Source organism: Collinsella sp. HCP28S3_E12 (genome assembly GCF_052065595.1).
Lineage (GTDB): Bacteria > Actinomycetota > Coriobacteriia > Coriobacteriales > Coriobacteriaceae > Collinsella.
On sequence record NZ_JBQHTS010000002.1, the window covers coordinates 115,344 to 173,014 of the forward strand.

Annotated in this window: 39 protein-coding genes and 2 tRNA genes (2 of these 41 cut by a window edge); 25 read left to right on the plus strand and 16 right to left on the minus strand. The window is 52.9% G+C overall.

Going from position 1 to position 57,671, the window contains the following annotated elements:
• Nucleotides 1-101, plus strand: partial view of an AAA family ATPase gene (locus tag ACTNBY_RS01360; protein ID WP_441063080.1) — the 3' end only. Its footprint begins 1,696 nt before the window's first position; only the last 101 of its 1,797 coding nucleotides appear in the window; its start codon lies beyond the left edge, outside the window; the stop codon is at nt 99-101.
• 11 nt (nt 102-112) lie between these two features.
• Here the strand turns inward: ACTNBY_RS01360 and ACTNBY_RS01365 are convergent, their stop codons facing one another.
• Nucleotides 113-1,132 carry a glycosyltransferase gene (locus tag ACTNBY_RS01365; RefSeq protein ID WP_441063081.1) on the minus strand — a complete coding sequence of 340 codons (1,020 nt, stop codon included), beginning with the start codon at nt 1,130-1,132 and terminating at the stop codon, nt 113-115.
• Between the two features lie 201 nt (nt 1,133-1,333).
• On the opposite strand from ACTNBY_RS01365, the gene ACTNBY_RS01370 reads away from it, so the two are divergent.
• Nucleotides 1,334-2,704 (plus strand): hypothetical protein, encoded by a 1,371-nt coding sequence (locus ACTNBY_RS01370; RefSeq protein ID WP_441063082.1) that lies wholly within the window; start codon nt 1,334-1,336, stop codon nt 2,702-2,704.
• Here the strand turns inward: ACTNBY_RS01370 and ACTNBY_RS01375 are convergent.
• Both ACTNBY_RS01375 and ACTNBY_RS01380 read right to left on the minus strand, forming a co-directional pair.
• On the minus strand, nt 2,701-3,846 hold the full coding sequence (locus ACTNBY_RS01375; protein WP_441063083.1) for an acyltransferase family protein: 1,146 nt from the start codon (nt 3,844-3,846) through the stop codon (nt 2,701-2,703). The genes ACTNBY_RS01370 and ACTNBY_RS01375 overlap by 4 nt on opposite strands.
• A 4-nt stretch (nt 3,847-3,850) precedes the next feature.
• A complete protein-coding gene (locus ACTNBY_RS01380; protein ID WP_441063084.1) occupies nt 3,851-4,951 on the minus strand; it encodes a glycosyltransferase family 2 protein in 1,101 nt (366 codons plus the stop codon).
• Between the two features lie 154 nt (nt 4,952-5,105).
• Between ACTNBY_RS01380 and rfbB the strand changes: the two genes are divergently transcribed.
• The 6 genes from rfbB to ACTNBY_RS01410 all read left to right on the plus strand — a co-directional run bounded on the left by rfbB (nt 5,106) and on the right by ACTNBY_RS01410 (nt 23,530).
• Nucleotides 5,106-6,068, plus strand: a complete 963-nt coding sequence (rfbB, locus tag ACTNBY_RS01385) for a dTDP-glucose 4,6-dehydratase (protein ID WP_441063117.1) — start codon at nt 5,106-5,108, stop codon at nt 6,066-6,068.
• A gap of 97 nt (nt 6,069-6,165) precedes the next feature.
• Nucleotides 6,166-9,564, plus strand: coding sequence for an RICIN domain-containing protein (locus ACTNBY_RS01390; RefSeq protein ID WP_441063085.1), 3,399 nt, complete (start codon nt 6,166-6,168; stop codon nt 9,562-9,564).
• Nucleotides 9,565-9,773: 209 nt separating this feature from the next.
• Nucleotides 9,774-13,337: an RICIN domain-containing protein gene (locus tag ACTNBY_RS01395; RefSeq protein WP_441063086.1), complete on the plus strand. Its 3,564-nt coding sequence runs from the start codon at nt 9,774-9,776 to the stop codon at nt 13,335-13,337.
• 71 nt (nt 13,338-13,408) lie between these two features.
• Nucleotides 13,409-16,933, plus strand: coding sequence for an RICIN domain-containing protein (locus ACTNBY_RS01400; RefSeq protein WP_441063087.1), 3,525 nt, complete (start codon nt 13,409-13,411; stop codon nt 16,931-16,933).
• Between the two features lie 30 nt (nt 16,934-16,963).
• The gene (locus ACTNBY_RS01405) at nt 16,964-19,414 is read left to right on the plus strand and encodes an RICIN domain-containing protein (RefSeq protein WP_441063088.1); all 2,451 of its coding nucleotides are present in this window, start codon (nt 16,964-16,966) and stop codon (nt 19,412-19,414) included.
• A gap of 21 nt (nt 19,415-19,435) precedes the next feature.
• Nucleotides 19,436-23,530 carry an RICIN domain-containing protein gene (locus tag ACTNBY_RS01410; RefSeq protein WP_441063089.1) on the plus strand — a complete coding sequence of 1,365 codons (4,095 nt, stop codon included), beginning with the start codon at nt 19,436-19,438 and terminating at the stop codon, nt 23,528-23,530.
• A 124-nt stretch (nt 23,531-23,654) separates the two neighbouring features.
• Here the strand turns inward: ACTNBY_RS01410 and ACTNBY_RS01415 are convergent, their stop codons facing one another.
• On the minus strand, nt 23,655-24,818 hold the full coding sequence (locus ACTNBY_RS01415; protein WP_441063090.1) for a glycosyltransferase family 4 protein: 1,164 nt from the start codon (nt 24,816-24,818) through the stop codon (nt 23,655-23,657).
• A gap of 91 nt (nt 24,819-24,909) precedes the next feature.
• Here ACTNBY_RS01415 and ACTNBY_RS01420 point away from each other — a divergent pair, with 91 nt between their 5' ends.
• The 7 genes from ACTNBY_RS01420 (at nt 24,910) to ACTNBY_RS01450 (ending at nt 31,820) form a co-directional block, all read left to right on the plus strand.
• Nucleotides 24,910-26,064, plus strand: a complete 1,155-nt coding sequence (locus ACTNBY_RS01420) for a glycosyltransferase (protein WP_441063091.1) — start codon at nt 24,910-24,912, stop codon at nt 26,062-26,064.
• A gap of 13 nt (nt 26,065-26,077) precedes the next feature.
• Nucleotides 26,078-27,226, plus strand: a complete 1,149-nt coding sequence (locus tag ACTNBY_RS01425; RefSeq protein WP_441063092.1) for a glycosyltransferase — start codon at nt 26,078-26,080, stop codon at nt 27,224-27,226.
• The gene (locus ACTNBY_RS01430) at nt 27,219-28,460 is read left to right on the plus strand and encodes a lipopolysaccharide biosynthesis protein (RefSeq protein ID WP_441063093.1); all 1,242 of its coding nucleotides are present in this window, start codon (nt 27,219-27,221) and stop codon (nt 28,458-28,460) included. Before ACTNBY_RS01425 ends, ACTNBY_RS01430 begins: the two co-directional genes overlap by 8 nt.
• Entirely contained in the window at nt 28,453-29,352 is a 900-nt protein-coding gene (locus ACTNBY_RS01435; protein WP_441063094.1) for a glycosyltransferase family 2 protein, read from the plus strand. The genes ACTNBY_RS01430 and ACTNBY_RS01435 overlap by 8 nt, the downstream gene beginning before the upstream one ends.
• 215 nt (nt 29,353-29,567) lie before the next feature.
• A complete protein-coding gene (locus tag ACTNBY_RS01440; protein ID WP_441063095.1) occupies nt 29,568-30,260 on the plus strand; it encodes a glycosyltransferase family 2 protein in 693 nt (230 codons plus the stop codon).
• A 23-nt stretch (nt 30,261-30,283) separates the two neighbouring features.
• Nucleotides 30,284-30,589, plus strand: coding sequence for a DUF2304 domain-containing protein (locus ACTNBY_RS01445; protein WP_441063118.1), 306 nt, complete (start codon nt 30,284-30,286; stop codon nt 30,587-30,589).
• A gap of 145 nt (nt 30,590-30,734) precedes the next feature.
• Nucleotides 30,735-31,820 (plus strand): acyltransferase family protein, encoded by a 1,086-nt coding sequence (locus tag ACTNBY_RS01450; protein WP_441063096.1) that lies wholly within the window; start codon nt 30,735-30,737, stop codon nt 31,818-31,820.
• 291 nt (nt 31,821-32,111) lie between these two features.
• Here ACTNBY_RS01450 and ACTNBY_RS01455 read toward each other — a convergent pair whose 3' ends face one another.
• Nucleotides 32,112-34,121 carry a DUF6541 family protein gene (locus tag ACTNBY_RS01455; protein WP_441063097.1) on the minus strand — a complete coding sequence of 670 codons (2,010 nt, stop codon included), beginning with the start codon at nt 34,119-34,121 and terminating at the stop codon, nt 32,112-32,114.
• A gap of 40 nt (nt 34,122-34,161) precedes the next feature.
• Complete coding sequence (locus ACTNBY_RS01460) at nt 34,162-36,033, minus strand: glycosyltransferase (RefSeq protein ID WP_441063098.1); 1,872 nt, start codon at nt 36,031-36,033, stop codon at nt 34,162-34,164.
• 169 nt (nt 36,034-36,202) lie between these two features.
• Here ACTNBY_RS01460 and ACTNBY_RS01465 point away from each other — a divergent pair, with 169 nt between their 5' ends.
• Nucleotides 36,203-38,047 (plus strand): glycosyltransferase, encoded by a 1,845-nt coding sequence (locus tag ACTNBY_RS01465; RefSeq protein WP_441063099.1) that lies wholly within the window; start codon nt 36,203-36,205, stop codon nt 38,045-38,047.
• 31 nt (nt 38,048-38,078) lie between these two features.
• Here the strand turns inward: ACTNBY_RS01465 and ACTNBY_RS01470 are convergent, their stop codons facing one another.
• Nucleotides 38,079-39,008 carry a glycosyltransferase family 2 protein gene (locus ACTNBY_RS01470; RefSeq protein ID WP_441063100.1) on the minus strand — a complete coding sequence of 310 codons (930 nt, stop codon included), beginning with the start codon at nt 39,006-39,008 and terminating at the stop codon, nt 38,079-38,081.
• A 161-nt stretch (nt 39,009-39,169) separates the two neighbouring features.
• Here ACTNBY_RS01470 and ACTNBY_RS01475 point away from each other — a divergent pair, with 161 nt between their 5' ends.
• From ACTNBY_RS01475 to ACTNBY_RS01485, 3 genes are all read left to right on the plus strand, one after another.
• Nucleotides 39,170-40,015, plus strand: a complete 846-nt coding sequence (locus tag ACTNBY_RS01475) for an ABC transporter permease (RefSeq protein ID WP_441063101.1) — start codon at nt 39,170-39,172, stop codon at nt 40,013-40,015.
• Between the two features lie 12 nt (nt 40,016-40,027).
• The gene (locus ACTNBY_RS01480; protein ID WP_117776189.1) at nt 40,028-40,795 is read left to right on the plus strand and encodes an ABC transporter ATP-binding protein; all 768 of its coding nucleotides are present in this window, start codon (nt 40,028-40,030) and stop codon (nt 40,793-40,795) included.
• 54 nt (nt 40,796-40,849) lie between these two features.
• Nucleotides 40,850-40,926 (plus strand) — tRNA-Arg (locus tag ACTNBY_RS01485).
• A 151-nt stretch (nt 40,927-41,077) separates the two neighbouring features.
• On the opposite strand, the gene glf is transcribed toward ACTNBY_RS01485, so the two are convergent.
• The 9 genes from glf to aroF form a co-directional block, all read right to left on the minus strand.
• A complete protein-coding gene (gene glf, locus ACTNBY_RS01490; protein WP_441063102.1) occupies nt 41,078-42,202 on the minus strand; it encodes a UDP-galactopyranose mutase in 1,125 nt (374 codons plus the stop codon).
• Between the two features lie 78 nt (nt 42,203-42,280).
• Nucleotides 42,281-42,718, minus strand: a complete 438-nt coding sequence (gene aroQ / locus ACTNBY_RS01495) for a type II 3-dehydroquinate dehydratase (RefSeq protein ID WP_441063103.1) — start codon at nt 42,716-42,718, stop codon at nt 42,281-42,283.
• Nucleotides 42,719-42,818: 100 nt separating this feature from the next.
• Nucleotides 42,819-44,057, minus strand: a complete 1,239-nt coding sequence (locus tag ACTNBY_RS01500; protein WP_441063104.1) for a shikimate kinase — start codon at nt 44,055-44,057, stop codon at nt 42,819-42,821.
• Nucleotides 44,058-45,203, minus strand: a complete 1,146-nt coding sequence (gene pheA, locus ACTNBY_RS01505; protein ID WP_441063105.1) for a prephenate dehydratase — start codon at nt 45,201-45,203, stop codon at nt 44,058-44,060.
• A 169-nt stretch (nt 45,204-45,372) separates the two neighbouring features.
• A complete protein-coding gene (gene aroC / locus ACTNBY_RS01510) occupies nt 45,373-46,470 on the minus strand; it encodes a chorismate synthase (RefSeq protein WP_441063106.1) in 1,098 nt (365 codons plus the stop codon).
• A gap of 1 nt (nt 46,471) precedes the next feature.
• Complete coding sequence (aroA, locus tag ACTNBY_RS01515) at nt 46,472-47,791, minus strand: 3-phosphoshikimate 1-carboxyvinyltransferase (RefSeq protein ID WP_441063107.1); 1,320 nt, start codon at nt 47,789-47,791, stop codon at nt 46,472-46,474.
• Entirely contained in the window at nt 47,785-48,891 is a 1,107-nt protein-coding gene (aroB, locus tag ACTNBY_RS01520; RefSeq protein ID WP_441063108.1) for a 3-dehydroquinate synthase, read from the minus strand. Before aroB ends, aroA begins: the two co-directional genes overlap by 7 nt.
• A 36-nt stretch (nt 48,892-48,927) precedes the next feature.
• Nucleotides 48,928-49,842 carry a prephenate dehydrogenase gene (locus tag ACTNBY_RS01525; protein WP_441063109.1) on the minus strand — a complete coding sequence of 305 codons (915 nt, stop codon included), beginning with the start codon at nt 49,840-49,842 and terminating at the stop codon, nt 48,928-48,930.
• Nucleotides 49,843-49,845: 3 nt separating this feature from the next.
• A complete protein-coding gene (gene aroF, locus ACTNBY_RS01530) occupies nt 49,846-50,868 on the minus strand; it encodes a 3-deoxy-7-phosphoheptulonate synthase (protein ID WP_427726922.1) in 1,023 nt (340 codons plus the stop codon).
• Between the two features lie 203 nt (nt 50,869-51,071).
• On the opposite strand from aroF, the gene ACTNBY_RS01535 reads away from it, so the two are divergent.
• The 6 genes from ACTNBY_RS01535 to ACTNBY_RS01560 form a co-directional block, all read left to right on the plus strand.
• Nucleotides 51,072-51,148: transfer RNA gene (locus tag ACTNBY_RS01535), tRNA-Arg, on the plus strand.
• Nucleotides 51,149-51,223: 75 nt separating this feature from the next.
• Nucleotides 51,224-53,941 carry an HAD-IC family P-type ATPase gene (locus ACTNBY_RS01540; protein WP_441063110.1) on the plus strand — a complete coding sequence of 906 codons (2,718 nt, stop codon included), beginning with the start codon at nt 51,224-51,226 and terminating at the stop codon, nt 53,939-53,941.
• Between the two features lie 215 nt (nt 53,942-54,156).
• On the plus strand, nt 54,157-55,311 hold the full coding sequence (locus ACTNBY_RS01545) for a double zinc ribbon domain-containing protein (protein WP_441063111.1): 1,155 nt from the start codon (nt 54,157-54,159) through the stop codon (nt 55,309-55,311).
• A 105-nt stretch (nt 55,312-55,416) separates the two neighbouring features.
• Nucleotides 55,417-55,959, plus strand: a complete 543-nt coding sequence (locus ACTNBY_RS01550) for a peptidylprolyl isomerase (protein WP_154516178.1) — start codon at nt 55,417-55,419, stop codon at nt 55,957-55,959.
• Between the two features lie 12 nt (nt 55,960-55,971).
• Complete coding sequence (locus ACTNBY_RS01555) at nt 55,972-57,276, plus strand: tetratricopeptide repeat protein (protein ID WP_427726917.1); 1,305 nt, start codon at nt 55,972-55,974, stop codon at nt 57,274-57,276.
• Between the two features lie 127 nt (nt 57,277-57,403).
• A protein-coding gene (locus tag ACTNBY_RS01560; RefSeq protein ID WP_006236061.1) for a rod shape-determining protein crosses the window boundary here: on the plus strand, nt 57,404-57,671 show its 5' portion. It continues 764 nt past the right edge of the window; 268 of the gene's 1,032 nt are visible here — the first part of the coding sequence; it begins with the start codon at nt 57,404-57,406; its stop codon lies off the right edge, out of view.

Below are 57,671 nucleotides of genomic sequence, written 5' to 3' on the forward strand. Positions count from 1 at the left end.
GTCTCGACGACATTCGCGTGCCACGTCCTGCCGTGGGCCGCATGCGCTGGGGGTTTGGCTTTGATGGACAGCGAGTTGCCGTCGCATGTCAGAAGTTATAGGAGGGCCGGCTTTACTCGGTTTCCTTCATGGGCGGCATGGGCTTCCAGTTGGGGTCGCGTACGATCTTGCGGGCATCCTTCATGCCACGGCGCAGCGCCGGAATGCCGGTCTTAAAGCACTTGTCGACGGCGGCAAGGCGGATAAACTCCTTGCAGAAGGTCGCCACATTGCCCAAACGGAACAAAATGGGGTGGTAATCACCGTAGATTTGCATGTAGCGGGCCAAGTAGCCGCGGTTACGCATGATGTAGTAGCGATTGGTGTCACTGGTGGAATTGAGCTGACGCTTACCGGCGATATCCCAGTTGGAGACGGCGCGGGCGCGCTTGAGCACCACGTCGGCAACCACGGCGGCAGGGAAGTGTTGGCTGGCGACATAGCCATAGCAGGCATCGTCGCCGTAGATAAAGAAACGAGCGTCAGGCAGGCCGATCTTGTCGACAACGCGGCGTGAGAACAGGCCGCCCTCAAAGCACAGCTGGTTCATGGCGCGATAGCCCTCGGGTCCCAGGTCCCACTTAGCGATGGGGTTGGGGATGCCAAGCGAAAGGATAAGCTGGTACTGCCAAAAGAAGGCGCCGCCGTCAAAGTCCAGGCGCGAACCCTGGATGACGTCGTAGCGGTCGGTCCACTTGGCCAGGCGCTCGATGCCCTCCGGGATGACGAGCACGTCGTCGTCCATCACCCAAAACCACTGGGCGCCCAGATCGTAGGCGCACTTGGTGCCGGCGGAAAAGCCGCCCGCGCCGCCACCGTTTTTGAGCTGCGGGGCGTAGATGACGCGGTCGGTGCCGCCCTGCGCGTCGGGCTGATCGGCGTCGATGCCCCACAGGTTGGCGAGGCGCTCGTTAAACGCCGCGCACATGGCCTTGGTCTCGCGCGAATTCTCGTTGTCGACGATCACGATACGCCAGGGCGTTGCCGTGAGCTCGGTCATGGAGTCGAACAGGTTGGCCAGGAGTTCCTGGCGCTTATAGGTGACGACGACGATGGCGAGCTTGTCGATGGGAGCGGGGAGGGTAGAAGTCATGAACGAGAATATCCTTTCGCGTGGGCAGCATATCGGCCCTGCGGAATAAACAACGTGTCCCATGGGACACGACTATTGTAAGCGTAGGCGGGCGCCCGCGGGTAATGTTCCGCTAATCAGCAAGAACGTTTGCTACAAGCCTGGTTGACGTGTGGCGAGATTTCAAGCGCGCATTGTGGTATTACGTAGGTGCCGATTCCTGTGGACGCGATCTTTCTGTTTGGATGCCCTGTGAATAAAACTCGTTTAGCTTCCTTTGCCGATAGCCTTCCCGTCAAGGTCATGTTGCTGTTTTTGGTTTTTCAGGTCGCATTCGTCCTGAGCAATACCGCGGCGAATTGCCTGCCGAGGCCCGTTGTCGAGTCACATGCGCAGGGTTCGGAGTCCTCTGCCCTGTTGTCTGACATGTATGTCTACGACCACCGTGTTGCAGCTGGTCCTGTTTGCTTTGATAACAATCGCTTTATCATTGAAGTCGCACAGCAAATGGACCAAGGTTCTCCGTTTAAGACGATGACTGTTGCCGAGATTGATGACGTTACGAAAGCCGGCGGGATTACGCATCAGCAGTACTATCGGTATTGGCATGGATGGCAGCTACTTACGAATGTCTGCCTGTTTATTGGTGGTATCGACGTTGTCGTGGTGCCTGCGGCCGCTCTGGCGATTGCCGGCTCCGCTTGCGCTTACGTTGCCTTGCGGAAGCGATTTTCAAAGCCATTGACGTTGGGGTTCCTTACAATCCTGTTGTTCTCGACCAACCTGTTTTTCAATTTTATCGGTGATCTGCTGCTGTGCATCTCGTTCTTTGTGGCGCTCATCATGATGTCTTGCATGAGCCTTCGTTTGGGCTCGGCCCCGAACGCACGGGTTTTCACAAGCCGCCTTGTCCTTTGGTCGATAGCGACGGGCGCCGTGTTTTCGTTTCTTGACTTTTTAACGATTCCTGCCGCAGTTGTCGCCCTGCATTGCTTTTTCGCCTTCATTGCGCTCCCCAAGGATGAGCGCCCCAAGCGTTGCGTCGTCACGATGCTGCAGGCGCTCTTTGGGTTTGGGCTTTCGTTTGTGTTTACCTGGGCGATGAAATGGGTTGTCGCGGCATTTGTGCTGGGCTGGGACGAGGTCTTTTCGAACGTTCTGGGCGAGATGGGCCTTTGGTCTGCGCATGGGACTTCGTCACTGTTGCCCCAGGCTGACTGGCCTCAGATTTTGAAGGCGTTTTATTACATGAGCCCGCAGCTGTTTGCCATTTGCTCAACAGCTGGTTATGCGATGATCTCGAACGTCGTTTGTCTTGTTTCGTTTGCTGCCGTATTAGCGATTTGGGTTGCCGTGCTCGTTTGCTCGATACGGGGCGGCGCGCAAGGCGGTCGTCGTCGAAAGGTGTTGATCCAGTCGCTGCTCATGGCACTGCCTCTGGTTGTTGTTCTGGGTTATTTCGTTGTTATGCATGACCATGCGATCGTTCATATTCCGGTATTTGGCTGCAAGAATTGGGCGATTGTCTTTGCGATTTTATTTGTTTCAGGTGTAAGCGCGCTTCGTGGTCTGAGGAGTCAGAAGGACGTCTAGCTGTTCATGTGGGCCTTGATGGACTTGACTACGGCCCTGCGCGCGATATCCATGAGGAGCAGGGCAAGCGCGAGGCAAAGGCTCATAAGGATTCCGAGCAAAATGGCGGCGGCTGGACGGGGCTCTCCCGTTTGGATGCCTGTCGCCATGGTGTAGATTGCCTTGTCGAAGATGGGGCGCCAGACATTGCAGGTAAACGATTGTACGGCGTAGAAAGCGAGTGTTCCTGCGGCGAGAGACACGATTGTCTTGTCTGCGGCTGAGGTTTCGTGGCGCGGCTGATGGAGCGCTGCGGCGGCAACGGATGCGGCGGCCAAGATAAAGGATATGACGGAAGTGGACTTGAAGGAGAGCTTCCAGAGCGCGTCGTACTGGCTATTTGCCGATAGCAGAAGCTCGAGCGCGATGGTGGTGGCAACGAGTCCGATGAGTACGATCTTGGATTTTTGAGCGCCGGATGCGTTTCCGTGGTATTCGAGGGCAAACCACATTTCTCCAGCTGCAATAAACGCGACCAGGTAGGTAACTGCGCTCATGAGTTTGCGCCACAGAATGATACCGGCCGCTTCGTTTGCCGTCGCCGCGATGTAGCAGTTGATTCCAAATGTTGCGAGCACAAGAAGGGCTACGACAAACGGGGCTCTTTTGCTGCCGATTCGCTGTCGTATCAGCGCAATCACTGGGACAAGCAATACGGAGACGGCGTAGACCCAGATAAACTCGATGCCCAACGTGAGCCAGCCAATCTCATGCAGCGAGATTTCTGGTAGGGGATAGACGTACATCGAAACAAACAGGCAGGTGGCGCAATAAAAGAGCGTGGGCAAGACGATCTTTTTGAGGCGATCAAGCGATTTAAGCGTGAGACCCTGCGCGGATGAACCGTTTTGGAGGGCGCGTACCGCCGAGGGAATAAGGAAGTATCCCGAGATCATAAAGAAGACCTCGTTGGCCCAGCAGCCCAGCAGGTTGATAAAGCCGAGCGCGCCGGAGTAAGGGAACACAGCGAGCGGCGCGTATTCCGGTAGGCTGGTGCAGACGGCTTGGAAGGTCCACTGAAAGGTATGGAACACCGCGATACCGGCGACCGCTACCAAGCGCAGCGCCTCGATGGAGGTATTTCTGCTTGCTTTGCTGCCCATCAGACTATTTTCCAGCGCGTGCGTTGTATGAGCTAAAGTGCGATGTGATCATTTTTAGAGTTTGCTTGGGCCCCTTGTTCCATACGTTATACAAGCCCTCGCCCACGAGGTCCTTGGCGTATGCGCAGTAGCTGATTTTAGGGTTGGCGATACCCATATACTCGGAATAGAGCTTTTTGGCCGCGGGAGTAACGCGAGAATTGGCAAATACCAGCTCTTGCGGCATGCGTTCGAACATCTTGTGGATGGCCTGCTCGATTTCGGGGTGCCCTTCAATTCCGGTGTGCTCAATCATGATGCCCATATAGGTGAAGCCACGTGTGATTTGGGGTGTCCAAACGGCGGGGTCGGTGACGTTGAGCCGCTCAAGAATATCGACCATATCGTTCCAGCGATTAAACGGCATCAAGGGGTCACGCTTGGCCAGAGCGGCCGCCTTTTCGGGTGTTTCCTCGCGGTAGCAGTAATACGACTTGGGCCAGTAAGCGATCGCCTTTGCCTGGCAGAGCGTTTCGACAAGGAATGGATTATCGGCCCAGCCCGCACCGGGGATTTCCTTAAACCAGATATTGTTTTGCAACAGGAAGTCGCGACGATAGATTGCCGACCAAATGGACGGATGATGGGCCAGCAGGTGTGGAGCGTCGTGAATGGTGAACGGTTGCCGAGGCGGTTTAATGCGACCGCGATATGCGCAATGTAGTTTGACCTCTTGGGGGGTATCGGGGTTGCGAATGATCCAATACGGGGTCTCAATAATATCGAGCTTGTTCGGATCGCCAAATTCGCGCTTGGCAAAGGCAAGCATGTCGGAGTACATTCCGGGCTCGATCCAGTCATCGGGCTCGAGGACGGCAATCCAGTCGCCCTTTGCCTCGCGAATGCCCAGATTACAGGTTGCGCCGTAACCCTGGTTTGCCTTATCGATCACTCGAACGCGCGAGTCGCGCGCAGCGAAATCTTGCATAATGGCGAGCGAGTTGTCGGTGGATCCGTCGTTGATGGCGAGGATTTCCAGCTCAATTTTCTTTTCGTTTAATAGGCTGCCTATAGCCTGAGAAAGATACGGCTCGGCATTGTAAGTAGGCACGATTACGGTCAGCATTCAAACACTTTCTCTAGGCGATTTGGAAGAATTATACCTAATTGCGTTTGCAACGGTTTTAGTTGCGTTTGGGTGAAGGCAACGGTAAGGGTTGCTTCACTCTCTTCAAGCAGATTATGGGAAAATGGTACAAGCCAGAGCTAAATGGGGGGCGATGCGCATGGGGCGAAAATACGGCAATATCTTGGTTACGGGCGGCTGTGGTTTTTGCGGTTCGGCGTTTGTCCGCTATGTCGTGAATAATGTTCCGAATGTACGCGTCACCGTCTTGGATAAGCTGACCTATGCTGCTAATCCTGACGGCATTGCTGGGCTTCCGGAGGACAGGGTTAAGCTTGTTGTTGGTGACATCTGCGATTCGGATTTGCTTGATCGAGTCGTTCCCGGGCACGATGCAATTATTCACTATGCCGCGGAGTCCCATAATGACAATTCGATTGTCGATCCTAGCCCGTTTATAAAAACGAATGTCGAGGGCACATACCAACTCTTGGAAGCTGCTCGTAGACACCATGTCAGGTTTCATCACATTTCGACTGATGAAGTGTTTGGAGACCTGGCGCTTGATGATCCGCGTAGATTTACCGAGGAGTCTCCTTATCGACCGAGTAGCCCCTATTCAAGCTCCAAGGCGGCATCTGACATGCTTGTGAGAGCTTGGATTCGTACCTATGGTCTGCAGGCAACAATTTCTAATTGCTGTAATAACTATGGTCCATATCAGCACACCGAGAAGTTCATTCCGCATTCGATTGCATGCGTCCGGCGCGGGGAGTGTCCTAAATTGTACGGGGACGGTCTAAACGTACGCGATTGGATTCATGTCGATGACCACGCTCGTGCTGTTTGGCTCATTTTGACCAAAGGGAGGATCGGGGAGACCTATCTTGTCGGAGCCAATTGCGAGCGCAGCAATCTCGAAGTCCTCAAGACCATTCTTAAAGCAATGGGCAAAGACGAAGACTTTATCGATTGGGTTAAGGACCGTCCCGGCCATGATCGACGGTACGCCATAGACGCTAGCAAGCTCCGCCGCGAGCTTGGTTGGGCGCCGATCCATGGTGACTTTGCAGCAGAGATTTCGCGATTGTGCTATTGCAACATGCTTTTAACCTGATTGGCCTTTCGGGGTTAAGCTGCTGCTCACGAATCTCTCGACGATGGGGCGCGCTTCTTGGCATAGAGTGTAAGCAACCGTATGAAAGGGGACAGACATGGGCAATCGAAAAGCTATGTTTGCTTCGGTGTTTATCGTGCTTCTGTTGGGAATTTGTCTCGTTCCCGCATTTGCTGAAGACAACGCGGCTACCGGCCAAGATACAAATGCCTCTCTGGCTGCAGACCAGTTGAACGAGTCCGAGCTCGTTACCAACGAAGTTATGTCCGTGGACAGTACGTCCGATTCGAATGCATCGGATTCGACTGATGCTGTGAAACCGGAAAAGCCCAAGTCTGTCTATGATCTCGCTTCCGAGCACGTCGATGACCTTACGGATGGGTTGTACACTTTTGGCTCTTCGGTTAACAGCAATTTTGTACTTGATGTTCCTGGTGGCACGGCGTCTGCTGGCAGAAAGTTGCAGCTGTACAGTGAGAACAAGACGAATGCTCAGGTCTGGCGAGTGTCTCACGATCAGAATGGCTTTGTTGTCATTGCTTCTGTCAAGGGTTGCACGCTTGATGTCCCCGGCGGCAGCGCGAGCAATAGGAATCCCGTTCAGCTTTGGTCCGATAACGGCACCCTTGCGCAGCGCTGGGTCGCAATTAAAGAAACCGATGGCAGCTACACCTTTATTTCGGCGCTCAACCAGTCGTTTGCCATTGACGTGGCGGGTGGAGTTGCCGCAAATGGCTCTGCCGTGCAGTTGTATGAGGCAAATGGTACGGCAGCTCAGCGATGGGTACTAACGCCTGCCAAAACCGAGCAGCAGCAGCTCGATGATCGGGCGGCGGCGCATCTCGCTGACCTTCCTGATGGGACATATGCTATGTTGGCCTCGAATGATTCGTTTGCGCTGATCACAGACGGCGGATCGCTGTCCTTTGACAAGTTCAGATATTCAGGCGTTCAAACGTTCGATGTCTCAACTACGTCGGACGGGTATCGCACCATTGCGATTCATGGTGCCGGGGCGGTTCTGGATGCGGCGGGCGGCAATGACGCCAACGGCACGAAGCTGCAGACCTATGCCGCCAATGGAACCAAGGCCCAAAAGTGGATCATCGAGAAAGACGGCGAGCGCTATCGGATTGTGTCGGGCTTGAACGGACAAAAGGTCGCCGACGTCCCCGGTGGCTCTATTGTGCCCGGCGCAGGACTTCAGCTATACAGTGCAAATGGAACAGCAGCCCAATCCTTCTATTTTGTGGATCCGACGGTCGTACGTTCCGAGCTCGATAAGCTCGCTTCCGTTAACCGGGAAGTCGTCAAAGACGGAGACTATGCGATCGTTGCTGGTCCGGACTTGTCTCGAATGGTTCTCGATGTTGTCGGCGGCTCTGCTTCTAGCGGTGCAAACGTGCAGATCTATCAATCGAATACGACTGCCGCACAGCGTTGGCGTGTTTCGCATGACGATGACGGCTACCTCACAATAGCGAACGTAAAGTCTGGCAAAGTCCTTGATGTTTCCGCGGGTTCAACTTCCCTGGGAACGAACGTCCAGCAGCACGCGGCTTGTGGCGATGCGAACTATGCACAAAAGTGGATTGCGGTACCGAATGGTGATGGAAGCGTTCGACTTCTTTCTGCTGTTTGGCAACAGCGCGCACTTGACGTTGCCGGCGGCTCGCTGAACTCTCAGACAAACGTGCAGTTGTATGCTTCGAATGGAACTGCCGCGCAGCGCTTTACCTTTATTGCCGCGAACCCTGCGTCAGTTGGTCCGTGCGATGACATTTTGAAAGACAAGGGCTGGTTCGTTATTTCACCCTCTTCAAATGGCGCTGTTGCCTTTGACGTTGCCGGTGGCTCATTAAAGAACGGGGGCAACGTTCAGACATATTCCTGCAATGGCACGCTGTCCCAGCTATTTAAGGCTGAGTATCGAGACGGTTACTATGTTCTGCGTAATGCTGGTTCCGGTAAGGTGCTCGATGTTGCGGCTGGTGACGTTGTCCCCGGGACGAATGTCCAGCAGTGGGATGAAAGTCCCAACGACAACCAGCTTTTCAGTGTCATTGCCAATGAGGACGGAAGCTATTCGTTCATCAATAAGGGCACAGGGCTCATGCTCGCTGTGTCCGGTTCAAATCTGGTTGTTGCCACGGCGGGAGATTCTGTCCAGACGTCGTTTGTCTTTGCCGAGCAAGAAGACCTGCTGAGCGAAGGCCTTTATGAGGTCTATCCGTCTGCAAATTCCTCCTATGCACTTGATGTCGCGGGTGCATCCGCTGACTCCGGCGCTAACGTTCAGCTCTATACCGGCAATGGTTCCTTCGCCCAAAAATGGCTGCTTAAAAAGGTGGATGGAGCGAAGAATACCTATACGTTTGAATCTGTTTGCTCAACTAACAGACTTGCTGTTTCCGGTACCAATGTTTGCACGATGGCACCGGCAGATGTGAAGGTGCAGCAATGGGTGGCGCGAATCGATAGCAATGGTATTGAGTTTGTGTCGGCGGATGACCAAGACCTTTCGCTTGATGTGAAGGGCGGTAATTTTGCGTCGACTTCCAATATTCAAGTCCACTCCTCCAATGGCTCCGCTGCGCAGAGATTCCGCCTGCGCGCTACTTCGGCAACCATCGACAATGGTACGTATTTCATCCGAATGGCTTCTCACGCGGGATCGGTTTTAGATGTTTCTGGCGGATCGCACTCGGACGGTGCAAACGTTCAGATTTGGCAGAACAACGATTCGGGTGCTCAAAAATGGAACTTCTCTCGTAACGGTGATGGCTCTTACAACATCGTAAATGCCGCCAGTGGCAAGGCTCTTGACGTAAAAGATGGGGCTGCATCTTCTGGAACCAATATCCAACAATGGTCTAGGAATGGCAGTGCTGCCCAGCGTTGGTTTATCGATTATGTACCCGGTGGATTTAAGCTGTCTTCCGCTCTGAATGGAGCGTTCGTAATCGATGTTTCTGGAGGCAACAGCGCAAACGGAACGAACGTCACTCTGCACGCAAGTAACGATTCAAGGGCGCAGCGGTTTACCTTCAGAGCTGCTACGTACGTGCAGCCGCTGCCTGCCGATCAGCAGGCAATGTATAACCGTGCGCAGTGGTATAACAGCAACACGGAATGGCTAATTTTGACTGATACCGTTGGATGCCGTACAGGTATTTTTAGGGGCTCTCGTGGTAATTGGAGGCTCTGGTCCTTCTGGCAGTGTGCTCCAGGCAAAAATGGGTCGCCAACGGTGCTGGGTGAGTTCTCTGTTTACGGAAAGGGCATTTCGTTTGGACACGGATATACCTGCTGGTACTACACGCAGTTTTATGGAGACTATTTATTCCATTCGCAGCCTTGTTATACGGGAACGTTCAATGTGATGGATCACACGATGGGCCATCGCGCGTCGGCTGGGTGCATTAGGCTTACAACCGATTACGCTAAATGGATCTATGACAACATCCCCTATGGAACGAAGGTAGTTAACTACTAAAACTACTAAGGTAGAAGGCGGCTCGCGTTTGGCGAGCCGCCTTCTTTTGACGCAAAGAGTTGCATATTGCGCTAAACCGCGATTAAATGAAACAAAAGTATATGCATTTTTTCCACATGTTGGATTGCATGATGCGATGCTTAAGTAATACGAACTCGTGGGGAAATGCACTACGTCGTAGGTGTTGGCGAGACCTTCTGGGGGATGTCATGCGTCATATAAAATGCGCTTGCGCATTATTGCAAGTGGGATGTTTTCTGGGACTGCTTCTGGCGCTGCCCATCGGGCTCAATTCGGGTTCAACAGCATTTGCCGAGACTTCTTCGATTGGGCTTTCCGCCGAGGATGCTGAGCAAACCGAGGATGCCGCCGGCTCTGTTTCAGATTCGCTTTCAAGCGATATTGCCCAGGAGGGTGAGTCGAGCGACGAGAACCTCGACAGTGCATCCGAGGACTCCACTGAGGGCGTTAATCTGACAAAATATGCGACCCTTGACGCGGGCACCTTTTTTCTTACCTCGACTTTGTCGGGGCATCGAGTGCTCGATGTTACGGGCGGATCGGTGAGTGCCGGAACGGCGATTCAACTGTTTGACAGAAATGAGACGGCTGCACAGCAGTTTGTCCTTGTTGATCTTGGCAGCCGTCAATACGCTTTTAAGAATATTAAGTCGGGGTTGTACCTTTGCTACCCAAACGATGTCTCTCATTTCTCGGACCATCCGCGTCTTACGCAGAACATCGGCGATGATGGCACCTGGGGCTTTGCATGGCATGCTCGACAGGTTGGCGGCGGACTCGTCTTTTCGCCTGTCGTCGATGATGATTTTGCCATCGACATCGCCGGCGCCAGCGATTCCAACGGAACAGAAATCCGTCTCTATCAATCCAATGAATCCGTTGCTCAGACGTTTACGCTCGAGAAGCCCAAGGCTGCTATCCTCGCCGAGCTTGCTGCCGCCCACGCCTCCGACCTCGCTGACGGTACCTACTATATTCGCTCGGCAAAAAGTTCCTGGCAGACGCTTGATGTTGCGGGCGGATCTAGGTCATCGGGTGCGAATGTCCAAATATATGCTCTCAACGCCACGGGTGCACAAACGTGGATCGTTTCTCATGATCAAAATGGCTTTGTCACATTAACCAACAGTGGTTCCGGTCTTGTTCTTGATGTTTCTGGCGGAAGCGCTCAATCTGGAACGAACGTCCAGCAATATGCGTCGAATGGTTCTGCGGCGCAAAAATGGATTGCCGTTAAGGATGGGGTCTCCATCAAGCTGGTGTCCGCGCTTGATCCGTCGATCTGCCTTGATATCGCCAACGGTAATACAAGTAGCGGCACGAACGTGCGAACTTGGTCGGATAATGGCACGATTGCTCAACGTTGGACATTTTTCAATTTAGACGCTCAGCGCGAACAACTGGATGCGCTTGCCCAGCAAAATGCTGGCAATATTGCTGATGGGCGCTATGTCTTGGCACTCGGCGTTGAAGGAGCTAAGGTTCTGGACGTGAACGGTGGCTCTAAAGCCAACGGCGGCAATGTTCAGTCGTATGTGTCGAATATGACAGCGGCTCAACAGTGGGACATTTCACATGATGAACTTGGCTATTTGATTATCAAAAACGTTTCCTCTGGCAAGGTGCTTGATATTGCGGGCGGTTCTTGTAGGTTGGGGACCAATATTCAACAGTATTCATCCAATGGATCGCGTGCCCAGCGCTGGATCGCCGTTCCCTCGGTGCCTGGTGGCTCGTTCCGGCTGCAGTCCGCGGTCCTGCCCGAACTAGTTCTAGATGTTACAGGCGGATCTTCCTCGAATGGTGCCAATATTCAAACATATGCGAGCAACGGTACCGCCGCCCAAAACGTTCGTTTTGTATCGGCCGTTCCCGATGTAGCCCCGTCCGACGATCTTGGTTTGGACGGCTGGTTCACTATTTCTCTGGCATCGGATTCATCTCGTGTGTTTGATATCTCCGGAGGGTCCTCTTCTAACGGGGCAAACGTCCAGACTTATGCTGCTAATGGCACGTTTGCTCAGGTCTTTAAATTTGTATATGAGAATGGCTACTATCGAATCGTGAACGCCCAGTCTGGCAAGGCTCTCGATGTCGATGGTGGCAATGTGTGCCCTGGAACAAATGTCCACCAATGGAGCGGTGACGGCAATAACGCAAATCAGCTGTTTTCCATTGTTCGTAACGATGACGGTTTCTATACGGCAACGAATAAAGCGACCGGATTGGTCTTAAGCGTTGCCAACTCTAATGTGTACGGAGACATCCCGTCTGATTCCGCATCGCAGCGTCTTGCCTTTACAAAGCTGACTTCGCTTTTGCCCGAGGGTTTCTTTATCATTTCGAGCCCTGCTTCCTCCTCTGCGGTTTTGGACGTTGCAGGCGGCTCGGCCAGTGATGGCGCTAACGTTCAGCTCTATGGAAGCAACAAGTCGATTGCTCAGAAATGGAAAGTTGCCAAGGTTGCCGACCAAGATAATACTTATACCGTTGAAAGCCTGGTGTCTGGCAAGGTCTTAACGGCAGATGAAGATGGCAACGTCTGCGTCCGATCTTTTGATTATGCCGACGCTCAGCTTTGGACCGCCCAGATTGACAAGGGCGGTGTCAACTTCGTTAACGTTGCAACCGGCAAGGTCCTAGGTGCCGCAGGTGGCTCAACAAGCAACGGAACTAATATTAGGACGTATGATTCTAACGGCACCTTGGCACAGTCTTTCAAGTTATCTGCCTGCTCGTTAGTTGATTCGGGTACCTATGTTATTGCCGCTTCTTATAACCGTTCTAAGGTGCTAGACGTGGCGAGCGGCTCTCGTTCCAACGGTGCTAACGTGCAGCTTTGGTCTTCCAATGATTCTGGCGCTCAAAAATGGATCGTCAGCGTTAACTCGGATGGAACCATTTCGATTCAAAACTGCCGAAGCAAAAAATATCTCGATGTCCTGAATGCTCAGGGTGCTTCGGGCGCTAACGTTCAGCAGTGGCAGGGGAATGGAAGCTCCGCTCAGCGCTGGCGTGTTGATTACGTGGGCGGCGGCTCCTTTCTCATTCGTTCTGCGCTTAACGACTCACTCGTTTTGGATGTGAACGGGGGTGCGCTTAATGATGGAGCCAATATCCAGATTTACGCTGCTAATGGCACCGACGCGCAAGGATTTTACTTTGCCCAGACGAGCTATACGCCCGAGGCGGTAGATCTGGCTGTCCCAGTTTACAATCAGTACTCCGTTGGTCTTCCCAACGGCTGTGAATCGGCGGCTCTGACCAACGTCCTTAACTATTACGGTTTTGGTGTTGGTCCTTGCGAAATGGCCGATCGATGGATCCCCCGTAGCTCCTGGGACTTTGTCTGGTGCTTCTGGGGAGACCCCCACAGCTATAACAATGGTAACGAGATCTGCGCTCCTGGACTCAATAGGGCTGCCAATAATTTCCTAGCAAGTAGGGGGAGCAGCCTGCGTTCGTACGACGTGTCAGGAACCTCTCTGTATGACCTTTGCAATTACCTTGATGATGGACATCCGGTCATTATTTGGACTACCGTTCATCAGGGTAATGTTGGAAATATCTATGCCCGACAGGGTGGATATTTTGCTTGCGTTAACTCGCATACGGTTGTCCTGAAGGGTTATAACCCTCAAACAAACAAGGTCATGATCTCCGATACCATCGATGGCTATACCACCTATGATCGAGATTGGATTGCTTGGGTCTACCAGCAAAGAGGTGCGCAAGCAGTCGTTATTAAGTAACCAATTGCAACAATATCGCGGCTCGTATCAACTATTATAGATTCGGTGTTAATTTGAATCGGGGGTCTGATATGAGTTGCAGCCGATATACCCGTGGCCTAGCTGCTATTTCGGTAGTGGCTTTGGCTGCGTGTCTTTTTGTTTCCTCCGTTGGAGTATCTCCGTTATTTGCCGAAGAAGTGTCCACGAACGGACCCGACGCTAATCGAGTAATCGAATTGGGTGCAGCCGATGACGGTGACGGTAGCTTAGCTCCGAATAGCTCGACTGTGCTATCTAGCGAGGGGCGATCTGAAGACTCGTCGACATCTGCCGTCGAATCGGCCGATGGTACGACGCCTCAAGATGCTGAGACCGTTGAGGGCTTAGCCGTCAAAAACAAGGGGTCGCTTTCTGACGGTGCGACCTATGTTTTTGCTTGCAGCAATGCCTCGCGCAAGGTGTGGGACGTTGCGGGCGGATCTTCCTCAAATGGCGCTAATGTTCAGATGTACAACTCGAATATGACTAAAGCTCAGCGCTGGTTAGTGCATGAGGACGAGAACGGGTTTTTAACTTTCGAAAACACCGGTTCCGGCTTGGTGCTTGATGTTTCTGGTGGTATAGCCGAGTCTGGTCGTAATGTTCAGCAGTATGTGGCTAACGGTACGCGCGCGCAAAAGTGGATTGCCGTTAAGGACGCCGATGGAGGCTTGACGATACATTCCGTCCTTAACTTTGATTACGTGCTCGATATCGCGGGCGGCAGCTCTGCTGATGGAGCTAATGTTCAGCTATATAAGGCCAATCAGACCGCCGCGCAGCTGTTTTTTGCAATCGACTCCAATCCGGTCGTTGACTCTTTAGGGCAGAACGTCGCCGACGGTGTTTATTATTTTGAATCTGCCGGGTCGGTTCTCGATGTGAAAGGCGCTTCTGCTGAGTCCGGTGCGACTCTTCAGTCGTATGCAAAGAACGATACCGTTGCACAGGCGTTCCGTCTTACGTATGACAGTACATCCGGTTATTACACGATCGCTTCGCTTGTTTCGGGCATGTTGATTGACGCCGATTACGGTAGCGTCGTACCCCGTGGCGCCGCCCATCTCTACGGATCACTTGATGACACCGGTTCATATACAAAGAATCGGTTTTGGATCCTTGAGCCTTCTGGAGAGGGTTTTGCCATTAAAAACGCCGCGAATGGGCTGTATCTTTCGTTTGCAAGCGGCGCCGCCGTCACCTCGACTGATGCCGTCACCTGGACTTTGACGCAGACGAAGGGCTTTACCTGGACGCAGGCTGATGTCGATGCCTTCGCTGCTGCACAGGGTTTGCAGATCCCCGATGGAACTTACGCCCTCGGCATGGACTCATCACCGCGAAGTGTTGTCGATGTTTCTGGTGGATCTGCTTCGAATGGCGCTAACATCCAAATCTATGCCTCCAACAACACCGCAGCTCAACGCTGGGTCATTAAGAATACGCTCGACTCAAATGGCCAGCCTACCGGCTATGTGACGATTGCTCATGCAGGAACCTCTTCGGCCCTCGATGTCACGGGTGGAGGCAAAAAGTCCGGCACCAACGTTCAGCAATATGCCGTGAATGGCACTGCCGCGCAGCGATGGATTCCTGTTAAGCAGACAAATGGGTCATTCGTATTTTATTCCGGCCTTGGACGAAATCTTGTTTTAGACGTAAGCGGCGGAAGCGTCTCTAATGGCGCAAATGTTCAAATTTGGACAGCAAATGGCTCTGCAGCGCAGCGTTTTATTGCCATCGATGCTAATCCTCATGTCACGGCGGGCACCCAGTCGGTTGCGGATGGTATGTATCAGATCAATTCCGTTTCCGATTCTTCCAAATGCCTTGACGTGACGGGAGGTTCTGTCTCCAACGGTGCCCGAATTCAAACGTATGCCATAAATGGCACCATGGCTCAGTGTTTTAAGCTTTCGTTCGATTCCGCCACGGGTTTCTACTCGATTCGTTCTGCGAAGTCTACCAAGGGACTTGATCTTGATAGTGGCGATATTTTCCCGGGCGCAAAAGTTCAACAGTGGGATTTCCCCGGCCTTGGCTTAAATCAGCATTGGCGAATTGAGCCCGATGGAGATAGTTTTGTAATCCGTTCCGTTGCGAGCAATCTGGTGTTGGAACGTAAACCCGATGGTTCCGTGACGACTGCCTATGAGTCCGGCAGTGCTGCACAGCATTGGACTTTCGAAGTCTTTACCGTTTCGCTCGATGAAGGCTGCTACTCCATCTGTTCGGATTCTACGGGTAAATATCTCGACGTTACCGGTGGTTCCTATGCAGACGAAGCTCCACTGCAGGTTTATATGGGAAACGGTACCCTGGCTCAGAAATTCTGGGCTCGTAAGGATGATCGGGGCTATTACTCGTTCCAATGCGCTAATTCTGCCAGGTATCTTTCGGCTCGAGAGTCCGACGGTGCCATTCTTCAAATCTCGGACAAAGAAGCCGACGAGGCCAAATGGTCGATTGAAATCTGCTTTGGGAAGGGGATTGAGCTTAAGAATAAAAAGACCGGTAAGGTGCTGTCCATTTCTGGTTCTGGCGGATCTGTTGTCTGCGTTGACGAGAACGGGGCCACGTCGCAAGGGTGGAGCATCACGTCCGTCCCCCTTATTTCTGACGGTTTCTATGAGTTCGCTCCCATGCATGCAACTGGACAACGACTTGATGTGACTGGTGGCTCTCGCTCGAATGGCGCAAACGTTCAAATATATGTTTCTAACGGTACGCTAAGCCAGCGTGTTTGGGTCCGTAGCGTCGGTGGCGGCTGGTACTCACTTACGGCTTGTTGTTCTGCTTACCCACTTGATGTTCTCAACTGTTCTGATGCGGATGGCACGAACGTCCAGCAGTGGCAGTGGAATGGTTCGAATGCGCAAAAGTGGCGTTTCGAAATGGGGGAGAGCGGAATCAAGATTGTTTCGGCTTGCGGCAATAAGGTCCTGGAGGTAAGCGACGGGGCTACCGCGAATGGAGCCAATGTCCAGCTTTGGTCTTATACGGGCTCCGCTGCTCAGTCTTGGCGCGCTCTCTCTGCTGAGCGTCCTGCGAAGATCGGTTATCAGAATCCTTTGAACTATCCGCAGGTAAGTAGCTTGACGGTGAAGCTTCCGATCTATTGCACGGGCGAGTTCACCTATGTTACGCCGTCTCGTATCGCGATCGATGCCACACGAGACGACTGCGTCAATGCCTTTATCCAGCGTGCCTATGAGTATGTTGGCACGAAGTACATCGAGCCCTACTCTACCGCGCCTGGCGGCGCCGTCGATTGCTCGGGCTTTGTGCTGCAGTGCCTCTATGCCACGGGCATGGATATGGGTATCTACAACCCCTATAACCATCGTTGGCTTTCTTGGCAGACGTACAACTCTATGAATTGGTACAATAACGGTACCTTTATGCCGGTAAGCGTCAACAGTATGCAGCGCGGCGACGTTATCTATTACCGCGGGCATATCGCCATCTATTTGGGGGATGGGCGCATGATTGACTCCTGGCCCCGTCAGGGTGTCGGTGTCCATGGTGTCTACGAGCGCGGTAATCCCATTGGTGCTGCACGCCCGTTCGTATAATCCAATTTTGTTTATCGAGGTCCATTAGAGATGAAAAAATCAGTTCTGTTCATGCCTTTGATTCCTGCATGCTTCGCGGTTGCTGCCTTGTGCTCTCCCATTCAGGCGTACTCAATTGAATTGGCTGCCCCAAATGATGGGGTCTTAATTTCTTCGGTAGTGTCGACTGATGATGATTCGATCGAAGCCGATGGTGCTTTTGAAAAGGATTCCGAGGGGTCCACGGAAGATGCCGGTGATATCAATCCTGGCGATGTACAGACTCCTGCAATGGGTGATGACGGGGCTGACACCTCTTCTCCTGCCCTGGCTGCTCCTGTTGAGCCTTCTGCCCTGCCTTCGAATCCGCAGATTTCCGACTTTCCTGAAGCGAACATCGATGAGGGCGTCTATGAGATCTCTAACGCCGGCTCAAATAGGGTCCTCGATGTCTCGGGCGGCTCATGCGATAACGGAGCTAACGTCCAGCAGTATGGTCAAAATGGCACGCCCGCTCAGCGCTGGAGAATCGAGAAGTTTAATGGGCATTATTTGCTCGTAAATGTCGCGAGCGGCAAGGCACTCGATGTGTCTGGCGGTAACGGTGCAAACGGCACGAATGTTCAGCAATATGTTATCAATCACACGAATGCGCAGCTTTGGGACTTTGTTGCCCGTCAAGATGGCGGCTATTATATTAAGTCCTGCCTTGGCGACTATGTGCTCGATATTTCTGGCGGTAGCGTTGCCAATGGGGGAAATGCACAGGTTTATAGCTGGAATGCTACGAATGCGCAGGTCTGGAATCTCATTAAGATCGCTCAGACTATCGATGATGGACTGTATCGACTTGGCTCCATGCTTAACGGTGGTCAGGTTGTCGATGTTACAGGTGGCTCTTTGAGCGATTCGGCGCAAACTCAGCTTTATGGTTCCAATGATACGCTTGCTCAGTATTGGACGTTTACGTATAACAAGTCGACGGGATACTATACGGTCCGCTCTGCGGTGTCGGGTAAGGTTCTTGATTGTCGCGGTGGTGGCGTTTCGAATGGAACTGCGGTCCAACAATATGCCGAAAACGGTACGACTGCTCAATGGTGGCGCGTCGTTGTTAACTCCGACGGCAGCGTGTCTCTTATCTCCGCGAAAAGTGGGTTAGCCCTTGATGTTACAGGGGCTAATTCTGCCAACGGAACTAAGCTGCAGCTTTATTCACAAAATGGAACGCTCGCGCAAAAATGGACGCTGTCGGTTCCGACGGTATTTGTGCGTGACGGACTGTACGAGATCTACTCTCGCGTAGACGGCAACCGTCTCATCGATGTCTCTGGTGGATCGAAGGCGGACGACGCTAAATTACAGGTCTGGAATCGTAACGGCACTTTGGCTCAGAAATGGTCGGTTAGTGTTTGCGACGATGGATCAGTTCTTATCAAGGGCGCAAATTCGGGTAAGTACCTTTCGCAAAGCGACGGCAAGCTGATGAGTGCTAAGGAGGCGGTGGAGGGTTCTCACTGGATTCCGCGTGTGTCTCCAATGGGCGGTCTTGTTCTTGTGAATGCAGTCTCGGGTGCTGTGATTGATTTGACAGGTGGCAATGCCACTGTGGGCACCGCGATTCAGATGTACGTCAATAACTTTACGGCTGCTCAGGCATGGCGTTTTGTTGCGGCTTCACTTATTGACGATGGTTATTATGTTGTGGTGAACCAATCGAGCGGTAATCGTGTTCTGGATGTTGCCGGCGGATCCAGCAGTGCCGGGGCACGCGTACAGCTGTATACCGCTAATGGAACGAACGCGCAAAAGTGGTATGTCCGTTCTTTGGGAAACGGTGCCTACAGTCTGACTGCCTTTGTATCTGGGAAGGCGCTCGACGTACCGAGCGCTAACGCATCTAATGGCGCTTCTGTTCAGCAATGGGACTGGAATGGTTCTGGTGCACAAAAGTGGCTGCTTCGCCTTGCCGATTGTGGCGGTATCGCAATTTATTCGATGCTTGCTGACGGTTCTTTTGCGTTGATGGACAGCGACAACGGTCTTATTCTTGGTAACGGTGGCGGTGACTCATGGCGCTTCGATACTACGATTGTTTCTGAGCAGCCTTACGCTGACGCTAACGGTGCGCAAAGGCGACTCGTCGACATTGCTTATTCCACTCCTACCCCTGGTGCCAATCTTTGCTCCGAGTGGATTTCGAGGGTGTTTAATGCAGCTGGTTATGGCTATGCATACGGCGATGCCTGCGACATGTTTTGGTCTTATTGCCACGACAGCAACCGTGCTAATTTGAAAGTTGGTATGATTGTCGCTGTTCCGTCCCATTCCCACAATTGGGCGGGCTCTAGGTGGGGCCATATTGCAATCTATATTGGTGATGGCAAAGTTATTGAGAATATTGGTCGAGTTAACGTTCGCGGACTTAATGACTGGGTCAATTATTATGGAACCACGTATACGCCGCTTTGGGGTTGGTATCGCAATATCGCCCTATGTTAGTTTGGATTTAGGTTGATGGTTATGCGCAAGAAAACTTTTCTCGCTTCGTCGCTATTGGTTGCTCTCGGTCTGCTTTGCAGCCTGGGGTCAACCCCTGTTTTTGCCGACGATGGTTCGCTTCCGGTCGATGCATCTCTAGAGGAGCGTCTTGCCTATGGCGAGGCACATCCCGCGGATGATTCCAACGACTATACCGCCGGCAGTTCGATGGATGGTGAACCGCTTGCTGCAGCGCTCGACGATCGTTCTGCAAGCGGGTCTCCCTATTGGGGTGGCACGAATGCTTCTAAAGTGTTCTATAACGGGTATGGCGAGGTTTTTGCGTCTCCGGCGCTAAAGGTCATTGACGTTTCTGAGTGGCAGGGGTCGATTGACTGGAATAAGGTTCAAAAATCTGGCGTTGATGCTGTAATTTTGCGCTTTGGTTATTCGACGACCCATTTTGACAAACAGTTCGAGCGCAATTTGCGTGAGGTTCGCCGCTTGGGAATTCCTTTTGGCGTGTATATCTTTAGTACGGCTCAGAATTCGAATGATGCTACGAGCGAAGCTTATTTTACGCAGCAGATTGTAAGTAAGTACGGTCTGTATGATCTATCGCTGCCGATTTTTTATGACCTTGAATCGTTCTATGACAGCAACGGTAATGCGATATCGCCTAATAGCGCCTCTGCGTACGAGGGCATCGTGAATGCGTATTTTAATACGCTCTCTGGTTTTGGCATTAACAACGTATCCATTTATTCTGGTCGTTGGTACGCGGATACGTATCTAAAAGCTGCAAGTGTGCGCCCCCGCGTGTCTTGGATTGCGGAATATGGCCCCAAGCTCAGAACTTCGTTTAGTTGCGCCGGACAGTACGGATGGCAGTACACTTCGTCGGAGCGACTTGACGGCATCACCGCCAACACTGTTGACATGAATGCTTTTTCTTCGGCCGATTTTGTTAACGTAGTTAATCTGCCCGATTATGCTCTAGCAGACGGAACTTACTATATCGATTCGATAGCGAAGGATTCCTCGAGCGTTACTGTTGGTGATGACGGGCAGCTTTCTTTGTTCCATGCTCAAGGGTCTTCAAATCAGCGCTTTCGTCTTGAGTCGGCTGGTTCCGGGGCCTATCGAATTAAGAGCGAATCTACTGGACAATATCTATCCGTTGCCGGCGACAATGCACAAAGTGGTTCTTCGGTTATTCAAGCCGCTTATGCTCAAGACTATCGTCAGCTTTGGCATATTCGTGTTGCCGATAGCGGATTTTATATTCAGTCCGCTCTGGGTAACTGGGCGCTCGATCTTTGCAACGGTAGCACTTCGGATGGTACTTCGGTTAGGATTTGGGCTCCGAATAAATCGAATGCCCAGCGTTTTACCTTTGCTTCTTCCTCGACCGTAGAGACCGACAAAGCTTTTGTTGTTAAGAGTGCGCTTAACCCGCAGCTGGTCATGGATATCAACGGCGGGTCTTCTGATGATCGTGCACGTCTTCAGATTTACACTGCCAACAACAGCCAGGCGCAGATGTTTACTTTTAAGCAGGTCGGTAATGGCCTGTACGAAATCGTAAACGTTAACTCGGGTAAGCCTTTTGAGGCTCAAGGGGGCTCCGTTTCCAACGGTGGTGCCATCTCTCAATACTCTTCCAACGGCACCAGTGCGCAGCATTGGTCTGTTATCGACTGCGGTAATGGCGTGTATTCATTCATAAACTCTAAGTCCGGCAAAGCCATTGACGTTCCTGGTGCTAATGGCGTGAGTGGGTCCGCGCTGCAGATTTATACCTATAACGGATCTGATGCTCAAAAATGGACGCTCGCTTCGGCGCGCACCGTTCGCCAAGAGCTTGATGATCTTGCTGCTTCCAGCAGAGGGCTTGTAAGGGAGGGCGTCGAATACGCTATTGGTTCCATATCTGAGCGGCAGGTCCTCGATATTTCCAGCGGATCTACGAAGTCCGGTGCAAATCTGCAGGTGTATGCATCTAACGCTACACCGGCTCAGCGCTGGACGTTCTCATATGACAAGAATGGCTATGTAACCATTACCAATGTTGGATCGGGCAAGGTTCTAGACGTCTCCAGCGGCAGCAAGAAAGCTGGCGCAAATGTTCAGCAGTACGCGCCTAACGGCTCTTGGGCTCAGAAGTGGATTCTCGTTGATTGCGGAAATGGTTTCGTTAAGATTTGCTCCGCGCTTAAGACCGGCTTTGTCTTGGATCTTGCATCTGGGGCTACTTCCAACGGGACGAATGTCCAGGTCTATGATGATAATGGCACCAATGCCCAGCGTTTCCGCCTGTATACAACCGGAGATGTTTCTAAGGGTCAAACAATTGATTCTCAGTCTGCTATCGTAACGACACCTGATGGCCGTGTTTTTGATGTGACCGGCGGTAGCATGGATAGCGGTGCCGCTATCCAGCTGTATAGCCCTAATGGAACTATTGCGCAGGGATTTGGCTTTGAATACGATGCCGACAAGGGTCTTTACGCAATCAAGTCTGCGAAATCTTATCGCTATTTATATGCCCAGGACGGAGATATAGTTCCCGGTTCTGCTGTTAAGCAGGGGAGTGCCTCGCCCTCGTCTTCTAATTATTACTGGGCTATCGAAGATGCCGGTAGTGGCTCGTATCGTATCGTTAATGCTGGTTCTGGTTGTGCTCTAGGTGTAAACGCCTCCGGTAAGCTGGTCACGGTTTCCAGGGGCGATTCCCGTGAGCTTTCTGTTGCATTTGCACCTTCTGGCTTTAAGTGCTTACGCTCCGAGCAAGACGCTGAGGCCATGGCGCACGTATCCGATTTGGTAGATGGAGAGTATCTCGTAAGCTCGAGCAAGAACTATTCGTTCGTTTTGGATGTTATTGGCGGCTCGAAAGACAATAGCGCAAATATTCAGCTGTACAGGTCGAATATGACTAATGCGCAACGTTGGGTCGTTTCTCATGACGACAAGGGCTATGTTACGTTTACGAATGCTGGCTCTCATAAGGTGATTGATGTTGCCGGAGGAAACGCTTCCGCAGGAACAAACATTGCCCAGTACGCCTCCAACGGCACGTATGCTCAAAAGTGGATTGCCGCCAAACAGTCTGATGGCACGTATCTCATTGAGAGCGCGCTGAGGCCCGGATTTTATCTTGGATCGAGGGGGTCCGGCGTATCCAATGGTGTAAACGTTGAGCTGAGCTCTAATGAGGGCGCCTCTCACTTTGCCCTGTTGAGCATGTCCCCGTCGGTCGCAAAATGCGACGATATCCTTCCGAAGGGTTATTTCACGCTAAGCCCCGCTTGTAGTTCCACTGGTAAGGTCATTGACGTTGCTGGCGGCTCAAGCTCCAATGGGGCAAATGTTCAGCTTTACAACAGCAACGGAACGTTTGCCCAGCTGTTTAGCTTTGAATATTTCGATGGCTACTATGTTATCCGTAATGCAAAGTCCCAAAAGGCGCTCGATGTTGATGGCGGCGATCTTATTCCTGGCACCAATGTTCAGCAGTGGGCCTGCGATTCCGATAATGCCAATAGGCTATTTGCTGCGATCGATAATGGCGATGGCACGTACTCTTTTGTGAGCAAGTCAACTGGTTTGGCTTTGGATATTGTTGGAGCTTCTGATTTTGTTCAAGCTAATTTGGATGCATATCTTCCCAATGGAAGTGCCGCTCAAAAGTTCTCGCTTCATCGGGTTAGTGAGTTTTTGGACGAAGGCGCCTTTTCATTCGAGTCGGCCACGAGTTCAAAAGTCCTGGATGTTGCCGGCGGATCTATGGAGGACGGCGCTACGGTTCAGCTCTATACGTCAAATGGTACGCTCGCTCAAAAATGGTATGTGAGCAAGGTGGCTGGGCTGGAAAACGAATACGAGATTAAGTGCATCGGCTCAGGAAAAGTGCTCTCTCTGAGTGATGGGGGAAAGCTTGTCCAGCTGACATCTAGCGGTGCAGATTCTCAACGGTGGCACAGTACATTGTCTGGCGGCAAGATCGCCCTGCAAAACGTGGCTACAGGCCAGTATCTCTGTGCTTCCGGCTCTTCCGCGTCATTGGGAATGGTTGATTCGCCTGAATTGCCTGGCGTTCGGTTTGACATAAGGAGTGTCGGGGGCTCTTTCTAAAGGGACGGATTGCATCCAGCTTTTGCATCCAGCTTATGTCGAATTGATTTCAGGTAATTTTTGCGCCCGGTGGATAAGTGACCGCCGGGCGCAATGTTGTCTTAGCGTACAAGCATTCGCTTTATTATTTAGCGTGTTCCATAGCAGATATCGCTTCTTTTGCGGTTTCACTCCATGTAAATTTATTTTCAACGCGCGTTTTGACATTCTTGCCCATTTGTTTTAGTCCAATTTCTGAACAACAAGCTGCTTGAATGCCGTTAGCTATATCCATGGGCCGCATTGAGCTAATTAGGATTCCAAACTGGTTATTGGGTGCAATTTCTTGCATTCCGCCAACGTCCGTCGCAATAGGGGGAGTACCGCAAGCTGCAGCTTCTAGTAAGACTGTGGAAAAGCCCTCAGACCGCGAAGGGAGGCAGCATGCATCAGATTGCAGCATTAAAGAAGCTAAGTCTTCTCTGGATAGCCCCCCAAGTAAGATCGTATTATCGGGTTTAATCTTTTCTGACTTTGAAAAAAGCGGGCCAGTACCCGCGATTGCAATTGTAAGCTTACCGCCGCAAACTGCCGGGTTTTCTTCGAGCAACCTGGCAGCTTCGATAAGCTCCAAAACGCCCTTTTCCGGAACAAGCCGTCCCGCAAATGAAATTAAAACTGAATCACTACCGATTCCAAATTCTTCTCTGAAATTCCGGCCACTGGATTTGCTGCGAAACTGGACATGATCTATCGCGTTATGTATTTCTCCTTCGGCTGTGATTTCAAACTGAGAAAGCCATTCACTTGCTTTTTTCGAAACGCCATAAAAGCAGGGATCGTATTTTTTAATCCGATTGATAAGTATATTTTCCACTCGATGAATAAACGGGTCGATGACATGGTTTCCGAGAGTTAAATACGCAGAGCCATGTTCGATAACTATGGGCCGAACCCCCGCATTCGATGCAAATCGAGCAGCCTCAATGCTTAGAGGATAAAATCGAGTGTTAATAATAACGCGCTCGATATTAAGGGACTCGAGCGTTTTCCAAGCTTTGCGGTAATCAGCGTTCATTTTTGGGAATGGATATCTGCCTTTAAGCAAGTTGTAGCAAGGGAGTCTTAGAATCTTAATAGAATCAATTACATCCTCTGACGAAGCAGATTCGGTATTCATCGTAACTACGATGACTTTATTCCCCTTCTTTGCGAGCGCAGTTGCTAGACCTTTTGTGTAAGCTTCAACTCCACCGACATGCGGTTCAAATAGTGCCGAGAAAATGCAAATGTAGGAATTGTCGCCCATATAATGAAACAGCTCCATAAATTGATTGTTCGGTTAGTTACCTCGACTATTAGTATAATCAGTGCAAAACATTCATTCGGAGGGAAATCTCTTGATCGTTAAAAGCATGGATCCTGTTAATAGCGATTGTCCTCGCAGGGTTCTTCATGTGATAGGCGCAATGGATAGAGGCGGCGCCGAAACGTTGATTATGAATGTGTATCGAAATATCAATAGGTCCATTTTGCAATTTGATTTTCTTGTCCACGAAACTAGAGAGTGTGATTTTGATTCTGAAATTCGCGCTTTGGGTGGGTCGATTTTTTCCATCGATCGTCTGAATGGGATTAATACCGTTTCGTATATAAAACAGTGCCGTGATTTTTTCCGCTCGCATCATAACTACTGTGCGGTACATGTGCATATTGGTTCATCCGCTTGCTTTGTAATTAAAGAAGCAAAGAAATTTGGATTATTCTGTATCGCACATAGCCATAATACAAATCCAAGTCTTTCACTTCTTGAAATTGGTTTCCGCTTATTCTCATATCCCACTCGTTATATTGCTGACTACTATTTAGCTTGCTCTCGCGAGGCGGGTGTGGACCGCTTTGGCAAGGCGGTTGTTGCGAGCAATCGTTTCTCCGTATTAAATAACGGTATCGACGTTAAACGCTATAAGTTTTCATCTAAATCGAGATCTTCCATGAGGCGTGATCTTGACATAGCTCCTGAACAGAAAGCCATTTGCCATATTGGGCGTTTTTCAGATGAAAAAAATCACGAATTCTTGTTGAAGGCTTTTTCAAAGTGCGGCGGCGGTGAATTTGATGGGCGCTTGTTTCTTATAGGCAGGGGTCCTCTTCGTAATGACATGGAACAGCTTGCAGTTGACTTAAATATTCGCGACAAAGTTGTATTTCTGGGTGTGCGGTCGGATATTCCTGATTTGTTGATGGCCATGGACCTGTTTGTTTTTCCGTCAAAGTGGGAAGGTCTTGGAATAGCTGCTATTGAGGCACAGGCCTCTGGACTTCCTTGCATCCTGTCACCCGCTCTGCCTGATATGGCGGTTTGTAGCCCCTACGCTTATAAGATGGATAGTCTAAACAGCACGTCTGTGTGGGCTGAGAGAATGGTCGATGAGCCAATTCGTGCAGACTCGGATCGAATCGATGGAGTTAATTATGTGGGGGAATCCGGTTTCGATATTACGTGTGCCGCTGGCTTCCTTACTGCGCTGTATTTAGATCACGTAGCAATCTGATTGGATGTATTAAATGCGTGTCCTTGTTTTCGGGTTGAGTTCCTTGATGGGCGGAGTCGAGTCTTTTATTCTCAGCTATGCTCGAGAAATTCATCGTCAAGATAAATCAATTATTTTTGATTTTCTCGTTATCGATAAAGTGCCACCATTTCTGGGTTCTTCATTTATTAATGAAATGGACTATGAGGCTAGGTGTTTTGTTGTCCCCAGCCGTTTGAAGAATCCCTTTGGATATAGAAGTGCGCTAAAAGAACTGTTTGAGCACAATGCGTTTGACTGTTTCTGGTTCAATGTCTGCACTCTGAGTGATATAACTCCTGTGATCGAGGCACATCGTTGTTCTGTTCCAACTGTTTTGCATGCCCATAGCTCTCAAAATATGGGAAATACCATCAATGGCACCTTGCATTTTTTGCATAAAAGACGAGTTCTGCGGTACGCAGCATCCCTGGTTGCATGTTCTGAAGAGGCTGGATCATTCATGTTTCCAGCGAAGAGCGGCTTTGTGAATGATGTCGCTATTATTCCAAACGCTATTGATACCAATAATTATCTTTTTGACCCAAATACACGTATTCAAATCCGAAAAAAGCTTGGGATTGAGAACGACGAGACGGTGTTTGGACACGTCGGGAGATTCAATCCAGAGAAGAATCATATGTTTTTGATTGACGTTTTTGCTGAGATTCATAAAGAAATGGGCGATCGGAAATCTAAGCTCCTACTGGTCGGTAATGGAAAAGGCCTTAAATCTGTACAGGATTACGTAGGAGAGCTTGGATTGTCAGAATCGGTACTATTTACTGGTCAGTCTCTTGAGACGAATAGATTGTATTGTGCTATGGATTGCTTTTTGTTCCCGTCGCTTTTCGAAGGTTTCGGTTTGGCGGCCCTGGAGGCTCAGGCGTCTGGTCTTCCTTGCGTGATTACTGAGAATTCTCCTCAAATGGTGTCGACTATGCCTTATTGTCGACGCCTTTCGGTTTCTGACGACCCTAAAGTTTGGGCACACGCCGCCATTGGTCTTTTGGAGTTTACTCCAAAAAATAGGGAGCTTTGCGCCCAAGAGGTTGCTGATTGTGGTTTTGGAATAGGTCAATCGGCAACCTTGATTAGAAACGTTTTGATTAGTTGTATGAGCAAGGATTCCGTTTGTGATTAATCAGTCAAATTATGAACCGTTATCGATTCGCGCTAACATGGCCTGGAATGCTATAGGATCTATAGTTAATCTTGGATGTCAGTGGCTAATATCCATTCTTGTTGTACGTCTTTCTACAGGCTTTGATGATGCCGGTCTTTACTCTCTGGCTGTTGCTATATTTGGCGTGTTTTCTCCTATTAGCCAGTATCGTATGTATACGATCCAAATTAGTGATACAACCGGTGAAAATTCTCTCGGGGAATATCTGTCATTTCGGCTTCTTACTAATGCAATTGCTTTTGTTTTACTCATTGTGTATGCGGTGATGACTGTATCGCCTTATGCGGTTTTAATTACAATTGTTTATTCCATTTACAGGTTATTAGCTCTGACGATAGATGTTTTTCACGCTTGTGATCAAAGCAATCATCGAATGGATTTTATTGGAAAGTCTCTAATTCTTCAGGGTCTTCTCTCTGTGATTGGATTTTCAACCTTTTATTATTTCAGCCATAATCTTGTTGTCACATTCATACTCCTGGCATTTTTGATGGCCGCCATCGGCGTAATTTATGATTATCCGCGCACTACCGCGTTTGAACATTTGAAGCTAGGGATTTCGTGGTCAAAGGCGCGCCATCTATTGATTTGTTATTTCCCTATTGTTATCGCCGCGGTTGCAGCAAGTTCTGCCGCTTCTCTGCCGCGTCAAATTTTGGCATCTCATTTTGGGGATTCGTATTTAGGAATCTACGCATCCGCCGCTGCTCCCGTTGCGATAATTCAGATGGGAGCTTCATATATCTACAATCCTTTGCTGTCTTATTTTGCTGAAAGCTATAATGACAAAAATGATCAGATGTTTAGAAGCCTTATGTTTCGTTGTATAGCAGGAATGACGTGCGTTTGTTTCGTTTCAATGCTAGGAGTTACCTGTCTCGGCGAAAAAGTGTTGGTCTTGCTCTACGGTACGCAAATGCACGACTACGTGTACCTGCTGTACCCCTTGATTGTTCTCGCGGTCCTTACGGGCTTCATGTGGTTTATGAATGACTTACTCATTTCGATTCGCGTATTCAGAGGTGCATTTTGTGGTAGCGTCATTGCCATTATTGCCTCTGTTGTTGCATTTCCATTAATTTTGGTTTTTGATATGAATGGCGTTACGTTTGTTTGCATTGCATCCGCTTTGGCAAGCGTTGCGGGGATGGCTGTTTTTCTTCTTGTGGCTTTGAGAAGCCATTTTGTTTGAGAGAGGTTCTATGCCTTATATATGTGTATTTACCCCAACATACAATCGTTCTGGCTATTTGAGACGTATTTTCGATTGTCTTACGAGACAGTCTTTCGATGATTTTGAATGGCTGATTGTTGATGATGGCTCAACAGACGATACGAAGGAAGTTGTAGAGAATTTATCAGATATAGCTTCATTTCCCATACGATATTTTTTTCAGGAAAATGGCGGAAAACAAAGAGCGACGAATTTAGCCTTAGATCATTGCGATTGTCCTATCTTTTTTGGCTTGGACTCTGATGACTGGCTTGTTGAAAATGCTCTTGAAGTCGTCGCGCATTACTTTAGATCTATTTGGAATGATGACGATATCGCTGGAGTTATCGCTTTGCGTGGGTCAGCGGTCGATTCGCCTCTTGGAACTTGGATGCCCAGTGGCCTTTCAGAGGTTAATGTTTGGGATTTATACTATGAATATGGGTTCAAAGGTGATGCGGCGCAAATATATAAAACTAATTTATTAAAGCGATATCCATATCCAGTAGTTGAAGGCGAGAAATTTATTTCCGAAGGAATCGTCTCCTATACAATTGCCCAACATTATAAAATGAGTCTCGTTAATCAAGTTTTAGTTTTAGGCACTTACCAAGAAGGTGGTCTCACTGATAATTCATATTCCTTAATTAGACAAAATCCATTGGGTTACATTCTTGTTAAAGAGTTAAGCCTGAATATGTCTAAGCATTTCATTCAAAAATGCTATCAAATGACTTTATTATTGGCGGCCTATCGCATAGCTTATAGAAAGAGAAGTTATAGGAAAAGTGATCACAAACTTCTTGCTATTTTATGTTATTTGCCTTCTTGGATAGCATATTACATGTTAATGGAGGATGGTAAACGTTGAGACTTGTCTTTCAGCTAATAAATCAAACTATTTTCTAACATGCTGGGTCAATGTTCCTTTTAAGGTATATTGCAGCTTGTTAAGTGCCATTGGCGTCCCGATCGTGTAATTGGCTGAAGCAATGAAAATATAAAACAGCACGACATGGTTGTTAATAAGATTTATAGAATGAATGTTCAGGTCCTACTTATTTGTCATGAGAGAATGGTGCTCGGTTGTCTTTTAAATCGAACGTGCTTATTGCGATTCCTGCATATAATGAAGAAGAGTGCATCGAAGGCACAGTAACAGAGCTCCGTTCGGTTGCTCCAGAGGTTGACTTCATTATCGTCAATGATGGTTCGTCCGATCGTACGGGTGAAATATGCAAATCGTTAGATTGCAAGGTCATTAACATGCCAATTAACTGTGGCCTTACAGTTGGTTTTCAGACTGCAGCTCGATATGCCGTTGATCATGGATACGACTATATGATCCAATTTGATGCAGACGGGCAACATCGCCCGGAGTATTTGGCTGCTCTTGTTGAGAAGGCGGAAAATACTGGTTCCGATATCGTCATCGGTTCTAGGTTCCTGACTGTCCGCAAAGATAAATCGATGCGCATGGTTGGTTCACGCATGATTACTGTTTTGATTAAAATGCTGACCGGTCGTCGCATTAGTGATCCCACATCTGGCTTCAGACTGTTTAATCGCTCTGTACTCGAAAGATACTATTACGACAACACTCTTAATCCCGAGCCAGAATCAATTGCTTTGTTTTTAAAGCAGGGGTACTCGGTCTCCGAAGTTCAGGTTTCGATGCGTGATCGTCAAGGTGGGGAGAGCTACTTAAATCCGGTTAAATCCATACAGTACATGCTCCGGGTATTCGTAACGCTTCTTATTGTTCAGTGGTTTAGGTGATTGTTGTGTCTATATCACTTCGTGTGTTGCTTATTGTCAGCGCTGCTGTTGTTTTGCTATTTGTAGTCCGAAAGCTTAAGAAGTCCCAGATGCAAGCTCTGGATTCTCTTTTTTGGCTGCTGTTTAGCTTGAGCTTTGTGATTCTTGGCATTTTTCCTGAAATAGCAATCACTTGCTCGGCTCTTTTTGGTTTTGTTTCGCCTTCGAACTTAGTTTTTTTGTATGTGATTGCTGTTCTCGTTGTGCGGGATTTCTGCAATTCACTGCGCTTGGCCAAGTTGGAGGAACGGTTAAACTCTCTTGTTCAGGCGGTTGCTTTAGATAAATAGCATTTGCTGTTTGATATTGGAGCGTTCGTTACCATACTGCCTGTTTTGTTATGATAATTTGACGGGGCGTAGACTGCGTTCACGCTAGTAATTTCGGCTGTTCGCGCCCTCGCACGTCATGCGTGCTTCGATAGATGGGATTCAATTGGCATCAAGTATTTCGAATAAAGAAATTAAGCACAGGATTGAGTTTATTGACGTTGCCAAGGCACTTGCAATTATCGCGGTCGTCGCAGGCCATACTGCGATTCGCTTTTTGGGCTTAGGCACCGGAGCACAGTTCATATTCGCTTCGGCGTTTACTTTTCATCTACCAGTCTTTTTCGTAACGAGTGGTTATTTCTTACATGTCGATAGACGTTATGATCTTGCAAAGGAGGTCAGGGCGTTGATCATTCCTTATGCGGTTTCTTCAATTCTCATAATCGCTTTTATGTGCGCATCAAACCTCTTTCTGCATGATATGGGATCAACGAAGCAACTCTTCAAGGATTGGCTCTCTGCTAGCGTGTATGGCGCGGGCGATGTCCCCTCGGCTGAACTTGCAGTTTGGCCTTTGCGTGTGCGTATCGGTGGAACATGGTTTCTTCTTGCGTTATTCTGGGCGAGAATGATTGCGATCAAACTGTTTAAGACAAAACGACCGATATTGCTTTCCATCCTGTGTTTCTTTTTGGGACTACTTTCTGCTCACGTAGTCTTCCTTCCTTTCGATATTCAAAGTGGATTGTGCGCCGTTCCCTTTGTAATGTTGGGAACTTATGCAAATAAACGTGGCTGGTTTACGGAGAAAATCGGTGCTGAATTCGTAATTCCTGCGTTGTTTGCCGTCTGGCTCTGGGCTGTTGTTGGTTTTAATGGATTCTCGATGGCCATGTGTGATTACGGAAGGTCAGTTGTTGATTTTGTTCGCAATGTTGTTGGCGCAATTGCAAGCTCTCTGTGCCTCATTTTGTTTTTGGCGTTGATCGAACAGGGAGGGCATAAATCCTCAAAATTATGGCAAACCCTTAGGCGGTTGGGCTCTCTTACGCTGTATGTACTGATGATTCATGTTGCAGAAGATGACATATTAAGGTGGGGGCAAATCGTAGAAGCGATCGGCGCTCGTAGCCAAGGGTTGGCGTGGCTTGCTGTGCTTGTTGTTCGAATACTTGCTGACGTCTGCATTGCTGTGTTATTGCGACGTTTGATTCAGTTTCTGATGTCTAAAGCCCAAGCTGCTAAATAGCTGGTACCATCAAGAATTTTTTATAAATTGGTCGATCCGGCTCCGTGCGATTTCCGGTTTCCCTATTCGACCTTCAACTCGTTCATCTCCTCCGGTTTCCATGCTGTCGCAGGATCGTGTACGGCACGGTCTGGGTTGCACGGGCGAGACAAACATAATAAAGCGCCGTCAGATCGGCCGCTAGCAATATAGGGCGCCGGGGCCAATGTCGGTCCCGGCGCCCAAGTGTAAAAATGTCGGTGATGTTTCGCGATATTCGGCAGTGTTCAGGCGATTGAATATTCAATATAGCTATTGAAAATCAATCTTATATAGTTTCATATCGTCTTTTGCTAAGACAAGGCTAAAACCGGGTGTATTTTCGTTAATCGATGCTAAGCCGCTCCAATCATTTTCGTTATAACCTATAAAGAATCTTTCTGGTTCATCTTTAGAGTCTCCGTCATCAAGCATCAAAACATATTCAATATGGTCATTCTTAAGTGCATCTCTGATTTGCTGGCAGTTCAGATAATTTGATAACTGTTTTCTATAGAGCCAGCTATGTTCTGTCTCCGAAGTACCCTTTGCGCCGCTAATGTGTGGATCTCGATAATATATATTCAAATCTTGAATATCATAAGCAAAGCAGCTTCCATCAAATGGAATGTTGATGACTTTTGTTTCAGGTTTAATGAGCTTGTCAGCTTTCTCAACAAAGTCTACTTCATCAGATGAATAAACACTTGGAGACTTTTTGTCAAACTTGTAATCAAGAAGCCTCGTGTAGTCTTGAAAAGTTGTTGGATAGCCTAGATAATTATCAATGAAAAACGGGAAGCAGACTACCAGGATAATCAAAACCGATACGCTCAGTTTTATTATTGGCGTTCCTTTGGTTTTTATGCTGTGCCAATTCGATACAGTATTCTCCAATAATGAAAATACTGAAGCTATTCCAATGCAGATTAAGGGCATAGCAGCTAAAGATGTGCAGGCCGCAATCCTATTGTGATCGCAGTACCAAAAACCACAAAGATATTGTTTTACTACTCCATCACAGCTTACTGCAGTAATAAACATGAATGCGGTAAGCAGATAAGAAACAACTATCCAGCGAAATTCTTTTCTTCGCATTGCGTGTGCTATTCCGATGCAGATCAGAATTAGCAAAATAGGATCGCCGGAATCTCGGGTAAACCCAAAAAATAAAAGGGAAATGACTGCCTTGTGTAAGGATTGATTTGCGGGCCATTTGTAGTTTACAACGCCCTGAAATGCTGGAAGCAGAAAACAGATGGTCCATATGGCTATGACGCAGACAAGGAAGCCCAGCGTGGCAAATACTGGAATGAACTTCCTCTTTTTAGTAGCAGCCTTTACTTTACTAAAAAGGGTGTCAGACAATAATCCAATACTAAGTACACCAAGGGTAAAGAGTCCATTTGGGTGTGATCCGCATACTGCAATTACCGTCAGCAAAAACAAAAGAACTTGAGACAAATCCAGTTTATTTTCTTTAATTGCATTGCAGATTTCAATCTCCACTGAGAGCGCTGCGGGAATTAGGGAAAGTGACAATAAATTGGGGTATAACGGGCCCCATACAATGAACCTCCATGGAAATCCCACGATTAAAAGGCAGCCAACGATGCCAGCGATTGTTAAGTTTCTATTGTTGGGTTCAATTGCTCTGAACAGCGCATAACAACCCGACGTATATACCATTGCGATAATCACTGCAGCTGTTATATTTTCAGCAGCCTGGACAGTTACGCCTGAAGTAAGAATCGAAAGTGCTGCGAGTAAATGGAATATAGAAGGGTAAAAAACACCTGCAGTATTTATATCCGGGCTGACTGAGGTATCAAAATAAGCGCTTGTGGATAAGACTGATAAGATTTTACTCGATGCCATGTTCTTAATTATGGCTAAATGAGTCGCATTGTCATTGTCTGGTTGAAATGCGTCAAGGCCATGCTGGTGCTTAAATAGAACTAAGAGAACCAATAGAATACCAATAAGCACGTAAAGACTCAGGATGAGAAGTTGATCTGCTTTGTTGTTAGAGGAATCGTATCTATGTTTTATGAGCGAATAGATTACAAGCAAAGCGGCCGTTGGAATTAGGAGCATCGATATGATGCCTGCATTAATACTGAGTATATGAAGAACTACTCCTAAAGTTAGGAGAATGCAGCAACTAACAGGAGGTGCTATCGCTATCGATTTTACATTGTCGTATCCGAGGCATTTGGTTAATAAATAGCCAGGTGCGAATATGGAAAAAGTAATTGTAATAAAAGCAATAGCGATAGCCACGAAAGTCCAATCAGCTAGTGGATCAGCATAATTGACAGATCTAGATTCCTAGATATCTTTTCCAAAACTCGTCTGATGTGACGGTTGGTCTGCTATTAGAGTAGGCTTCAGCGAGTTCTTTCTCACATTTCTTATATTGTTTAACATCGGCTTTGTAGCGCTTAAGAAGTTTGGCGTACTTCTCGGCGTCTTTTGTCCTTATGCATCCCATTCGGTTGTACCAGTCAATAACGATAAGGTACTTTTTCCCCCGGATTGCTCCGGCGGGATATTCCCAACCGTGTACAGGTATGACTGCAAATCCAGAACCATCTCCGGTTAGTATCCTCTGTTTATTATCGGTAATAAAATCAATCAGTCTTTGCGAAATCGATCGTGGCTTGTCTCCCGCAATCAATTGTCTATCAATATCATCAATGGAAAAGCCTTCAATTCCCATCTCGCGAGCTTGTTTCTCTAGCTCGCTGAAGGGAACCATTGCTTCCTTCTTTTTATTTGCCTCCATGAACGTTTTCTCGGCAATTCCGATTTCGCTATAGAAATCGGGTCCTTTCATGAAGTCCTCGAATGCATCAAGAACTAGGCTGGCATTTTTATAACCATACTTTTTGAGCTCGAGTCGAACGTTATTTTTTAATTCGTACATGAAATCAGAGTTTGCTCCGAATCCAGTGGTGAATTTGGCAATAAGCGTGTTCCTCGTTGTTTGGTAGCGCTCGACCGCCGCGTTGTATCTAACATGGAAACTTTCATGCCAGATGCAGATGCTGTTCATCGTCATAAAGGGTTTATTGCATCGAACGCCGTACTCTGCATCGTCACATCTAACAAAGTAGGGAAGTGGCAATCCGTTCTCTTCAATTGTGCTTATCGGTATACAGCAGTACCACCATGCCGCGTAACGGGCGTTGGTGTCTCGAATGTTTTTAGGGATTCTAAACGTCTCGTTATAAACAATGTCTTCAAAACGGGATAGGTATAAGGGCTGTTTTGCGGGGGAGAAAGAGCCGAGGGGAGTCATATAGCCAGTGTCTTCCCACTGTTGATCTGCAATGCCGTAATTAAGCATCGCGCCGCTAATCATCGCTTCGGAATAGTCTTTGTTCACTATCCTTAGCAGGTTATAAGTTCTCTTGATGCTCTCCGGAGATACGGCCACGTCGTCGTCCATAAGTAGAACGTGAGTTGCTTTCGGTTTCTGCTCCTTGGCAAGAATCATTCCGTAAGTGAAGCCGCCTGCGCCACCAACGTTCTGGTTTGGATGAATGTGGATGTGTTCGTTTTCCAAGGCTGATGAATCGAGCGTTCTGCCATTATCTATTACGTGCATATTAAAGTGGTCGGCGATTGGATCGGCGCTATCAAGAATCTCCGACTTTACTAAGTCGATATTTGATGTGATGTACTTCTCTTTCTTGAATGTTGTAGTCGCTAAGACAAGCTCAATTTCTTTTAGCGGTTGATCGGTCGAGACCGAGTAATAGCTGTTTTTAATTTGTACAGGACCCGTGGTGCGAATGATAAACCCGACCAGTATCGTATCTTTGTTCGTCGTTAATTCGATATCTAGGGCGGTAAAGGAGTCGGATTTCTCTACGGTTCTTTTTGTTGCATCAAGAACAATCGGACTAGATGAGAATCTATCAGAGGTCGTTTGTACTACCTCGCACGAAGCACCCTTAAGTTCGAGGTGCAAATAATACTTTTGCGCGTTTGTATAAGTATTGAGTTTATTAATCGAAAGCGCGTTGAAATAAGTGCTGAAGTCATATTCGCCTTCTCCGTGGAGCTCCCAGGCATCACTATCGGGAAGAAAGACAACGGGTTGAGTTGAACGACAATACAAAGAGGGATAATTGACCGCGCGTGCGTTGTGCTCCAAGAGTACATTCGCGAACTTCATCAGGGGCATTTAAATCTCCATTTCTTGTAAATAATCTTGATTCATTATATAGACATACGCGATGTTTCACATTATCCATAAGGTGTTGAAGATGCCTGCAGAAGTGTGCGACTTACAGTCAATTTAGGCGATAATGTGATTGCTTGTATCTTCTTGAAGGTAAGTATGGGAGTTTATTTTGAAACTTAATTATAAGTTAGCCAACATAGTGCGCTGCGTTGATGACCACGCGATTTCCCACTCGGAGCTCTATTATCGGGTTGAACGCGGCGGCATTGTGCGCACCCTTCCGGGGGGCTGCTTGCAGATAGATGGAACCGTTGACTTTATGACGTATGTCAACGGATTGTCCGCTTTGAAATGGAGACAATACGCGCAGCTCGATGAGGTCTGTCTGAATTTGGTTCTTGATGGATCGGGACTTGTGCGCATTTATGGCGTAGAACATGGGTCACTCGATCCAGTACAAATTAAACAGGCCCCTTTTTCTACTGAGAATGGACCGAGTTCGTTGGCCATTAGTGTCTGTTTGGAGAATTTTGACCTTATTGGGTTCTCTGTATCCTCCGTGGAATCGACTACCGCGACTTTGGTTAAGGGCTGTTATACCGCAACCGTGGATGAGGACGAGGTAAATCGTGTTGACCTCGCTTTGTCTACGACAACGTTTAAAAATGAGAAATATATCATTCCCAACATCGATCTCGTTAAAACCGGCATCTCAAAAGAGGACGGCCCAATCCACGACCACTTCCACATGTTTGTTGTCGATAATGGGCAGACCCTCGATTCCGCGGCACTATCTGACAAGTTGGTTACCGTGCTCCCGAATCCCAACACGGGTGGCTCAGGAGGTTTTTCGCGCGGAATGATGGCAGCCACTGAAACTCCTGGTCAGTTCACCCATATCATTTTGATGGACGATGATGTTTCCATCATGCCCGAGAGTTTGATTCGTACGTTCAATCTCCTCTCTCTTGCTAAAGGCAAATATAAGGATGCTTTTATTAACGGTGCCATGCTTTCGATGGAAGATCCCACCCGCCAGTTCGAGGATGTTTCATATGTGGCTTCTTCTGGCGCCTATCGTCGCGTAAAAGAGGATCTGAATGTTGGCAAGCTGGCCGATATCCTCGAAAACGAACGTACAAACGTCGAGGTTGACCAGGCTTACGGAGCCTGGTGGTATAGCTGCATTCCGGTGAAGGCTATCGAAAAGAACGGCCTTCCCATGCCTTTCTTTATTCGCTGCGACGACGTTGAGTTTGGCATGCGCAATAAGCCTGTCTACATGACCATGAATTGCATTTGCGTGTGGCATGCAAGCTTTGAGGGGCGTTTCCGCGCTTCGGTTGATTGCTACCAGTACTTCCGTAACTTCTTTGCCATGATTGCTCTCGATGATTGTGCTGATGAGAAGATGTTTGTCCTTCGTATTCAGCGAGGGGTACGTCAGAACTTGCGCGATATGGACTATCAGGCTGCCGAGTTTATTCTTGATGGCTTTGAGGATTATCTGCGTGGCCCTGAGTATCTCCAGAAGCTTGATGGCGCCGCGACGATGATCGGCAAGGGTAAGTTAAACGAAAAGCTGATTCCTGTTTCCGAAATGGATCCAGAGCTTCTTCGCAAGGCCGGGGTTACGGAGCAAGTGCTCGCTAATGTTAATCTGGAATTCCATCCTTCGAAGTTTATGAAGTATTGGAGATCTATTCCTTACGACAAGCATTATCTTCCCGATGCGCTGCTGCGCGGGAAAGCTGGCTATGTAGTAAAGAACGGCAGCTGTACGCTTGAGGGCAACTCGACGCGCTGCAAGACGCTGGTCTTTCTTGATCCGACCCGCGAGAAGGGATCGGTTCGCACGATGGACCGAGCGCGGTTCAAGAGTATTCGCCGTCGAGAGCACGAACTGATGGCACGCTATCGCAAAGAAGGCAAGAGCGTCAGGAGGACATGGAAAGATGCCATGCCGTACATGGCTTCACGAGAGTTCTGGGAACAGTATTTGGGTCTTAAATAAGATGAGGTCCGGATTAAGTCCGGACCTCATCTTATTTCGAATAGGTTTTATAGGCTTGTAGCTCCCATTGCTTTCTTTCGACCTTCGCAACCGAGTCGAGGATAAGCCCCGTTGCCAGACTAAGACCGCATAGGAACATGAACGAGACGGCGAGCATTGCGGTGGGGAAGCGGGGGACTAATCCGGTCTGGAAGTACTCTGCGACGATTGGTATACCGAGGGCGAGCCCTATGATGGCAAAGATGAGCGCGATAAGGCTAAAGAACTTGAGCGGACGATAGTCTTTAAAGAGCGTTCCGATCATTGCGATGACTTTGATGCCATCGCTGACCGTATTGAGTTTGGATTCGGAGCCGGCGGGGCGATCACGATACTCCACCGGCACGTCCTGAATGCGCCAGCGGTGATCGACGGCGTGGATGGAGAGCTCGGTTTCGATCTGGAAGCCCTCGCTCAATACGGGGAAGGTCTTGACGAAGGGCTTGCTCATGGCTCGGTAGCCGGTCATCACGTCGTCAAAGCTGTAGCCGTAAATCCATTTGATCATGGCACGAACAAGGTTGTTGCCAAAGCCGTGAAAGGCTCGTTTATTCTCCTCGGCATAGGTGCCGTTTGATAGGCGATCGCCAACGGTCATATCTGCTTCGCCGTTAAGGATGGGATTGCAGAGTGACTTGGCAGCTTCGGCGGGGTATGTATCGTCGCCGTCGACCATTAAGTAGCACTCGGCATCGATATCGCGGAACATTTGACGGCACACGTTGCCTTTGCCCTGCCTGGGCTCGTGGCGCACCTTAGCCCCGTGCTGCTTGGCGATATGCGAAGTGTCATCGGAAGAGTTGTTGTCGTAAACATAGACAACTGCGCCGGGCAGCTCTCGATGAAAATCGTCGATAACTTTGCCAATCGTCAGCGCTTCGTTGTAACAGGGGATTATGACGGCGGTATTCGAATAGTCCATGTAGGACCTCCTTTAATGACTCATCTGGTCGAAAGTATACCTATCGCCTGCCCCTTTGATTAGATATGGGTTAGTTCTCCAGATTTGTTGCGGTGGGTTATCGTCAACGTGGGAGGGCTATACTTTCCACTGTTATGTTTTACGAGACAAGGAGATGGTCCGTGGCTGACAATGTAGAGAGTCAGAAAGCGGTGGCTAAACCGGCCTCTCACGCTAAAAATGATTTTGAAAAGGACAAGTTCATTCTTAAGCAGCTTGTCACCAAAGATTTTAAAATCAAATATCGTCGCAGTGTTTTGGGCGTGGCATGGTCCGTGCTTAACCCGCTGCTGATGATGGTTGTTATGTCGATCGTGTTTTCGACGATTTTTGGCCAGAGCCGCAATGGATCAATTACGCCCGAAATGTATCCGTTGTATCTGATTGTCGGTAACATTACGTTCTCCGTCATGTCTGAGTCGACGAACCAGGCACTCATGTCCATTATTTGGGCGTCTTCGCTACTCAAGAAGGTTAAGGTCCATCGCTGGGTGTTCCCGGTGCAGAAGGTGCTGTTCTCTCTTGTCAACTTTTCCTTCTCTTTGGTTGCCGTCGCCCTTGTTATGCTCTTTTTCCGCGTGGTCCCTACTTGGCATTTAATTCTGCTGCCGGTTTGCTTGCTGTTGCTTATGTGCTTCTGCATGGGCTTGGGCATGATGCTGTCTGCGCTGGCGGTCTTTTTCCGCGATGTTATGCATCTGTGGACCGTCGTCATTACGGCCTGGATGTATCTGACGCCTATTTTCTGGACGACCGATTACATCAGCCAAATGGCACATTGGATTCAGGTGCTCGTGGTTGTCAATCCCATGTACAACTATCTCCAGTTTATGCGTGATATCTTCCTGTTTAATACCGTGCCTTCTGCGCTTACCTTTGGGCTGTGTGTTGTTTGGGCTGTTCTTGCCCTTGCTATTGGCTATACCGTCTTCCATAAGACCGAGCACAAGTTTATTCTCTACATCTAAGGAGTGCTGTTCATGACTGAATCTGCTATTGATTACAGCAAGCAGCCCCTTGCTGTTGAGGTCAAAGACGTCACCATGATCTTTAACATGGCGTCTGAGTCGCTTACAAACCTCAAGGAGTACTTTATTAAGCTCGCCAAGCACGAGCTGTTCTTTGAGGAGTTCCGTGCACTTAAGCACATTTCGTTCGACGTGCATCGCGGCGAGGTCGTTGGTCTTGTTGGCACCAATGGCTCCGGCAAGTCTACGATGCTCAAGATCATCGCTGGCGTTTTGGAGCCCAGCGAAGGCGAGGTTAAGGTCCATGGCAATATTGCACCGCTGATTGAGCTCGGTGCCGGCTTTGACCCGGAGCTTACCGCACGTGAGAACATCTATCTGAACGGTGCGCTGCTTGGCTATACCAAGGAGTTTATTGACGCTAGTTTTGACGAGATCATTGAGTTCGCCGAGCTTAAAGACTTCGTTGACATGCCGCTGAAGAACTTCTCTTCGGGTATGGTTGCGCGCATTGCCTTTGCTATCGCCACGATTACCGAGCCCGATATCCTCATCGTCGATGAGACGCTTTCTGTTGGCGATGTCTTTTTCCAGCAGAAGTGCGAGCGCCGCATTCAGCACTTTATCGAGAGTGGCGACGTCACGGTTTTGTTCGTTTCTCACTCCATGGAGCAGGTTGAGCGCATTTGCCAGCGTGCCGTATGGATCGAGAAGGGCGATCTACGCATGGATGGTCCCGTGGATGAGGTCTGCAAGGCGTACCACGACCAGTTCAAGTAGGTTATAATTTATTAGCCGTGTGAACTTGTACCCGCTTGGACGCGCGGCTTTTATGCTCCATTAGCTCAGTTGGATAGAGCAGGGGACTTCTAATCCCAAGGTCGACGGTTCGAATCCGCCATGGAGCACCATATGAGTTTTTGAAGACCCGGTTTAATGCCGGGTCTTTGCTTTTTGGGCACGTGGGCGCGCAGTGCTCCCTCAACAATAAGTCCGATGCAGCGATGCTGCACCGGACTTTCTACATCCCAGAATGGCTATCAGCCTTTGGCTGTTGTGGTCTTACGCCTCAGTCGGCTCCACGCCCAGCTCGTTGCGGACGAGCTCGAAGGCGGCGGCGATGGCCTTGTCCATGTCGTAGTACTTGTAGCCGCCCAAGCGACCGGCGAAGATCACGTCGCCCTCCTGTGCTGCTAGTTTCTCGTACTGCTTGTAGAGGGCCTCGTTCTTGGAGTCGTTGATGGGGTAGTAGGGCTCGTCGCCGGGCTTCCAGTCGGCCGGGTACTCGCGCGTGATAACGGTCTTGTCCTGCGTGCCGAACTCAAAGTGCTTGTGCTCGATGATGCGCGTGTAGGGGATCTCGCGCTCGGTGTAGTTGACTACGGCCACGCCCTGGTGGTCCTGCTCATCGAGCGTCTCGGTCTCAAAGCGCAGGCTGCGGTACTCCAGCGTGCCCAGCTTAAAGTCGTAGAACGCGTCGATGGGGCCGCAGTAGATCGTCTTGGCGGCGATATCGGGCTCGGCGGCGATCAGCTCCTTGTACTCCACGCCGCAGCGCACCTCGATGCCCTCGAGCATGTTGGCGACCATCTTGGTGTAGCCGCCCATGGGGATGCCCTGGTAACGGTCGTTGAAGTAGTTGTTGTCGTAGGTAAAGCGGCAGGGGAGGCGCTTGATGATGCTCGCGGGCAGGTCGCGGCAATCACGGCCCCACTGCTTCTCGGTGTAGCCCTTCACGAGCGTCTCGAAGATGTCGCGGCCGACGAGCGACAGCGCCTGTTCCTCAAGGTTCTGCGGCTCGCCGATGTTCTCGGCGGCCACCTGCTCGGCGATCTTGGCCTTGGCGTCTGCCGGCGTGACGACGCCCGGCCACATCTTGGCGAAGGTGTTCATGTTAAAGGGCATGTTGTACATGTTGCCGTGGAAGTTGGCGACCGGCGAGTTGACGTAGTTGTTGAACTCGGCGAAGCGGTTAACGTAGTCCCAGACGTCTTTCATGGAGGTGTGGAAGATGTGCGCGCCGTAGCGGTGGACTTGGATGCCCTCGACGTCCTCGGTGTAGATGTTGCCGGCGATGTGGTCGCGGCGGTCGATGACCAGGACCGACTTGCCGGCGCGCTTGGCGGCATTGGCAAAGACGGCGCCCGAAAGGCCGGCGCCGACGACGAGGTAATCGTACTGGGACATGGATATGCTCCTTTGTATGGCAATCGAACAGTTACTAAAGATTCGGGACAAGCGATGCTGGCTCATTAGTCCCTAAGATTAGTCTAGCAGACGCTCCCTCAGCAGCTCCAGCGCGTGGGCATACCCCTGCAGGCCCTCGCCGGTGATGGTGGCAAAGCAAGCCAGGCGGGCGTAGCTTACCTGGCGGAAGTCCTCGCGCGTCTCGACGGCGCTAATGTGGACCTCAACGGCGGGGATGGCGACGGCTTTGAGGGCGTCGAGAATCGCCACGCTCGTATGTGTGTAGGCGGCTGGGTTGATGACGATGCCGTCGACCTTGCCGTAGGCCTCCTGGATCTTGTCGACGATGCTACCCTCGTGGTTCGACTGGAAGACCTCGACCTCGTCAAAACCTTGTGCAGCGCCCGCCTCCTGGCAGATCTGGACCAGGCGGTCGTAGTTGTCGCTGCCGTAGATGCCCGGCTCGCGAATGCCGAGCATGTTGAGGTTGGGGCCGTTGATGACGAGTGCTTTCATGGTTGCTTCCTTTGTGGTCTGGTTGTTGGCAGGGCTTGCTGTCTGCGACGTTTGCCCAGATAAAACCTGCCAAAATAAACCTGTCCCTTTTTGGCAGGTTTTAGAGGGTGTCGAGGAGGGCGCGTGCGGTGTTGGCGGCGCAGTCGCGTGAGTCGATGATGTAGTCGGCCCAGGCGCGGTAACGCGGCATGCGCTGCTCGGCCAGCTTGTCGATGCCGTCGCGCGCAGTGATGGGGCGGCCCTTGTGGGCGAGTTCGTCGAGCTTGCGGTTGAGCATTACAATCTGGCTGTTTTGGTGCAGCAGCGGGTAGTTCTCGTCGCGCGTGACCACGCCGCCGCCGGTTGAGAGCACCAGGCCGCTGCGCTTGGAGATGTCGGCCAGCGCCGCCGTCTCCTGCTCGCGGAAGGCCGCCTCGCCGCGCTCGACGATAAAGTCGGCACAGGGCATGCCCAGGCGCTCCTCGAGCGCGCGGTCCAAGTCGATGTGCTCGCGGCCCGTGAGCTGGGCAATCTGCTCGCCCACGCGGGTCTTGCCCGAGCCCGGCATGCCGATGAGCGCGATGTTCTGCTCGCGGCGAGACAAGCGCTCCGTTACGTCCAGGATGCGCTCGCGCGGGGTGACTTGGCCGGTGTAGCGCTCAACGGCCTGTGCCGCTTGGGCCACGAGCATCAGCAGGCCGCCGATGCAGGGGATGCCGCGGCGCTCGGCCTCGAGCATCAGGCCCGTGCGGGCGGGATTGTAGACAATGTCGATGACGCCCTCGAGCGCATCGAGCCCTTCGAGCGTGCAAGGCGCGTCGGGGCAGTGAGGGAACATGCCGGCGGGCGTGCAGTTGACGAGCAGCGCCGCGTCGGACTGCTGTGCGATGTTATCGTAGTTGACCTCGCTCGTGCGGCCGACAGGTACAACGACCGCGCCCAGGTCGCCGAGCACCATGCTGGCCGTGGTGCCGGCACCGCCGGTGGCACCGAGCACGAGGACCTTCTTGCCGGCAACCTCTACGCCCAACTCCTCGACCAGGCACTGAAAACCAAAGTAGTCCGTGTTGTCGCCGCGCAGGCGGCCGTCGGGCAGGTGTGTGATGGTGTTGACGTTACCCATGCGCTTGGCCAGCGGACTCAGCTCGTCCAGGTATTCCATGACGGCGCGCTTGTAGGGGATGGTAACGTTGGTGCCCTCCCACTCGTCGCCCGTCATAAAGGCTTCAATCTCCTCGGGCTCGCGCTCAAAGCGCACGTATTCCAGCCCCGCGAGCTCCTTGTAGATGGTCGGGGTGTAGCTGTGCCCCAGCACGCGGCCCAGCACGCCGTAGGGACGGGTTGCAGCGGTATCGGTCATCTAGAGCACCTCCGTGTAGCTGCCAAAGTAAGTGAAGCTTTCGCACACGTCATCGATGGAATCGAGCAGGTCGTCGAGGGCCTTGCTGCCAAAGGGGCAGTCCAGGTCAAAGTAGAACATAAACTCAAAGTCGTGCCCGGGGATGGGGCGGCTCTCAAGCTTGATGAGGTTGATGTTGAGCGCGTAGAAGCGCTCGAGTACGCGGTAGAGGGCGCCCGGTTCGTTGGCCGTGGTGATCATGAGCGAGGTACGGTTGGCGCCGGGGTAGACGCGCGGCTCACGGCAGATGACAACAAAGCGCGTGTAGTTATTGTCCGAGTCCTGGATGTTGGGCTCCAGCACCTCCAGACCGTAGAGCGCGGCGCAGCTGCGCGAGGCGATGGCGGCGACGTCGGTGCGACCGGAGTTGGCGACCATCTCGGCTGACATAGCAGTGTTGGGGTACTTGGTGGCGTGCAAGCTGTGGGCTTCGATAAAGCCGGCGCACTGGGCGATGGCCTGGCCATGGCTGTAGACCTCGCGCACGTCGGCGAGCTTGGTGCCGGGCTTGACGAGCAGGTTGTGATCGATCTTGAGCCGCAGCGAGCGCACGATGTGGAAGTCGAACTGGGCGAGAAGATCGTAGACGGCGTTGACCGAGCCGGCGGTGGAGTTTTCGATGGGCAGTACGCCAAACTCGCAGAAGCCGTCGTGCACGGCGCGCATAACGCCCTCAAAGGTCTCGAAGAACGCGATGTTGGGTACGTCGAAGAGCTTGCATGCGGCGATTTGGCTGTAGGCGCCCTCGACGCCCTGGCAGGCGACGGAGGCCGTTTGAGGGAAGGGCGTGTCAAATGCTGCTGCCGTGGCATGGGCCTTTTGCGACACGGTGATGCCCTTGAGCTCGTTGATGTAGCGCTGCTGCTCGGCCTTGCTCATGCTCATGAGGAGGCGGAACAGGGTGATGGTCTGGGCCTCGTAGCGCTCGGGTGCGCGGCTGGCGAGGTTGTTGAGTTTGGAGCGCTCGCGGGCGGGGTCAAAGACGGCCTTGCCCATCTCGATCTTTGATTTGGCGACCTCGGTGGCAATGTCCATGCGCTCGACAAAGCTGTTGAGCAAGGCGGTGTCGATGCCATCGATGGCCTGGCGAATATCGGCAAGGTCCATGGAGACCCCTTTCGTGAATCGTTGGCTAGGGTAGTTAATTTGGGACGGGGCTTTTTTAGCTACCCTTTGACTGGTGGCGAATCGATGGGTGCCGGGGCAAATACTCACTGGCATATGGGGGTAGCTAAAAAAGCCCCGTCCCAAATTAGCTACCCTCGGGGTGGGCGGGCTAGCGTTGGGCTGCGTCCTCGAGGAGGGCGTCCCAGATGGCGAGCGCTGCGGCTGCTTCGGCTACGGGGACGGCGCGCGGGACGATGCAGGGGTCGTGGCGGCCGTGGACCGAGAGCTCCGCATTTTCCATGGCGTCCATGTCCACGGTCTGCTGCTCGCGACCGATGGAGGGCGTCGGCTTTACGGCCATCCGCCACATGACGGGTGCGCCGGTGGAGATGCCGCCCAGGATGCCGCCGGCGTTGTTGGACTCGACCGCAATCTCGCCGGTCTCGGCATCAACGCGATACGGGTCGTTGTTCTCGCTGCCGCGCATGGCGGCCACGGCAAAGCCCATGCCAAACTCCACGCCCTTTACGGCGGGAATGCCAAACGCGATTTGCGCGATGCGGTTCTCGATGCCATCGAACATGGGGTCACCGATACCCGCGGGGAGCCCATAGATGCCGCACTCCACGATGCCGCCGATGCTATCGAGTTCATTGCGCGCGGCGAGTATTTCCTCGCGCATACGGCCGGCAGCAGCAGCGTCAATGCAGGGCAGGTCGTTCGTAAGGATCGCCTTGCGGTCGGCCTCGCGATAGACCATGTCGTCCATGGGCAGGTCGGAGATGCCGCCGATCTGCGCGACGTGCGCCATCACCTTGATGCCGCGGGCCTCGAGCGCCTGCAGCGCAATGCCGCCGGCGATGCACAAGGGTGCCGTCAGGCGGCCGGAGAAATGCCCGCCGCCGGCGACATCGTGCATATTGTGGTACTTCACGCGCGCCGGAAAGTCTGCGTGCCCGGGGCGGGGCTTGCGGCGCAGCTCGGAATAGTCCTTGGAGCGCGTGTTGGTGTTCTCGATAATCGCGGCTATGGGCGCGCCGGTGGTGTGCCCATCGACCACACCGGCAATGATGTGCGCGGCGTCGGCCTCGCGGCGCTTGGTCGCGGTCTCGTCGCGACCGGGGGCGCGACGGTCCAAAAAGGCCTGCAACGCCTCCTGGTCAACGGCAATACCTGCCGGAATGCCATCGAGCGAGCAGCCGATGGCGGGGGAGTGCGACTGGCCGAAGATGCTTAAGTGCAAAACGTTGCCAAAGGTCGAGGACATGCTACTCCTCCTCGAGCGTGACCTTGCCGCCCAGCAGGCGGTAGTGGTCAAAGAAATCGGGATAGGACTTGTTGACAGCCTCGGCGCCGTGGATCACAACTTCGCCGGTAGCACGGCTCGCGGCGATAGCGGCCATCATGGCGATACGATGGTCGTTGTGCGAATCGACCTCGCCGCCGATAAAGGCATCGACACCCTTGATGATGAGGTCGTCGCCGGCAATGCGCACCTGCGCGCCCAGTGCGGTGAGCTCGCGGGTGGTGGTGACCAGGCGGTCAGATTCCTTGATGCGTAGGCGGGCACAATCGCGGATGAACGTGCGGCCCTGCGCCAGCGAGGCCACGGCCGAGATAACGGGTACCAGGTCGGGAATGTCGTGGGCACTCATCTCAAAGCCGGCGAGCTTGTCGGACTGCACGGTGGCGGCGTTGGTGGAGCGCACGATGCGGGCACCAAAGCGCGAAAGCGCGGCGAGCACGTTACGGTCGCCCTGGGCCGAGCTGAGCGACACGCCCTCCACGGTGATGGGGTCGGAGCCGATGGCGCCGGCGCACAGCCAAAAGGCGGCGTTGGACCAGTCGCCCTCGACAGCCACGCTGCCGGGCGTGCGGTACGAGCCGCTGCTTACGCGGAAGTTTGTGACCTCGGGCTTGCCATTCTTGGCGGGGATGCGCTCGACGTTGACCTCGACGCCGAAGGCCTTCATGGCCTGGATCGTCAGGTTGATATAGGGGCGACTCTCGATAAGGCCGGTCACCTGCACACAGGAGGGCTGGGCCAGCAGCGGGGCTGCCAACAGTAGACCGGAGATGTACTGCGAGCTCACATTGCCCGGCAGGATAAAAGTACCCGGGCGCATGCGGCCACTTGTCTTGAGCGGAAAGCCGCCCAGACCCTGCAGGTCGCAGCCGGCGGCGATGATCTCGTCCGAGAGCGGGGAGAGCGGGCGGGCGCCCAGACGGCCCTGGCCCACAAAGGTTGCCTCTGCCCCCAGCGCGCAGGCGACGGGCAGCATAAAGCGGAGCGTGGAGCCGCTCTCGCCGCAGTCGAGCGTGCCGCCGGCAAGTGCTTTGAGCAGGCCGAACTCAATACTCTTCATAGTGGGATGGACTTGGAAGCCATCCTCGACGGTCTCGATGCGGGCGCCGAGCGCCGTGAGGCAGCGCACCGTGGCCTCGATATCGGCGCAGGTGGTGTTGCAGGTCACATGCGTCTCTCCGTTGGCAAGGGCGGCGCAGATGATCAGGCGGTGCGCCATCGACTTGGACGCGATGGCGGGGACGGTGCCCTTGAGTGGGGACGGAGTGATGCGGGCTAGCATGCGGAGGCGTCTCCCTTCTGGCCGAGGCCCTCGGCAATTAAATCATGGAAGGTGGAAAGCGGCGTGCGGTCGATGCTGCAGCGGCCAATGTCGTGCGGAATTACCAGGTCGATGGTGTCACCGGCGCGTTTTTTGTCGTGCAGCGCCTCGGCAAAGATGGCGTCGGCGGAAAGCGAGCAGCGGGTCTTAAGGCCGTGGCGGGCGCAGAGCTCCTCGATGCGGCCGGGCAGCTCGGCGTCGCAAATGCCATGAAGCGCTGCGGCGCGCGTGATGATACCCATGCCGATTGACACGCAGTTGCCGTGTCCCAGCTCAAAGTGCTCGCAGGCCTCGACAGCGTGTCCGGCGCTGTGTCCAAAGTTGAGCAGCTTGCGCTGGTTGGTCTCGCGCTCATCGGCGACAACCACGGCGCGCTTAATGTCGATATTGCGGGCGATGATGAGCGCCACACGGGCCACGTCCCGGTTGAGGAGCTCCAGTGTGAGCGGGGTCTTCTCCAACTCGGTGAAAAGCTCGGGGTCGGCGATCACGGCGTGTTTGACGACCTCTCCGCAGCCGTCGGCAAACTGCTCGGGCGTGAGGGTGGCGAGACACCCCACGTCGGCGATAACCACACTCGGCTGCCAAAAGGCGCCGGCCAGGTTTTTGCCGGCTGCTAGGTCGATGGCCGTCTTGCCGCCCACCGAAGAATCAACCATAGCGAGCAGGCTCGTGGGGATCTGCACAAATTTACAGCCGCGCATGTAGGTGGCGGCCACAAAGCCAGCCACGTCGCCCACGACGCCGCCGCCGAGCGCCACGATCACGTCGGAGCGCGAAAGCTCGTGCTCGGCCACAAACTCCAGGATGGCAATGTAGGTCTCGGCGCGCTTGTGGGCCTCGCCGGCCTCGAAGGTGCAGACACTCACCGTATAGCCCGCAGCCTCCAGGCTCTGCTTAACGGGCATTTGGTAGAGCGGGCCCACGTTGGTGTCTGTCACAATGACGGCGCGCGATCCGCCGGCGGTGGCGCGGACGAGCGGGCCCGCCTGCTCCAGCAAAAACGTGCCGACGTGCACCTGGTAGGGGCGTGCGGTGTCGATATCGATGGTAATCGCCATAAGCTTTGGTCCTTTCGACCTGGCGTGATAGGTGGTCTAGTGGGCGGCCTCGTCGTCGAGCGCGCGCTTGATGCGGTCGCCCTCGGCAAGGAGATTCTCAAGATAACGCTGGTCGCGGTCCTTGAGCGCGCGGCTGTAGGCGCTAAGCGAGTCGATCAGATGGTCGATCTCGAAGGCAAGTGCGTCGGCGTCGTCAATCATGAGCTCCGACCACATCTGGGGGTTGAGGTGCGCCACGCGGGTAAGGTCGCGGTAGCTACCGGCCGAAAAACCGTGGTGAACCTGGGCAGTCGGGCTTTTGACGTAGGCGTTTGAGACGACGTGCGCGAGCTGGCTCGTAAAGGCGATCACGCGGTCGTGTTCGGCGGCGGTGGTCACGCTGAACTTGCCAAACCCTAAGGGGCGCACCATTTCGCGCACCTGGCCTAAAAGCTCAAGCTTGAGCGCATCGTCCACCGCGGGCGGCACGAGCACGAGTGGCGCGCCCTGGAACAGGTCGGCACGGGAGTGAGCGTAGCCCGAGTACTGGGTGCCCGCCATGGGGTGCGCGCCCACAAAGTAAAACCCGTACTCGCGGGCGAGTTCGAAGGCACGCTCGCACACGATGCCCTTCACGCCCACGGTGTCAATCACCACGGGCCCCATGATGGCCTCGGTATCGGTGGCATCGGCGAGTGCTTGGGCGTGCGCCTCGAGCCACTCGATGCAGGCCTCGGGGTAACAGGCCAGTACGATGATGTCGCACTCGCCGAGCGTCTCGTCGTTGAGCTCGCCGGCGACGGTGCCCATGCTGGCGGCCGTCATGACGTCATCGTCGGGGTCCCAGGCCAGCACGCGGACGCCCGCCTGCGCATAGCCGCGGGCAAAGCTGCCGCCGATCAGACCCAGGCCCACAACGCCGGCGCATTTGGGGCCGCCCTGGTTAACGCGTGCGTTTCTTACCGTACCCATGGGCTACTCCATGGTCTCTTGGCAGACGACCTCGCGGATGGCGCGGATGCGGCGCATGGTGTCGTCGAACTGGTCGGGGGTGAGGGCCTGGGCGCCGTCGGACCACGCGCGGCTGGGCTCGTCGTGGACCTCGATCTCCAGACCGTTGGCGCCGCAGGCGGTCGCGGCGAGCGCCATGGGTTCAACGTAGCGGGTGTAGCCGGTGGCGTGGCTGGGGTCGGCCACGACGGGCAGGTGCGACAGGTGGTGCAGCACCGGCACGGCGTTGAGGTCGAAGGTGTTACGGGTGCGGGTCTCGAAGGTGCGAATGCCGCGCTCGCACAGGATGACGTTGTCGTTGCCCTCGCTCATGATGTACTCGGCAGCCATGAGCAGCTCGTCGACGGTGCCGGACATGCCGCGCTTGAGCAGGACCGGGGTCTTGGTCTTGCCGACCTCCTTGAGCAGGGGGAAGTTCTGCGCGTTGCGGGCGCCAATCTGCATGACGTCAATCTTCTTATCCAAGAAGACCTGCACGTCGCGCGGGTCCATGATCTCGGTGACGATCGGCATGTCGAGCTCGGCCGATGCCTCGCATAGCAGGTCCAGGCCGGCGGGGCCCATGCCCTGGTAGGCGTAAGGGGAGGTGCGGGGCTTGTAGGCACCGCCTCGCAGCATCGTGGCGCCGGCGGCCTTTACGCGGCGTGCGATGCGAATGAGGTTTTCGCCCTCGACGGAGCAGGGTCCGGCGATGACCTGGAACTGATCGCCGCCGATCTTGATGCCGTGGCCGCAGTCGATGACGGAGTCCTCGGGGTGGAACTTGCGGTTGGCACGCTTGAACGGCTCGGAGACGCGCTGCACACGCTCGACGACGTCCATGGACTCGAGCAGGAACGGGTCGATCTTGGTCGTATCGCCCACCAGGCCGATGATGGTCTCGTTCTCGCCGCGCGACACGTCGGTTTTGAGACCCTTCTTCTCAATCCAGCTGACGATGTGGCCGATGGCCTCATCGCTTGCGCTCCGCTTTAAAATTGCAATCATGGTGTGCCTCTCACCTCGATGGATAACCCTTGCAAAAACGGCCCGCAGTGCGAGCCGTATCATATGGTGCATGAGAGTTTATACTAATTATTTCACTTTTGCGTTCTAAAGTGAGCCGTTGCGCTTCGTCTCCCACGTAATTGCAGAGCTTTTTCTATTATGTTGTTAGCTCGTGGCGCACTTGGGTATAATGCCAACCGTTGGCCCTATTAGCTCAGGGGATTAGAGCGTCTGCCTCCGGAGCAGAAGGCCGTTGGTTCGAATCCAACATGGGGCACCATCGAACGTAAGGCCGTCCGAACCTCGTATGGTCCGGGCGGTTTTCTTATACCGATGCGACGTGATGGGACGTGGTATGGCAGCTACAGATATCGAGCGCGGACTTTCGACCGCCGAGGTCGAGGAGCGCATTGCCGCCGGCAAGATCAATCGCAACATGGAGCTCAAGACCAAATCGGTTCGTGAGCTTATCATCGAAAATCTCTGCACGCTGTTCAATCTGATCAACGTGATTTTAGCGATTTTGGTCATTATGACCGGATCGTTTAAGAACCTGACGTTCCTGTTCGTGGTGTTCCTCAATACCGCCATCGGTGTTATCCAGTCCATGCGATCAAAGAAGATGGTCGACAAGCTCACACTGCTGACCTCTAAGAAGGCCATCGCGGTGCGCGATGGTGCCGAGGTGGAGCTCGACTTGGACCAGATCGTGCTCGACGACATCATTCGTCTGGGGCGCGGGGACCAGATACCTGCCGACGCCGTGGTGGTATCGGGCGAGGCGCTCGTTAACGAAAGTCTGCTGACGGGCGAGAGCGACCTCATCAAAAAGCAGCCTGGCTCCGAGCTCATGAGCGGCAGCTTTATAGACTCGGGCCTGTTGCGTGCTCGCGTGGTCCATGTTGGTGCGGATAACTATGTGGCCAAGATCAACAACGAGGCCAAGTACGTCAAAAAGGTCAATTCCGAGATCATGAACGCGCTCAACGCCATCGTGCGCTTTGCGAGCGTCATTATGATTCCGCTTGGTCTGGCTCTGTTCGCCTCGAGTGTAAGCGGGTTGTGGGACGCCGCCGGTACCCCGGGCGATAGCGCGCTTTCGTGGTGCTTTTCCGAGCTGCTGGCCGGTCGCGTGCCTTCGTCGGCGCTGCTGTCCACGGTGGGCGCTCTTTTGGGCATGATTCCGCAGGGCCTGGTGCTGCTGACCTCGTCGGTGCTCGCGATTGCCACGGTGCGCCTGGCGCGCCGCAAGGTACTCGCGCAGCAGCTCTATTGCATCGAGACGCTCGCGCGCGTCGACGTGCTGTGCCTGGACAAGACGGGCACCATCACGTCGGGTCGCATGGAGGTCGAGGGCACCTATCCGTTGCCCGTTGAGGGCGTGGGCTTGGGCCCGGACGAGGCACCTGTCACCGTCGATACTGCTGTGCTCGATTTTGCGCTTGCCAATGTCGCGCGCGCGACCTCGGCTGATGCCAATGAGACCTGCCAGGCGCTGCTCAACTACTACGCCGACCGCCCGGTCGAGGTGTCCGAGCCGCTGTCGGTCATTCCGTTTTCGTCCTCCAAAAAGTGGAGCGGCGCCTCGTTTGCGCAGGGCTCCTATGTGATGGGCGCGGCGCAATTTGTGCTTTCGGAGCGTATCTTTGCGCAGGTCGAAAATCGTGTGGCCGAGCTTGCCGACACCTGCCGCGTACTTGTGGTGGCCCGTGTGGACGGCTTTACGCCCGATGGCGATATGGTGGGCGAGGCCGAGCCCCTGGGCTTTGTGACCATTCGCGATGAGATTCGCACTTCGGCCGCCGAGACCATCGGCTACTTTAACGAGCAGGGCGTGACCCTTAACGTGATCAGTGGCGACGACCCGCGTACGGTGTCGTCGATTGCACGCGTGGTGGGCGTGCCGGGGGCGGACGCTTATGTGGACGCCACGACGCTCGATACGCCGTCCAAGATTGATGCGGCGGTGGACCGCTATCACGTCTTTGGCCGCGTGACACCGCAGCAGAAGCGCGAGCTCGTGCAGGCGCTCAAGCGTCGTGGCCATACCGTTGCCATGACGGGCGACGGCGTCAACGATGTGCTGGCACTCAAGGAGGCGGACTGCTCCGTGGCCATGGCCGCCGGTTCCGACGCCGCACGCAACGTGGCCGAGATCGTGCTGGTCGATAACGACTTTGCCTCGATGCCCGCCGTGGTGGCCGAGGGCCGTCGCTCCATCAACAACCTGCAGCGTTCGGCGTCGCTGTTCCTGACCAAGACGCTGTTTTCGATGGGCCTGGCGGCGCTGTGCATCGCGCTGCCGCCGTATCCCTTTGAGCCTATCCAGATGACGCTCATTAACTTCTTCTGCATCGGCGCGCCGGGCTTTGTGCTGGGCCTTGAGCCCAACAATGCCCGCGTGAAGGGGTCGTTCTTGACCAACGTGCTCAAGCGCGCGTTGCCGGCATCGGTTGCAGTCATTTTGGCCGCGGCGCTCGATATCTTTGTGGCGCGCGTGTTTGGCTTTAGCCAGCTCACGCTGTCGACGATGTGCCTTCTCACGTCGTGCGCAGCAAGCGTGAGCCTGATCTGGCGTATCTCGCAGCCGCTCACACCCTTGCGCGTGATGCTCTTTGTATTTGTCGTCGTCGGCATCTTGGTGGGCGTTATTGGATTCCCCGAGCTGCTGTCTATCGCCAACTTGTCGATGGGCGAGGCAATTATCCTTCTGGTGATTGTGGTCTTTACTTGCAGCGTGTTCTTTAAACTCGCCACGATGATGGATTCACTTAAGCCGCGTCGCCGCCATGCCGCCACTGGCTTTGGCCGCGGCGTGCGCGTTCGCTTGGGCCGCGGTGGCGGCAAGGTGAGTTCGACGGGCTCGACGGCCGAGCGTTTTGCCAAGCGCGTCGCCGCCGACATGGCGCAGCGCCGCGAAGGTCGCACCGCTCGCGAGGCCGAAGCCCGCGCGCTCGAGGGCGTGGAAAAGACCCAGCCCAAGAAAAAGAAGGGCGCGGGCGTCAAGCGCTCGCGTGTGACCAAGTCCGCCCAGGGCATTAAGGTCTCGATGCCGAGCAAAAAGAAAAAGTAACCGCACCTCACAGGGTAGCTAATTTGGGACGGGGCTTTTTTAGCTGCCCGGCTGATGACGCGATCTATTTGGCCGATTGGCGGCCAGGGCAGCTAAAAAAGCCCCGTCCCAAATTAGCTACCCTGCGATGTTGAATTGGTGCCCTGTACCTTTAGGGGCGTAGCGATGTTATGCTCTAACCTCGATGGTTCGAATGATTCCGAAAAGAGGATGCCGTGATTTGCCCGCATTGTCTCAAGACCATAGAGGACGGCTCCTCGTTCTGCCCCTATTGCAATGCCTATGTTGGCCCGGGCGATGGCCCCGAGCACACCGAGTTTGTGTTCTGCGAAGGCTGCGGTGCCCGTCTGTCGCCTCATGACCGTACCTGTTCCAAGTGCGGGCGCCCTGCCCCGGGCATTCTATCCGAGGATGCGGCCGCATCCGACCTGGCTGCTGGGCGCACGGCTGGTTTTCCCCGCCTGACGCAGGAGCAGATCGATACCGAGGTGCCCCATGCGCCGGCCTCTGCCGCCGCGGTACTTTCCGATGCCGCCGATCCCAATGAGACCTGCGTGCTGCCGGCTTTCGACAAGGATTTTGGCATTCCCAAGGTCGATATCCCGCTGCCGGTGTCCCTTCGTGACGACGCTCAGTCCAAAAATCAAAAACCCAAGCGCAAGGTGCATCCGGACGAGGATGCCTACCACAAGCACAAGCGCCGTATTCCCAAGCCGCTCATCGTCATCGTGTTGCTCGCTGCCGTGTGCGGCAGTGCCTATTGGTTTGTGACGTCGGACCCCATGGGCGTTATGCCGGGCTTTTACGACCAGTTTGGCCAGGCCGCCAAGACGACGTTCCCCTCGCGCCAGAAGGGCGAGGCTACCGAGGAAGAGGCCAAGTCCGACGATACCGCCGAGGTGGTCCAGGAGGAGACCGTCCTTTCCGACGACCAGCTCTATACCAAGCTCGACGGTCTGTATCAGACCATCGTGTCGTATGGCGACGATGATCAGATCGGCGAGGTTGTCGACTCGTTTAACAGCGGGTACCTACGCACGCCGCTCTCCACGCGTCAGGAGCTGTCGCAGAGCGCTTATGCCCTGCGCGACCAGATCAAAAATACCCAAGGCGAGCTCAACAACCTTAAGGTGCAAGATGATACCGTCTACGCGGAGGATATCGAGCACCTCAAGCAGCTTGCCGAGTGGATGTACGAGCGCGTCGACATGATCTGCCAGAGCTGGGATATCTCGCTGTCCATTCCCGATGGCGAGTCGCTGAGCGCACGCCAGAGTGAAATCTTGGCGCCCATCGCACAGGGCGGCAACAGCGCCCTTAACCAGTACGATGCCAATGTGAGCGCCTGGAAGCCGCAGCCGCGTTCGTAATTTGCTGCCCTCCGACGGCATAACCTGCGTGCGCAATTGATGGAAGCCTGTGCTTATTGCTACAATTCGTACAAATATGCTTTAAACGCACGAGGAAGGAACCACATGTTTGGTTTTAAGAAAGAGCTTTATACGCCCGAGTACCAGCTCGCTGGTGATGAGTGTGCGATCATCGAGACGTCGAAGGGTACGATCAAGGTCAAATTTGACGGCGAGGGCGCTCCCATCCATGTGGCGAACTTCTGCGAGCTTTCCACCATGGGCTTTTATGACGGCCTTAAGTTTCACCGCTATGTGCCCGGCTTTGTGATCCAGGGCGGCGACCCCAATACCCGCGATATGTCCGGCGCTGACGTCGCCGCCGGCCTTGAGGGCCCCGACGGTATGCCCGGCACCGGTGGCCCCGGCTACTGCATCAAGGGAGAGTTTGCCACCAACCCGCGCAACAGCCATGTGGACGGTGCGCTTGCCATGGCACGTTCCATGGATCCCGATTCCGCGGGCTCCCAGTTCTACTTCTGCCTGGGCGCCCAGCACAATCTGGATTCCGGTTACACCGTCTTTGGCACCACGGTCGAGGGCCTCGACGTGATTTCGCAGCTGCGTGCCGGCGACGAGATCGTCCATGTCGAGATCGTTCACGAGTAAAAGGGGACTTCCTTGAATAGCCAGCTGATTCAACAGGGTCGAGCCGCTTATCGTGCGGGCGACTTTTCTGCAGCCGCTCAGATGCTCGGTGCGGCAAAGACCCCCAGCGAGATCATGGGCGAGGCCGACCATCTGCGTGGCAACGCTCTGATGCACCTGGGTATGTATGCCGAGGCTGCCGAGGCGTACGCGGCTGCCCTCAACGACGGCACCTATGGAAAGCGCGGCGCGCTGCTCACCAACCGTGGCAAGGCGCTCGCTGCCGTGGGTGACTATGTGACCGCAGCCCAGGCGTTCTCCGCCGCAACGCAGGATGCTTCCTATGCCACGCCGTTTAAGGCCTATCTGGGTCTTGGCAACGCGCTGTTCCAGTCGGGCGATTTCGCCAATGCAGGCACTGCCTTCCGCCAGGCCGCCATCGATGGCGCCAATCCAGCCCCCGCGGCCGCCCTTGGCGAACTCGGCCGCTGCTTCATCAAGCTTGGCCGACCGGCGGACGCCGTGGAGACCTATCGCACGGCCATCGACTTTGCCGGTCCGCGCGATGACACGCGTGCGCTTAACGCGGGTATGGGCGAGGCGCTTTCTGCCGCGGGTCGTCCTTCCGAGGCGCTCGATGCCTTTAATGCCGCCACCGCCGACGGCATCTATCAGCTCACACCCGAGCAGGCCGATGAGCTTGCCCGCGTGCACGATTCACTTGCCGCGCTTTCGGCCCAGACCGCCATGGCCACGGCCCCGGCGCCCGCCATGGATACGACTGCTGTCGATTCGCTCGATCCCACGGGTGCCACTGGCCAGTTTATGCCCGATCCGTCCGACACGGGCTTCTTTACGCTGTCCGAGTCCGAGATGGTCCAGCAGGATCGTCAGGACCGCAAGCAGGCCAAGGTCCGTCGTCGCCATCGCCATACGGGCCTCAAGGTCTTCCTGGTTTTGCTTCTGCTGATTGTTCTTGCCGCGGGCGGTTTGGGCTTTGCCTACACGCGCGGCATGGGTATCCCCTCGCAGGAGTCCGTCATCACCGATCTGTTCCAGGCTGCCGGCGACGGTGATACCGCCAAGGCCGAGTCCTGCCTGGCCTCCAGCCTGTCCGAGGACGCCAAGGCGATGATTATCTCCTCGATCCCGCAGGGCGCCACCGTCTCCATCGAGGGCATGGATCAGTCCATGACCGAGACCACCGCGAAGGTGAAGGCTTCCCTGTCCAAGGGCGGCGAGCAGGAATATACCGTCAAATTCGTGCGCTCCGATAACCATATCGGCTGGGCGGTATCTTCGCTCGACATCGATTTCTCGGCCGCTGACAACCAGTAGTGACCTTATGAGATTTGGCGCTGCCCGGTGCTTCACCGCAAGTGAGGTGCCGGGCTTGCGCTAGTATGATGGGCTAGTAGTTTTCCAGCAATCATCCAACACATCAGGAGTTGCGTTGTTTTCTTTGATGGACATGTTCTTCGGTAGCTATGCGGGCGATCTAGCCATCGACCTCGGCACCGCCAATACGCTTGTCTCTGTTCGCGGCAAGGGCATCGTCATTCGCGAGCCTTCCGTCGTCGCCATCGACAAAAACGATGAGCGCATTCTTGCAGTCGGTATCGAGGCCAAGCGTATGCTTGGCCGTACGCCCGGCAACATTGTGGCCGTGCGTCCTCTTAAGGATGGCGTCATCGCCGACTTCGATGTCACCGAGGCCATGCTTCGCTACTTTA

Coding starts and splice junctions, on each gene's coding strand:
- aroB (WP_441063108.1), bottom strand. CDS start 48,891: ATGGCGATTACCATCGATATCGACACCGCACGCCCCTACCAGGTGCAC.
- aroA (WP_441063107.1), bottom strand. CDS start 47,791: ATGCTAGCCCGCATCACTCCGTCCCCACTCAAGGGCACCGTCCCCGCC.
- rfbB (WP_441063117.1), top strand. CDS start 5,106: ATGCGCATGGGGCGAAAATACGGCAATATCTTGGTTACGGGCGGCTGT.
- ACTNBY_RS01415 (WP_441063090.1), bottom strand. CDS start 24,818: ATGGGCGACAATTCCTACATTTGCATTTTCTCGGCACTATTTGAACCG.
- aroC (WP_441063106.1), bottom strand. CDS start 46,470: ATGTCCTCGACCTTTGGCAACGTTTTGCACTTAAGCATCTTCGGCCAG.
- ACTNBY_RS01480 (WP_117776189.1), top strand. CDS start 40,028: ATGACTGAATCTGCTATTGATTACAGCAAGCAGCCCCTTGCTGTTGAG.
- ACTNBY_RS01405 (WP_441063088.1), top strand. CDS start 16,964: ATGAAAAAATCAGTTCTGTTCATGCCTTTGATTCCTGCATGCTTCGCG.
- ACTNBY_RS01500 (WP_441063104.1), bottom strand. CDS start 44,057: ATGACCGATACCGCTGCAACCCGTCCCTACGGCGTGCTGGGCCGCGTG.
- pheA (WP_441063105.1), bottom strand. CDS start 45,203: ATGGACCTTGCCGATATTCGCCAGGCCATCGATGGCATCGACACCGCC.
- ACTNBY_RS01400 (WP_441063087.1), top strand. CDS start 13,409: ATGAGTTGCAGCCGATATACCCGTGGCCTAGCTGCTATTTCGGTAGTG.
- glf (WP_441063102.1), bottom strand. CDS start 42,202: ATGTCCCAGTACGATTACCTCGTCGTCGGCGCCGGCCTTTCGGGCGCC.
- ACTNBY_RS01380 (WP_441063084.1), bottom strand. CDS start 4,951: ATGCTGACCGTAATCGTGCCTACTTACAATGCCGAGCCGTATCTTTCT.
- ACTNBY_RS01460 (WP_441063098.1), bottom strand. CDS start 36,033: ATGCCCCTGATGAAGTTCGCGAATGTACTCTTGGAGCACAACGCACGC.
- aroF (WP_427726922.1), bottom strand. CDS start 50,868: ATGATTGCAATTTTAAAGCGGAGCGCAAGCGATGAGGCCATCGGCCAC.
- aroQ (WP_441063103.1), bottom strand. CDS start 42,718: ATGAAAGCACTCGTCATCAACGGCCCCAACCTCAACATGCTCGGCATT.
- ACTNBY_RS01525 (WP_441063109.1), bottom strand. CDS start 49,842: ATGGGTACGGTAAGAAACGCACGCGTTAACCAGGGCGGCCCCAAATGC.
- ACTNBY_RS01395 (WP_441063086.1), top strand. CDS start 9,774: ATGCGTCATATAAAATGCGCTTGCGCATTATTGCAAGTGGGATGTTTT.
- ACTNBY_RS01540 (WP_441063110.1), top strand. CDS start 51,224: ATGGCAGCTACAGATATCGAGCGCGGACTTTCGACCGCCGAGGTCGAG.
- ACTNBY_RS01390 (WP_441063085.1), top strand. CDS start 6,166: ATGGGCAATCGAAAAGCTATGTTTGCTTCGGTGTTTATCGTGCTTCTG.
- ACTNBY_RS01470 (WP_441063100.1), bottom strand. CDS start 39,008: ATGGACTATTCGAATACCGCCGTCATAATCCCCTGTTACAACGAAGCG.
- ACTNBY_RS01410 (WP_441063089.1), top strand. CDS start 19,436: ATGCGCAAGAAAACTTTTCTCGCTTCGTCGCTATTGGTTGCTCTCGGT.
- ACTNBY_RS01550 (WP_154516178.1), top strand. CDS start 55,417: ATGTTTGGTTTTAAGAAAGAGCTTTATACGCCCGAGTACCAGCTCGCT.
- ACTNBY_RS01375 (WP_441063083.1), bottom strand. CDS start 3,846: ATGGGCAGCAAAGCAAGCAGAAATACCTCCATCGAGGCGCTGCGCTTG.
- ACTNBY_RS01425 (WP_441063092.1), top strand. CDS start 26,078: ATGCGTGTCCTTGTTTTCGGGTTGAGTTCCTTGATGGGCGGAGTCGAG.
- ACTNBY_RS01365 (WP_441063081.1), bottom strand. CDS start 1,132: ATGACTTCTACCCTCCCCGCTCCCATCGACAAGCTCGCCATCGTCGTC.